Consider the following 57,671-nt stretch of genomic DNA (forward strand, 5'->3'; position numbering starts at 1 on the left):
AAAATAGCTGCTAGAGAAATATTTGTTAAGCTGAGCTCAGGTTTCTTAGGACAGCTTGAACTTTAAAGGAAACGACCGTTGATTAAGAATATACATTCACTTAAATTAAAATGCGTATCTCTGACAGTAGCCTTAGCTCTGTTACCCTTTACAGTACAAGCTAACGATATTAGCTCTAATAACCCCTCTGAAATAAAGCTTACCCCAGAAGTAACAGCCGATAATATTGACCATATTTATCGTGAAAGACCAACCAATAGTGTTTGGGAACATTTAACTCCAGCCGAAAATTATTATGACTCGCCATTTCAAGTCGCTTTATTTTCCCCTCAAAGCGGTGAAGATGGTGAGCGTTTATGGTCACAAACCAGCTCCATTTTTGCCTACGGCTTTGGTGTTATTGGTTTAATTGCTTTATTACCCGAAGATATTTCTAACTGGGATAAAGAAGAAGGCATTTTTAACAAGTGGTCAGATAATGTTAAAGACGGCCCCGTATGGGACCGAGACACCGGTATGCTCAACTTTGTTGGCCACCCTTACTTTGGCGGTGTCTATTATCAAGTAGCGCGTAAATCGGGTTATCGACAATGGGATGCTTTTGTTTACTCAACCTTAATGTCGACTTTTTATTGGGAGTACGGCATTGAAGCATTTGCTGAAACCCCTTCGATACAAGATTTAGTCATTACACCAGTATTAGGCTGGGCTTATGGTGAGTGGGCTTATAATACCGAAATGGATATTAGGGAGCAGGGTGGAAGTGTTTGGGGCTCCGACTTTCTAGGTAGCACCGCATTGTTTTTTCTTGATCCCGTTGATTACATGAGTGCTGGTATCAATAACATTTTTGGTAAAGAAATCATTAAAGCGGGTACCGGTTATTTAAGCTTTAATGACGTACCGCTTGGCGATAATGGCCATAGTGAAAACCAAGTAAAGTTCAATATATCGCTTCAACTCGGCGATGGTGGCAGCTACAGCGGCAATAAAGCAAAACATGTAAAACGTACTAAAGACCCAATTCATACTGGAATTATAGGTATTACTTATGGTGTTGGTGCGGTTGACTTTGATGAGCAATGGCAAGCTGACAACGATAAAACCACTGAATACAGCTTAGGTCTATATTTTACCCGCGAATTCTCTAGCCGTGTTACTTACTCAAAAGCAAAAGTTGATAATTTAGCGCTTAATCGCGAAATAAATTATGAAAACTATAGCCTAGATAGCCAATACTACTTCAACAGCGAACATGATTTTAGACCTTATGTTACCGCAGGTTTTGGTGAAACAATGTGGCAAAAAGAGCAAGAAAGTACAGTATTTCAAGTAAATGCTGGTGTTGGCGCTCATTACAAACTCAATAAAAACTTCGCATTACAGCTTGATTATCGCTACTTTCACAGTACTAGTGCAAAAACCTCTGATCAAAATGTTAGTGCTCGAATCGTCTACTTTTTAGGTCAAGGTGAGCGTTAATCCTGACTTTAATAAATACTATTAAACTCCTTATTAATTAAGTCTTCAGCGCTTGTAGTGTTCCGCAATATAGTTGGAAGAATTGCTAGAATTGAATATTTGACATAGTCTTATAATACACCTTATTTTGTAATTTGAGGTTATTATGAACTACTCAAAAATTTTTTATAGCGTACTTCTGCCTTGTTTGTTTGCTTGTCAAACACCTCCTTATCAGCTTGAAAAGCAATCATCCAATCCGCAAACATTATTCCTTGATAGTGCTTTTGAGCCATCAAATGAAAATATGATTTCCATAGAAAGCGAAGTAGATATTTTTTTATTAGACGATGAGATGAGAGCTGTCGTTGATAACAAATTGCGTAATCGCCATAGCTATCAACATAAAGCACGGATATTACTTGACCATCTTTTTAGTGTTGAAAATTTATCTTTACAGTATGAGGGTAATGCGAATATTGTTGCTCGCGAAGCGTTTCATAGTAAAACGGCTAACTGTATGTCGTTAACAATCATGGCTTACGCATTGGCAAAAGAAGCTGGGATGCATGTTCAATTTCAACAAGTTAATGTGCCAGAATACTGGCAGCGCGATAATAGTTATAGTTTTCTTACGGGTCATGTGAACTTACGTATTACGAATAAACCTAACTCTGAAAGTGTTTATACTTGGGGTGATAACGGTATTCAAATAGACTTTGATCCTTATATTGCCAAACAACGATTTTCAATTAAAAAAATCACTAAAAAAACAGTCATTGCGATGTTTTATAATAACAAAGGTAGCGATGCTCTTATCAGAAGAAACTATGATGTAGCTTATCAATATTTTAAAGCAGCAATTAAACAAGACCCTAATTTTAGCCCTGCTTGGGGAAACTTAGGGATATTATATCGCTTAAATAACCATTACCAAGTTGCAGAAAAGACCTACCGTTATGCACTTACTATTAATGATAAAAATTTAACGGTATTAAATAATTTGGCACTATTGATGGAAATCCAAGGAAGAGTAACTGAATCTCAACCAATTAGAAATTATCTACAACAACTTAGACAATCAAACCCTTACTACCATGCACTTTTAGCTGACGAAGCTTTTGATGCTGGAGATTTTATAACAGCTGAAAAACTTTATAAGTCAGCAATTGATTTATACCCACAAGGTTATGAATTTTATCATGGCTTAGCGAAAGCTTATTATAAACAAGGAAAAGTAAACTTATCTAAGCGAGCAATGCGAAAGGCGATCAGTTACAACTATGACAAAACAATCCAAAGACTATATGTTGCTAAGTTGCATTTTTTAAATGATATAGAGTGACTTTTAACTGCCTAAGCGATAAATTAGCACTATAAATAACTCTTTAATAAAGAAGCCAATAAATGAGAAATACCTATATAGCTCGACAAGCTATTTTAAATCAAAAATTAGACACCATAGGTTATGAGCTTTTATTTAGAGACAGTCCAGATAATAAATTTCCTGAAATAGAGCAGGATATTGCTAGTTCAAAATTGATTATTCAAAATCATATTCATGGTGATATTCAAACCTTAAGTATGGGAAAGCTTGCATTTATTAACTTTACCGAAAACTGTTTAGTACGAAAGTATCCATTATTATTTGACAAAAATAGCATTGTTATAGAGCTTGTAGGTCATGAAAAGCCAACTAAAGGCTTGTTAAAAATAATTATGTTTTATCGAGAGCATGGTTACAGTATTGCATTAACCGAATATGATTTGGCACCGCATTGGGAAGTACTATTTCCCTATATCGACATTATTAAAATCAATATTGAAAAAATTAACACTAAACGATTACCATCAGTTGTTGATAAAATGAAGCAACATGATATTAAAATATCAGCGGAACGTGTCGAAACCAAATTACAAAAGCAAACCTTAGCTGAGGTTGGTTTTGATTATTTTCAAGGTTACTTTTATCATCAACCTGAAATCATTGAAGGGAGAACATTAACCTCGATCAAAGCGCAAATGCTAGCTTTGCTTAACGAAAGCTTTTCTCATCCGTTAAACTTTACCGCTATATCAGAAATTGTTGGTCATGATGTTAATTTATCTATTGCATTGTTAAAAATGGTCAATAATGTCGCTACCGGTACAAAAATTGAAATAACCTCATTAAAACAAGCCGCATCATATTTAGGTGAAGATAAGTTACGACAATTTGTTTCTATTTTAGCGTTATCAAACTTAACTTCTGATTGCTCTGATGAAATTTGTCGCCAGGCCTTAATTACGGGTAAAGTCATGGCGGCTCTGAGTAACAAAGCAACGTTTACAACAATTAGCGATTATGCATTTATGACTGGCTTATTAAGCTCACTTGAAGTGATGCTATCAATGCCAATGGCTGAAATATTAAAATCGATGCCTGTGGCAAAACCAATAAAGTTAGCCTTAATATCTCGAGAAGGATTGCTCGGTGAATTGTTATCTTTAACAGTTTTTTATGTTTCAGGAAAAGATAACGATGAAAATGCCAACAGTAATATGGCGAACTTAATGACTCAGCACGCTTTAACACAACAAGATCTACAGCAAGAGTTTTTATTAGCAAGCCAGTGGTGTAAAGCGTTAAATATTTAAGTTATTGCTTAAACTTTTGGTGGCAGGATTGTTGTAATTTCCTCAGCGTAAAAAATAAAATTTAAGCAGGGCGCTTCACTATAGATTTTTAAAGTACTCTTAACTAGCAGCTTATTATCTGAAAAATAAAATAAATTTAAGAGTCCAATATTTTTACCTTCACCTTGTATGTGAAATTATGGTGAACGGTAAATAAATTTAAACGGTAATGTTAGCCATTAAATAGCCCGATTAATAATGCACTTATATTTAACTGATATTTATATTGAAGCATATTCTTTTTAGTTTTTACTTTTTTAGCTAAGGCTTATCTATTTAATTACAGATATAACAAGTTTGATACTGAGCGATTAAACTTTTAACCTTGTCGTTAATTGCAAGTTCGGAAGTCCAGTTAAGTGAAAAAATATAGATGATGATAAAATACCTTAAAACCTAAAGTAAAAAAACGATAATTCACTTACTAAAATAAGAGCCAATTGAATAATGCGCACAAACAAAATCTTGTGTGCGTAAAAACAAGAATCCTGCAGAGATATAAAAGCTAAATGGGAATATAACGATAATAACAACAGAAGCTAAAATGGCTACTTATAACTTTACTTAACATTATAGTCTTTTAAAATAGTGATTTTAATAAGTAATAAATATCGTTATTTATCAATATATTGCTAAGTTACTGTTAATCCAAATTAAGCACTGGATCGGATCCAGTTTTCACTGGTATTTCATCTTATTGAATTAATGACACTATTTAGTGTATTAGCTTACTGACATTTTACCGTTTGCAAGTTAACAACTAGATCTTATTCTACGTAACGCTACGTGCATGAAATTTATATTTGCGACTATTCCCTAGTAAATTTCACGTAGCGTCACGTTTATATTTCAGTTATAACTTCATTCCAAACAGTCAAATCATCTTTAACCCAAACAACATGATTCCATTTACTACCAACTAATGAGTAAATAATAAATGCACTACCATTATCTACAAAATCTTCATTAGGAATATATTGTGCTTTTAAGTTACCAGCGCTAAATGAAAAGTTTTTGTCTCTAGCTTCAAATGCAAATTGATTAAGTAAATTCCTTATCTCATCATTACCCTTTAATAAATCATCAATACCACACCAACGATCACCAATACCGAAATAACCATTCTCTTCTATGTTTGGCGTCGTAATCATGCGTTTCGTAAAGTCATGTACTAACTGATTTGAAGAAAGTAATTCAAGAAAATCTATAAAACTGAAACAACTGTCAATTAGAACCTTTATTTTGTCATTGTCTTTTGTATTGACTGCCATAACTTAAGCTCCCGTCCAATGGCTACTTAAAACTTCCGCTTGCTGTAAACACAAATCAATTGCTTCATCTGATTTATCTGGTGGGTATTTCCAGCGGCGCAATGCTCTACGTACTAGATTCCGTAAACGCGCTCTTACGCTGTCTCGTTTTTGCCAATCGACCGTTGTTGATTGTCGTAGCTTCTGAGTGATTTCAATTGCTAGTCCACGTAACTGGTCATCGCCAAGTTCTTTTACTGCGCTTTCATTGGCAACCAATGCTCGGTAGAAAGCGACTTCATCTGAATTCAGCCCTAACTTTTCTGCTTCAGCTAAATCTATTTCCATATCTTTAGCCATTTTAATAAGCTCTTCAATAACTTGAGCTGTTTCTATTGCACGATTATGGTACTTACGTAGTGTTTCCATAATACGTTCTGAGTAGGCTTTTTCAGAAACCACATCGTTTTTCATACGTGCTTTGACTTCATCTTTTAGCAGTTTTTCTAAAAGCTCTACAGCAAGATTTCGTTGTGGCATATTTTTAACATCTTCTAAAAACTCTTCTGATAACAAACCTATATTCGGTTTGTCTAAGCCAACAGAAGCAAAAATGTCTGTTACGCCTTCAGCAACTATTGCATTGTCGATAATTTGCTTCATTGCTGAGTTTTTATCTTCATCTGTACGACGTTTATCTGTACTGGTGAATTTGCTTAACGCGGCTTTAACAGCACTAAAAAAAGCTATTTCTTTTTTGTATTCTGCTGCTTCATCTAACGTACTACATAGCGTATATGCTTTTGTAAGTGGTGCCATCACATCAAAGAAACGTTTTTTACCATCGAGTTTTCCTTGAGGGCTTTCTAAACTTAATATGTGATTCATTACTCCTGGTAATAATTTAAGGGCATTTTGTTCAAAGTCACCGTAATCAAAGCCATCTAACATCGCCTGAATAATTTCTAACTTCTCTAACATAATAGAGAATGCTTCATGGTTATCGAGTGTTGGTCGCCCTTTTCCCTTTGAATCTGTATAAGTTTTCAAAGCGTTTTTCAGCTCATTTGCAATACCTATATAATCAACAACTAAGCCACCAGGTTTATCTTTAAATACACGGTTAACGCGAGCAATTGCCTGCATTAAGTTATGACCTTTCATAGGTTTATCTATATACATAGTATGACAATTCGGAGCATCAAAGCCTGTTAACCACATGTCTCGAACAATCACTATTTGGAGAGGATCTTTTACGTCTTTATAGCGTTTTTCAAACAGCTTTTTTGTTTCTTTGTTATGTATATGAGGCTGTAATAAGGCTTTATCAGATGCCGAACCGGTCATTACAACTTTAATCGCGCCTTTAGAAGTATCATCATCATGCCACTCAGGTCTAAGATTAATTAACTCGTTATACATTTGTGCGCAAATGTCTCGGCTCATACAAACAATCATCACTTTGCCAGGGAATGTCGCCACTCTTGTTTCAAAATGATTAACTAAGTCAATACAGACCTCTTCAATACGAGGATCAGAACCGACGAGTTTCTCTAGTGTTGCCCACTTAGATTTAGTGCTTTCTCTTGTGCCTACATCTTCTTCGTCTTCTATAACTTCATCAATGTCGTTGTTAAGTTCTTCAATTTCATCTTGGCGAATGTCTAATTTGGCGAGGCGAGATTCATAATAGATCGGTACTGTTGCACCATCGTCAACGGCATCTTGAATATCATAAACAGATACATAACCACCAAATACTGATTGAGTATCTTTATCTACAGCTGAAATGGGCGTACCTGTAAAACCAATAAAAGATGCATTGGGTAAAGCATCACGCATATACTTAGAATAGCCATAAGTATATTCGCCCGTTTTAGGATTAAACTTGGCCTTATCACCATACTGGCTGCGGTGAGCTTCATCACTCACTACAACAATATTAGTTCTATCACTTAACACCGGATGTGCTGACTCATTAGCCACTAAGGTAAATTTTTGAACCGTTGTAAAAACAATGCCGCCCGATTGTTTACCTGTAAGTATATCGCGTAATGAATCTCTATCTTCTGCCTGAACAGGTGTTTGTTTTAGCGTGTCACTTGCCATGCCAAAGGTATTAAACAATTGCCCATCTAAATCATTTCTGTCGGTCACAACCACAATAGTTGGGTTATTCATTTCAGGTTGTGCCATTAGCTTTCCGGCATAACACACCATAGAAATAGACTTACCTGACCCTTGGGTATGCCAAACAACACCTGCCTTACCAGTACCAAACTTGCTTTTATTACCGTTATTCGAAATATTATAATTAGCACTTGGCTCTGCGACTAACGCCAACATTTCTGGTTGTCTTGTTGCAATAATAGTTGCTTCTACCGCTGCACGTACGGCATGAAATTGATGGTAACCTGCAATTTTCTTAATTAGTTCGCCACCCGACTCTTCAAATAATACAAAATATCGAATGTAATCTAAAAGCAGTTCTGGTTTAAAAAAACCACGTACCAATGTTTCTAACCGAAATTCAAAAATACGTTTGTCATCTTCATTATCAATGGTTCGCCAAGGTAAAAAACGCTCTTTACTAGCAGTTAACGACCCTACTTTGGCTTCAACGCCATCACTAATAATCAATGCTTCATTAAAAACAAAAAGATCAGAGATCTCTTCTTTATAGGTTTGCAGTTGTTGATAAGCACTCCAAACATCAGCACTATTATCCGCAGGATTTTTCAGTTCAACTACTGATATTGGCAAACCATTTATAAACACCACGATATCAGGTCGTCTATTACCCTTTATGCCTGTAATAGTGAATTGGTTGACGATTAAAAATTCGTTTTTATCTGTATTGTTAAAATCAATAAAACGAACATAATCAGCAACCTCTACATCACTTTCTTTAAATTCAACCTTTAGGCCTTCAAGAAGGTATTGGTGAAATTGCTGATTATTTTTAATTAAGATAGGTGTGTCGAATTGAGTAATTACAGCAATGGCTTGTTCTAACGTAGCTAAAGGAATATGGGGGTTAATTATCTCAAGCTGTGCTAATAAACGTGCTTTTAAAATAACTTGCCGATAGTCTTCTCGCTCTGGAGAATCACCGTCTGGTGCTATGTCGTAACCATTAGCATATTCATAACCAATTTCTGTAAACCAGTCTATGCAAAGTAGCTCTAATTGGTCTTCCGTAATCATTCAGCTTCCTTAATTTGTGCTAACTCATCAATTAATTGTTTTAATTCAGGAACATCTATTAGTTTTTCTTGAAAGCTAGCCATTAATTTATGAACCGTTTCGACTTGCTGCTCATGTGAAGTTGTATGCTCAAATATACTCAACATGGGACATAGCATCACGATTGGATGCCATTTATTTGCTTTAGCTTTAGGCTCTTTTACAGTATCAATAAATTGCCACTGATTAAATTCACGGCTAACTAAGCTTTGAAGCTTTGCTTTAAAAGATTGGTACGTTGAGGAGTCTTTAATATGTGTTTGACCAGTACGATTAAAGTCAAAGACAATACATAAATTTAATTCATCGTTTAAAAGCTCGGTAACACCATGATCATAACCATCCAGTATTACACCAAAAAAAATACCAGGTAACCAACGTCTACCATGTTCACCAATCACTGGACAAAATTCTAATCCAACTCGCGATTCTGTTTTTTGTCTCTTAAATTCAGGCGTCAAACTAAGTGACTGTAAAGGCCAACTCTTGTGTTTAGCGGCTTGAAAAACAGAATCAACTTGGCTATCGAACTTAACTGCTTCTAGATAGTGCTTCATCGAAAAACTATTTATAGGTGTACTTGGCCCTAACCCTTCTGTTTTCAAAAGTGTTAGAAAATCTTTAATTGCCCATGATAACTTTTCATCATTTAATGTTTGTTCAAGCTTGCTCAGACATTTATAAACATCTTTCCAACATAGTGCTGCATCGGGGTTTTGACCATGCTGGTACGCTTTAGCTGTTATTAGGATAATACGATGGTCATCAGTACAACTTTCAATATATTCACGATAATTTTTTAGCTGATTTTTGTGTAAGTTTGACCATACCTTGTGCTCAAAAACCCAGGTACATTCAGGCCACGCGATCACTAAATCTGGATATTTATTTGAAAAATTTTCTTGAGTAGAAATTTCACAGTCGCCTTTTGGCAGTTCAACAGCAGTGGCTAAAAACTCATTAATACAAGAAAGTACAGAGTCTCGTACTTCATCACTACTTCTTAATAACCAAGCAAATGCCTCAGTAACAAAGTTCTCTAGCGGATCAGTATTCTCTCTAGGGCGATACTTTCTTAAATTAACGAGTAAACTTTCCATATTAAATAATGTCCTTAATTTGTTCTTTTAGTTTTTGGTTCGCATTTTGTAATGGTTGTTTTAATGCTTTTTCAAATTTGATCATTTCTGCTACCAACCACTTAATTATCTCAGGCCAGTTTTCATTGTTATAACCATCAAATTCTTTTCTAAATTGGATTCTACTGGCTTTTTTATCATCGAGTCTTAACCATTCAAGTTCAGCTCCAAACTTGCTTTCAATCTCTTGTTTCTTTGTTAATAACAAATCGAACATAAACTTATTGTCTTCTGTTTGTGAGCGACTCATATTAAATTCAACACGTGCTTCTTTGGTGCCAAAAATAAGTGCAAACGGACAAGAGCGAACGCCAGAGCCAGCATTAATCCAATGATCCTTTGTTGGGCTAATGTTATCGAATAAATTACAATCACTGTCACGCATTGCTTCAAGTGCTTGTTCCCAAAACCCTAGTCTGACTTTATGGCGATTTTTAAGCTCAACTACCGTTTCTTTTTCATCGGCTTCTTTGGCACTAATTCCAATCATCAGCTCTTTTACTTCGGGCGTTGGAATAATTTGTTCAACGTTTAAAAACAATTGTTGTTCTTCAAGGCCGCCCATTGAATACGGAGTAACTTTGAAACACTGTAATTGAATGTTGTGGCTTAATAGCCAAAGTGCGGTACTGGTAACTTCTTTGCGATAATTAGCGGCGACAAATATTAAGCGTTGGTTGTTACCTGAATTCAATACCACCTCACCTAAATCTGGTACGTCTAAAAACTCACAGATAAGCGTATTAGCATCTTGTTTGGCTTCAGCACTATTACTATTCTTGGTATACAGATCACAAAAACGATTCAAATAGCTTTGGAAAATTTCAACAATTTGTTTTTTGTTTAAGCTAGAGCAATACGACGCATATTTAAGCGCTTGCCAAATAACATCACGGCCAGTGTCATCAAGTTTGTTTTCAATCACCACTAAGTTACCGTCTTTATCTAAGGCTAATAAGTCTAGACGTTCGCGGGTATCGTCAAAACCATCAAACTCTTTTTGAATGATTAACAGTTCTTCACCAAAAGCATCAGGCTGATAAGCTAACCATTCTTGTAAATGATTACGTTCTGAGAAACCCAACTCACTAAAGCTTTTACTTTGTAAACGAGATATGCGGTTACTCGATTGGTCTATCTTGAACATTTAACTTCCTTGTTGGCTGTCTATGATAAGTGCAAAATTAACAACATCTTCTGTTGCTTCTGTTAATAGATCATCGGGGAAATAATCACGCTTTAACCTTCTCCTGACGATGTTTTTTAACCGAGATAGTTCTGATTGTCTTACTTGCCAATCAACACCTGCTTTTACATCAATAAATTCAACAACTACATTGGCCAATTCTTTAACTTGCTGTACTTTCAGGTTGTTAGCTATAGCATCATTCGTTTGTATTGCGTTAATAAGCTCTTGCGCTCTACTTTCAGAATTTATACTTTTTACAAATTCATTTAATGGTTTAATGAATTCCTCTTTAATGGGGCTAACTACCTTAGAAAGTTCTTTAGATTTCAACTTTGTTTTTAATGTCTGTTCAACTAACAACTCATTGCAATACCCTGATGCACCAATCAAATCAGGAAATAAACTTGCATGATGAATATTCATTTTCCTTAGGTGGCGTAAGCACTCTAGCCTAATCTCTTGGGAATTAGGTATATGAATTCGACAAATATATTTACTAAGTTCGTTAGGATCATTAACATCAATATCGGAATCAACAAGGGCTTTGAATAATGAGGACTCTAACGTTTCCCCATAAGGTGCAAAAGTAAATAAACCTGCTTGATTCACCAATCTGCCATGATCATCTTTAGACGGCTCAACCACCTTAGGGTGTTTTTTATCAAATGGGTCTTCATCATCTTCAACTAAATCAGCTATAAATGTTTTATTTAATACATAAATGACTCTGCTAAAGTTATTAGGGATAGTATTTTCTTGCTCATCAACATCTACCCAGGTTTCAGGATCTTCTTGCATGAATGAAAAAAAGAGAGATACATAAGGTGATAAAGACCAATCTAGTAGTGGAGTGGCTAATCCATGATGTTGCCCAATAGCCCATAATTCTTCGTCATCTTCTTTGAAAATGGTGTTATCAGGAACTCTACCTCTAATAGATAATCTAAAATTCCTCAGTTGCTTGCGTGCAAGACTCGCGTCGATAGCTTCTTTTGCAATACGGTCTAATGTTGGTAGTAAAGGCCATTTATAATGCTGTTGTCCTCTAAAAACAAATTCTTGTTCATCGTTATCTTGCCGATAGTGTTTAACAACATTATGAAAATCCTCCCAAGAGTCAATTCGCGCAGTGGGAATAAGGCCATCAATATGTTGATCGTACACACAAAATTCTGGCCAGACCTTTAAATTTTTATAATATTCAGTTTTCCTCTCGGTATACTTAGGTTCTTGTAAATCCTTTTGGTCCATTAGTTATCACACTCCAATGGTAAGTCTCCTGATAATAGCTTAGGTAAAAGAATGTCACGAATTTCACCTAACGACGTATTTTCTAATTCATTATATTTTATTTTGTTAAACAAGCCTGAAAATATATCCTCTATGATTTCAAATAAGTTATTCCCAGGATTAACAACGTTCAACCTATCAAAATCTTTTGGATAAATATGTGGTTGTGCGGCACCTGTTTGCATTGATGTAATTAGTTTTTGTTTCAACTTTAGCAATACATAATTTGTATACAAATACTTGGTCGCTTTACTACAGATGAATGAACAATCAGAGGCCCAAACATCAGTGTAATAAATATTCACATATCCTGCGTTTGCACCTGATGCACTCACTGTTATAACAGGCCCTTTAACATTAGCTGTATTGTGGTAACACGAGGGTTTCAATCCACCTGCGACAACAGGAACACTTCCATGAACCACTGTTTTTTTCGTGATATTTTTACCTTTTGTTAACTTTGTTAACTTTGAAAATGGAGTTACCTCCCACCCCATTGGAATTTCTCCGAGTTCACTATCTACGAGTTGGTTTGGAAATAAATCGACTAGGGCTTGAAGCTGTTCGGTAGGAACGATTTTATTCACACCAGCAATGGATTCCAGGGCGGCTTGTATTTCTGCCTGTGCAATGTTTTCAGCAGAAGGTGCTTTAGCTTTTTGTGCAGCATTAGCTGATAGTTGTTCTTTTGCATAATCAGCAAGCAAGGCTTCACGGGCGGCTATCTTAGCTTTAGTCGGTTCAAAATCAACAAACCAGCTTTTAAAAATCGCTTGTGCTATTTCTTCTAGAGTTTGATTGGTTTGACGATTCAGGCTCGTCTTTTTTTCGAACGGTACAATATTATTTTTTATTAATTTCTGGTACTCAATATCAGGTAAAAGCACTGGTAATTTTCTAATAACTGATAAATTTAACCGCTCTGCAACACTACCATCCCTAAATCGAAGCAGATACCGCTGAAAAGCAGATGAATTAATATAGGCTCTGAGATATGTACTATCTAAAATTTCTTGTTTAGGTTTAATGAGTACCATTCTCTGCCCCAAACATACCTGTGTATTTTCGGGCACTTCAGCGGCATCACCAAAATATGTACCCTCTCGGCTGAATAGTAAGTCACCAAACAAAGGTTCTGCTCTTTTTATTCTATCGGCATATGTTTTGTGTGATACTTTTACTGCCTTGGTAGTATCGAAGAAGCCATTTCGTATATCTTGAGTACGAACTGCATAAGGGCCATTGTCACTCAACTTAGGTGTAGAATGAGGGCAATCGAAAACCCCATTACAAACGTCATCTAAAATTTCGAATCGCCAGCCTTCAGGCAAGGTATTAATACCAAGTTCAATGAGTAAGTCTTCAAACATCGTAACCAACCTTCGACAAGCTCTTTTTAATATCAATGACTAACAGATTTGAATCTGCAAACTGTTCTTTGAGTAGACTGGTTAGACGTTCCATTTTATCAGTAAAGGCTTCCCCATCACCCTCCTGTTCAACAGCACCGATATAACGACCAGGGGTTAAGACATAATCATGTTTGATAATTTCGGCTAGTTTTACTGATTTACAAAAACCAGCAACATCTTGATAAGGTGCTTCTGGCTCTATAGTCATTCCTTTAACGTCACTTTCAGCTTCAGCCTTTTCTTTCCAAGCCATTACTGACTCTGCCGAATGGAAGTCTTTACTTTGCCATTTATGAAATAAATTGGTCACTGAGGCGGTATCTTGTTCAGTGAAGTCACGTAATACACGGTCTTTCATATAGCCTAAGTTGCGAGCATCAATAAATAATACTTCGCCTGTTCTATCACGTAGCTCTTCACCCATGGCATTGGTATGGGCTTTTTTGTTTTTGGTTAAAAACCAGATACAGGCAGGAATTTGGGTATTAGTAAACAATTGCCCTGGTAAGGCGATCATACATTCGATTAAGTCGTTATCGATAAGTGCTTGGCGAATAATGCCTTCGTTACTGGTATTTGAACTCATCGAACCATTGGCTAATAACAAGCCCATGCTGCCTTTGGGTGCTAAGTGATACAACATGTGCTGCATCCAAGCAAAGTTAGCATTGTTGGTTGGCGGTGTGCCATAAAGCCAACGCGGGTCTTCGTCACTAACGCCTGTATCCCACTCTTTCATATTGAAAGGCGGATTCGCCATTATGTAATCTGCGCGTAAATCAGGGTGTTGATTATTGGTATAAGTTGACGCTGGCTCTTTACCAAAGTTAAAGTCGATACCACGAATCGCCATGTTCATAGCCGCTAATTGCCACGTAGTATGGTTGTATTCTTGTCCGTAAATAGAAACGTTTCCTATTTTACCGCCATGTTCCGTGATAAATTTTTCTGATTGCACAAAAAATCCACCGCTGCCCATAGCAGGGTCATAAACACGGCCTTTATATGGCTGTAGCATTTCAACAATCAAACTAACAATAGATTTAGGTGTGTAGTATTGACCACCTTTTTTACCTTCGGCTAAAGCAAACTGCCCTAAGAAGTATTCGTAAACATGACCTAGAATATCTTTAGAATTCATGGTTGCATGGTTGAAAGGTACAGTAGAGATTAAATCAATTAACTCGGCCAATTTACTTTGATCAATTTTAAGTGTGGTATAAAGCTTGTTGAGTACGCCTTTTAACTTGCTATTGTCTTTTTCAATAGCTTCAAGTGCATGGTCAATTAACTGCCCAACCGAGCGAATTATTTTACCACCTTTACCTGTTGTGCTATTAACACCTACTTCTAATTCACCACCTTTTAATAAAGGTGAATTCTTGTCACGCAAAAATGACCAACGCGCTTCTTTAGGCACCCAAAATACGTTCTTTTCGGTGTAAAAATCACGTACTTCAAGCTCAACATTGACTTCATCAAGGTATTCTTGGCTTTCAATGCCACCTTCAAAATCAGCAGGGTCAATAAAGTATTCGTTATCAGACTGTGCAAATTGATCTCTTAATTGCTCGCGACGAATTTCAAATGCGTCACTGGTGTATTTTAAGAATACTAGCCCTAACATCACATGTTTATAGTGCGCAGCATCAAGCGCAGGCAATAATTTATTGGCTGCTGTCCATAGCTTTTTTTCTAAACTATTTAAAAATTCTTGTTCTTCATTGTTCATTTAATATCTCTTATTACTTAATTAATGGACGTGCATATGCTTTAACTGGGTTAGTGTTAATTAATACCTAACTGATGGAAAAATACTTTATTGCGCATATCAGCATCTTTTAATAATTTGTCCCAACTTAGCACTTCGATATATAAGTTGAGGTTTGCATGCCATTTGAAATAACCTTTGCGGTCAGGCATTGGCGTGAAGTCATGTTCTTCTTCTAACCAAGTTCTTACTTTTTTATCAAAATCACAGACGACATAACCATAAAAAGGAGTGTTGTTTTCAATATTTATTTCGCGGCCTTCAGGTGTTTCAAAATCACCATTTTTGATTTTTCGTATATAACGAATAATTTGTTTTACTGGATCATCCTTTGTTGAAGCATTTGCAAAGTCATTACGCTTTGGCTTTTTGAACTCAAATACCATAACAGGGTTACTAGGTTCGTTTTCGCCTCTAAATACTACGCGTTTGTCGTATGCTAGTAAGTCTGGACGGTCAGATAAATGACCTTCAAGTGGCAAATCTGATGATAAATATTCGGTAAAATTTAGCCGTTCGTCGATGAGCCATAAATTATGTTCTTGGAAAGGCGTTTTTATTGAGTCGCCTTTACGAGGGAATATAATGTCATGCACAACCCCTTCAGATGAAAACTTCCCGTCATCATTAGCTTCTAAGCTTTTTTTGAATATATCAATTATGCTGCGCCTTAAAGCAACATAGTGCGCAAGGTCATTTTTATTAGACTCAGATATGCGGCCTAATATGTCGGTGGCTTTATCATGTAATGATTGGTTGTCTTCTGATGCCAGTATGGCCTTCACATCTTTTTTTAACTCACCTTCAACATTAAATTTAGCTTTTTGAAAGGTTAATTCTATTTGTTCTTCTGATGGATTCATCGGCAAGTTAGATAAATCGATGGTGTCGAGCATTTGCGTATGCCATGGCGCTTCTTCACTAATATAATCAACGACCAGTCTTTGTTTTTTACTTGTACGCTCATCAACTTCTTCGCTAACAACCTCATGCGCAGTCTTTACTGCTTGTTCTTCGATTTGAGATTGTGAAATGCCGTATTGCAGGTCGTGATCTTTATGGAAATCGAAGTTACCACGTTCAAGTGACACGTGTTCATCTAAGAAGGATGAGAAAACATATACTTTTAATATGAAATTTCTAGTTGCGCCAGACGGTGATTTCTCACTAAACTCTTCAGCAAATTCGGGGATATAATTCTGAATTTGTGTAGAGGTTACAGTTCGCTTATGTGCTACTAAATTCACTTGGCTTTTTTGCTGCTTAGGTGAGTAAAACTTAAATACACGAGCAATAAAAGCTTGTTGTTCACCATTGTTTTCACTCAATACAAATTCTTGATTAAACGTAGGTAGTTCAACGATTGAATCTCGCCCTTCTTTTTTTAAAAATTCATTTAAAGTAATGGTCTTGCCATCACATTCGTCTTTAAGTTCAACAATTGGGCATTGGTAGCCATCAGTACAAAAATAAGGAAGTAGCTTTTCAAACAGTGTACGAGCAATAGTTTTATGCTTTCTATCGTTAAACTTCGAACCTTTTATCGACTTTAATTCTGCGGTTGTACCCGAACATTCAAATTCGGTTGGTGCAATTTTTTCGTTTTCTATGATGTCGTTTTTCTTACCCATCTTAAACGACCGGTTGAACTTGGTATCACCCGATATGTAATTACTGGAAATAATTAAATCTTCAAAATATTTTAAGCAGGTAAAGCGACCAAAGCCTTTACCACCAATATCGATTTTATGAGCAGAATATAAAGTATCAAATGACTCACGGTTTTTATCAGTAAAACCAATGCCGTTATCTTTTACAGTAAAGCCGGTCACTTCAGGCACGCTACTTGAGTCTAATTGCATCTGAGGGGCTCGTTTGATGAGTACTTCAACTTTCCCGTTTACCGCACTACCCATTTCAATGGCTTGAATGGCATTAACCACCAACTCCACCAATGGTGTGTAAACATTAATCCCTGATTTTATGTTTTCGACTGCACGCCTAATATTTACATTACTCATAATATATCCTTATATTGTTTAACAACCAGGTGCTATTGCTAAACCTTCTGTACTGTGAAGTGTTTGATTGTTTTGTAAATAAAGCTGATATTCTGCGCCTGAAAGTGAAGCACTTTCAGAACAGTCCACATTCCAACGCCTTAATAGATAACCTGCCATTGCAGCTCTAACATCTAATTTGAGCACGCCATTTTCCATTCCGTAATCCATTTTAATGGCGGTTGGATATTCAACATTCTTAGGGTGCGGGACTATTTCAAGTGGCATGATTGTATTCCACTGTTCATCTTGAACCTTAATTTCATTCACTTCAGGCTCGTTATTAATAACCGTTACTTTGGCAAGGCGTGTTAATACAAAGTCTCTAAACGCATTACTCTTTCTGTCATAAGCTCGAACATGCCAACGAAGACCATTATCAACAATAGTGTGTGGTACTAATTCACGAGCACCAGAGCCACTTGAAAGTGAGGTATAGATAACACTTACTGCTTTGCAATTAATCATAGCTTGGGTCAGTTTAGCGATAACGTTGATATCAGGTACGTTTAGTTGGCTTGGTTGCTCAACCGGAAATTCGACATCACCTATGGCATCAAAGCCATCAGAGATTTGATGTGCAAGCTTAACTAGCGTGCGCTTAGCATCATGTGTAAATAATGGTTTGAAGCTATTAGTTAGAAAGTATTTCTTTTGGGTATTGTTATACGCCATGTTCTTTGGCGCATGCTCTTTATAGAGGTTGATATCGCGTGTAGCGGCAGAAACACCAAGCTTGAAGTGCTGGACAATTTCGGAGCGTGTAACGCTACCGGTAAAATACAACTTAAAGTCAATATAGGCGAGACGCTGCTGTTGAGCGTAGCTTAACTTTTCCAATTGATTGTCCATATCGTAGAAATTTCTTTTTATTATTCAAATAGTCAAAGTCAGTATGTCTCATAATGAAACACACCTCAATAGATAAAATGTCAATATTGGTTAATTGTCTGATAATTAAACACACTTGTTTGATTTATATCAGGTTATGACTGCCCTGCTTTCTTCTAGCAGTACTTACTATGTCAATAAGTAAGTGAAATGTCGTAAGAAATATTATGATTTCATTTTTCTATTTTTAGTTTTTCATTCTATTGACAGTGAATTTTTTCAAAAAATATCGACTTTATTAACTCACTGAATAATAGAAATATATCGATTTCTCACCTAGTAGCTTTATTCGCTTTTTTTCGTGTTTTTTCTTTATGTTCAACCTTAATAATCTATATAGATTCAGACTGTTAAGAAACAAAGTGCAGACATAGTATATCAATAAATAAGTCCCATAAATTCAGTGGGTTAATAAATTTGACACCTGATTTTTCGTACCTATAATTCGCACAAATTTGAATAATTAATGAGCAATAAATTATGAGTATGAAACGAAGAGTATTAGGTAAACAAAGCGCAGTAAGAAGCACCGTAACTGGTTACAACAACAATCTTAAAACAGCAGTACTACTAGAAAGCACCCTTGAAGTAGATTACTACCGAATGATGGAATTTACCTTGCCCGAAGGTGCCACACTTGAGATGCAGCCAGAGCACATAGAGCTAATCATTGATGGCAAGAGAATACGTTACACACCTGATGCGAAGATTACGATGCCAGATGGACGCATTATCATGATTGAAATCAAGTACGAGAAAGATATTCACAAACCTAATATTAGGCAAAAACTCATCAAAGCGAAGTGGAAATATGCATCAATGGGTTTTCAATTTGATGTAATGACGGAAAGAGAAATACGTAAAGGCCATCAAGCAGAAAACTTTTCTCACTTGCTTGCTGCGCTGCACCACGACAAGCCTGTAGATGCATTTCATTTGTTAGTGAGCGATCTACCAACGCAACAGTATTCTATCAAAGAGATGATTGAAATAGCTTTTAGCAAAGGTATGAGCGAATCAATCGTGAAAATTTCGATGGCTCATATGTTGTTTCAATGGGATACCACGTTAGCTTGGTCTGATATTCGTTTAAGCTTTTAAGGAGAATTCAAATGCTCAACCCTGCAATCAATATCCTGCGTAAAGCCGGAACATTAGTTAGATTTAATAATTTGTTAGCGCGAAGTCACCCTGTTGGCCCAAACTATATTGCTCTTAACTTTGAAAATGATGAAATTCCACCAGCAGTGCTCTCAGACATTGAGTTGGACGAGGCTTATGGCAGAGAGTTAAGCCTTGTTCACGATAAAAAAACAACACCTAATCACGCAGTAACGCTTACACCTAAGCAAAAAACCAAACTATTTAAGATACAGGCTTATTTGGATACGCTTTATGAGATTGGGGGTCGAAAAGACATCATTGGGGGGATCAAGTTACGTGAAAAAGTAATAAAAATAGCATCCAAAAGATTGAATGATGAATCCCCACCTTCACCGGCACAACTTGCTATTTGGGCGCAAGAGCAAAGAGATTATGTTGGCGGTGTTTGTGCAAAGGTTTCTACCGCCGTAAAAAATAAGCGAATGTCTAAGTTTGACGAAATACAAGCGTTTGCCATTGAGGTTGCCGATGAGTTCATTTTTGGAAAATTCACTTCTTTCCAGTATTTTTACGATATGTTTGTAACAAGAGCAGAGAAAAGATTTAAGACTCTGCCATCTCGTGAAACCGTTAGGAAATGGTTAGAGCAAATAATCTGCCCTAAAAAGAGACTGAAAGGCCTCAATAGAGCCGAGCGACGAAGAGAGCTTCGAAATGCCATTAAAAAATTCAAAACAACAAGGCCTTATGAACGTTTAGAAGCTGATGCATGTAGTATGCGTGTTGGTGTTAGGGATGATGAAGGAAATTATCTCGGACAAGCCACTGTTATTTTTTTTCTTGATGTGCATACCAGAAGTGTCGCTGGATATGAATTACATATCGGTGCTGGTGAGCCTTCATCTTCTGTCGTTAGTGCATTTAGGCATGCAGTATGTAAAAAAGAGCCTGGAACTTACCACACTTTACGAAACAATTATTGGTATTGCAGTGGCCCTCCTGAAAAGGCCGTTTATGATGGAGGTGCAGGCTTCATATCAAATGAAACGCAATCCTATATGAAGTTAACTGTTGGCACACTGGTTGAGACATTAGCTTCCTACAGCCCTTGGTTAAAACCTTTTGTTGAGCGATTTATTTATACGTTTAGAACAAATTGTGAGGCAAGGCTCCCAGGTTATGTTGGCAAACAAAAAGACCAAGCTAAACTTGAACATAAAATAGAAGAAAGAGCCCATCTCACTGTCGATGAGTTACGAAGAGCTATCGAGTCATGGATTGTTGATGAATATCATCATAAGCCTCATTCCGGCATAAATGGCTTAACGCCCTACCAAGCATGGGAAAAAGCTAGAAAAGAATGCCTTTTACCAGTAGATGTAAAAGATGAATATAAAATTCGTTTACCCAAAGGTAAAAAACGTGAAGCGACTATCTCTGGTGACGCTTTTCACCTAGGCGTAACTATTAATCGCCTTAAATACAATGATGATGACGGAAGGCTTAAAGAGATTGGAAACTGGCTGGCCCAGACTAACCAGCCTAGGAAGGTCACTTGTTATTATTCCGATTGTGATCTTTCAGCAATTACTGTTCTTTGCCCAAGAACACTTCATGAATTTAAAGTCCCTGCTATTGATGAAAATATCAAGCCAGGTATGTCATTAATAGAATTCCAAGCACTAAAACCTTCAGCATACAAAAATAAAGGATTTAGCCATTATAGAACGATGGAGGATAACCCTGAAATGGTTAAAGCTCATGAGGCTGTGAATAAAAAGGTTGGTAAAAAGAAAACAACTAAATTGAGAAGAACCTCTATTGAGAATATTCAAAATAACATCGACACCTTGACTATTGAGAATTACAAGCCCACTGACATTGATCCCTACGTTGACGAGATAGATTGGGATGATATTGAACCACTTCCACAATCTTAAGGAGACACTAATGGTAAATGTTTCAACGGTTCTGCCATTTGATTTAAATACTAACATTTCTAAACGTATAGCTTTAAAGAAGCTACCACATAACGTAAAAGAGCTGAGGTTCAGAACTTATTTGCATAATGATTTTTCTAATGCGTTAGCCGGCCTGCGAGAGACATTCGCTATGTCTGGTTTTGAATCAACGGGTTGTACGTTATTTGGTGACCCCGGTGTTGGAAAAAGTCGCCTGATTCGTTATTTCGTTACAGAAATTTATGCAAAACCTGAATACAAACCAACGAAAAGCGTAACGCCAATTCCAATCATTTCAATTCGAGTTCCAGGAAAACCAACAATTTCTAGAATTTGTGAGCAAATATTAAAATGTACACAAAAACATTATAAGCCCCCTTCTAGGGATGGTGACTCAATTATGCTGAGAGTTTCTCGTGTGTTGCAATATTTAAACATTGAAATGATCATCTTTGATGAATTTCAACATTTGTTAAGAAAGCACGCAACAATAAGTACTGCCGATGCTGTTGCATTCATTAAAGTGCTCATGGATGAGCATGGTTTAAGTGTTGTTTTTGCAGGCCTACCTGAAGCTCAATCATTACTGGAAGAACACCCTGAATTATCACAAAGGATGAGTTTTGCAAAAGTAGATCTACATGAGTTTTCTCTTAAAAAAGATGGACCGTGTAATTTAAAAGATTTTGCATTGTACATTAAAAGCATTGAAGTTAACTTCAATGAATTGGGAATAACTATATTTCCATTATCTAATAAAAATATGCTTGTACGCATATATTTAGCAACACTGGGTAACCCAAGGCGTATTGGCCAGTTATTTACTCGTGTTATGTTGAGATACCATGATAAAAAACAGATAACAAATCAGGAGTTTCAACAAGTCTTTAGTCAAATGCCTTTTAATAAAATGAATGGTTTTAATTTATTTACTGAACCACAGACCTCAGTTAAAGCTTCTTTTGAGCGTTTGCTTAAAATGCAAAGAAAGGAGTCTTTAAAGGAACATAACCAGCACAGACTAGGTTCTCGTCAAGGTGATTGATATGTTGGTTTTACGACCTTACCCAAAACCCACTGAGCGCCTTAACGAATACCTTATACGGCTGTGTTATGTAAATGGCTTTTTTAAAATATCTGAGCTTTTAAGTGTTTTAGGTATGCGTCCAGTTAAACAAGCCCAAATGGGCCAATGGGCTCCGCATCATCTCAAAGCGCTTAATGAAGTGCTCACCAAAGCCCTTGGCAGACCTTGTGATGATGTTATTGCGCTTCATAGTCGTAATGACTCCGATAAATGGCTGTTTGGTTATGACAGAACGCTAGCTGAGCTGATTGTCGATTTCCCAAGAATTTGCGTACATTGTGTTAATGAAGAAAAAGCCATGGATTGGCGTTGGGCGATTGGCACTGCTGCACGATGCCCAAAACATTTAACGCCTTTAATTGATAGCTGTCCTCATTGCGATAAGCCTCTTATGTGGGATGCCAATATTTTAGAGTTTTGCCCAAAGTGCAAAAAGTCTTGGGATATAACTGGTACTGAAGTAGTTGAGCCTTTATCTCAATTGGAAAAGGATTTATGGCCAGCTATTGATGGCAATATCAATGTGACTGAAAAACAACTGCAAGAGTTAACCTACGCAATGTATATGGCGGCTCGCCCTTTTGATGTGATGATTCAGCGTTATGGCCGCATTCCTTTTAGCCGAAATCATTATCAGCTTGTACTTAATGGTTTAGCCCTACTCACTAGTGAAGACTATCGAAGTAAGTGGGTTAAAGCCTGTCAACGCTACTGGAAAAACTACCCAGGTTATATTAATCCCGTTCGTTTGTTTTTAGAAAATGTTGAAATAGTTGATACTGGCGTAAGTTGCCAATCTTTTGGTTTTAACGAGCGCACTGAATTCATTCAAAAAGCACGAGTCCAGTATGTTAAGGATAAGGACAAGGACCAGCCAATCTACCATGTTGATATCTTTTTATTAGCAAAAGCCCTGAATTTGAGTGTAAGTGACAGTACGATTTTGTTTGAAGCTAAAACCTTTCCTATGGTGAATAAATCCTTTGTGGGTAATCATAAAATGATGAAGTCTAAGATATTTAATATCAAAGACATTATCAAAAAGGTAAAGAGTTTCGCTAAAGGCCCTAAAGCTCATACAAGTTATACATGCATAACTGAAAATTCAGCATCGCTTGTACGCCATTTATGCCAATACGGTGATGTGGTTAATGCTCTGTCCTATCAAAACAGATTCACGGTTATTTCAACGATGCGTTTGATTTAAGTGAAGTCTATATTGATAAGGCCATGCTCTCTTCTTGGTTAATTGAGTTTCGTGAAGAGCAATGTCGCTATGCAATCACTATTGCGAGTGCTGCCTCTGCATTACAAACAAACGAGGAAACGATTAAATCACTCGTCTATGACGGAGAGCTGCGCTGGGGAAAACATCAGCGCCGTGGGGAGTTTATCGAAGGTGATAGTTTTCTTAGTTATATCAAACGAAACAATCTTGATGAAACCTAACGTACAACATGAGGTACTTACGCGAAGAATTCACGATATTTACTTAAACGTACGGTTACTCGATGCTATTACGGTTGAGGATAGATATATCTTTATTATCAATGCCCTCATTAATACATTAAGAGCCAGACTGATTGGTGATGAATTTTTAGAAATCCAAATACTTGGCTACGATAAAACAGGCTTTCCGGAGTTTTTAGTGGATATGCCACTCGCAAAGGTTCAAGACTTCTATCCTTTGTTAGAGCGATACAAACAACAAGCGCTAGGCTCCAATACATGAGGAATTGCAGATGGATAATACTGAAGCGTCAAATTTTACAGATGACAGTCACGATGGCTCAAAGCCCTTTATATAAAGATAAGCATTGAAGCACTCAAAATACCCGGAATATAAGATGAATAAACTCAACGTATTGATGTATTGGCAGTTAACCGTTATTTCAAAGTATCATAATATTCAGTGCCAGAAAAATTAGATAAATATATATGCAGCTTATCTCTTATACTCCGAATTTTTAAGAAATAAGCTTTTACTTCTATATGTTAAATGATTAATTTTATAGTTAATGATCTTTTTTGATGTGCTTAAAAACAGGCTTGGACATATACTAAGGAGCATGTTATTCAAACCAAATCTTGTATGCTAGCCTTAGTCAGACATTTTGAGTGAGTGTTATGTAAGATCTGAGAGATTACATCTCATTATTTTCAAAATATTCATTTAAAATAGCCATTGCCATTTTATTTTGACGTTCAGCCATGAGTCTTATTATTCGTAACAGTGCTCTTTGTGTTACAGGCGGAAGTTTATTCAACTCGCCAATATCATCCAAAACCAATTTAACCAGTAAAACGAGCTGTTCTTCAGCGTTTTTATCGGTTTCATTTGAATACCACGTTAGCTCTTCCAAACAGGTATCAATCCATGTCAGCCCTTGATGTCTTATTTCAAATGCACTACGGGTTCTTAGAAAACGTAGTAACTTAACTAATGAGTCTAGTGATAATCTTTTTGACGCATGTACATCAAGATGGTTACTCATTCCTTTAACAATATCAGCATGCTGTTCATTCCAAATAAAATCAATTATTATCTGATTCAAGCCAAAAATAGCATCCCAAATATCCTCTAAATACCTTTTGCTTCGATCAATTTGTTGCCAATTTTTATTGCTCAGTGCAAATTGAATCATCTCGTTCCAATGTAATAAAAACACTGAACTGTCTGTTTTTTCATCATTCAACGCAGAGAACCATTCATAAAAGAAATCATCAATCCAAAGGTGTGCTGACGACCCCAACTCAAGTAGAGGTTGCCACAAGCTTCTAGCCTCTTCAGTGCTGTCACAACTTAAGATGATGCCTGGTAATTTTCCTAGTAACCATTTATCAAACTCATAAGGCATCCCATCAACTTCATCAACTTTCTGAACACCATAATCCATTTGCCATAAAATAGTTTGACTACACTGTTTCCAAAAGCTCAACCAATATGATTTTTCGGTGGAATTGATGGCCCTATCTAATGTTGGTAACCAATCATAGACACGCTTTATAACGGCAAAGTCAATACCTGTTGACCGAAGATGTGCTTTCCTCTGGCCATATTCTTCGCTTATATAGATCTCATTAGAAAAAGTGTGATCTAGTGACTTCCAAGCAGGTATTTCAAAAGCTAAAGTTCCATCAATGAATTTATGAAAATAGTTATTAAATTCTGAATAGAGCTGTGCAACAGATAGCTTTTCTTCTCCATGTATCTCATTTGAGGCTATTAAGATCCTTTCTCTATAAACAGCCCAAACTGTCGCTAGGTGAATTAATCGATAAAAATCGTCTCCAAATTCAGCTCGCTGATCAGACACTACATTAAAGAGTCTCTCAGTCGTCTCATAGTGAAAGCTAATACACAAGTGACCTATTGCAGCTCTAATATCTTTATCGTCCCGATACTCTATCCACATGAAGGGGATCACATCTGCGCAAAATCTATCCCATTCAAAATCCATAGATGATTCAGCAATACGCAGATCCATTTCTGGCTGCTCAAAAACACAGCCTAATATAGTCTGATAACACCATTCTTCATATTCTCCCCATATATCATTAAGTTGATTTTTATATGTATATAATACTGCTGCCAAAGCGCATTTTGTTCTCACCAGTTGTAATTTTCTATCAACGTCAGCGTCTTTAAACTCCAGTTTGGCGAATGTCTCCAAAGGACTTATCATATTTTCTGAGCTAGGCTCCGTCCCCTTATCAATCAGTTCTCTGCATCGCATTGGAATTACTAAGAGTGATTGCGTAATTTCATTCTCCTGACTTTCAGCAGCCCATTTATCCTCTAAAACTTTAGGGGGAGTATATATAAGGCTATATTTATGCGATTCGACCTTTTGATAGCCCCAGTTTGACAAATCTAATTTGTGTAACAAATTAAATGTTAAAGGATAATAGGGGTTCTCTTCTGCTGTTTTATCCAACCAGGATTTAAATGCAGGGAGTACTTTAGAAGTAACTGTTTTTTTAAACGCCTGATCTTCTATCATCATTGGCAGTATTAAACTTTCAATGTCTGTTTTTCGGTAATCTCGTAAATGCCATGCTTTAGCAGCATTGATTTCTCTTTTAGTTTGTCGATGAGAAAAACCTATCATCTGATGTCCTTCGCTATCTCCAATATGGTAGAAGTCATAGTTAAATAGTTCAGGGATCCTAAGAAAGTCAGCGCAAACCCCTTTAAAGAGTGGAGTCGATTTTTTAGCCAATTGTAAACAAACACCAACTATGGCCATAGAGTGACTATGGGTTAATAAATGATTAATATCATCACTAATATCCTGGTCATCATCTACTTTATCTGACAACCACTTTTCTAAGGCCATTAACGCACATACCAATAGTTTCGGTGGCGGAACTGTAGCTCTACAAGCATACATCCACCGACGTTCACCAATCCATGTTTTTGTTTCCCCGTTTAACTCAATATCTAACGTCAAAAGGAGGTTTTCATTGGCAATTGACTCATGGCCATTCAATTTTTCCTGCTCTTTGTCCTCTAACCATTTATTAGTCGCTATTTCGGTTAGCCTTAGTATTACTCTCATACCTTCATTTGGGGATACGGATAACAAATGAAAAAATGGACCTTTATCGAAAGAAACAGGAAAAAGATTCAGGTTATCAACCAAACCATATTGTTTGTCTCTTGATGAATGGAAGCTGGAGAATCGCTTACCACCTTCTCTTATACATAATGCCAAGATGATAATTGCCGCCTTATCAGCTTTTTGTACAATCAAAGGCAATGAATGCATGGTATGTAAAAAAAAGTACCTGAAATCCCCATCAACAGAGAAAACAGGCCCATCTGCTGATGATGGGAAAAACACTTCCTCCCCATAGATAGTATTCATTTCTAACGATTGAGCCTCTAATTCTTCAATCCTTTTTAGCCATACGGGATCGGTAATTGGTTCAGGTGCTGGATCTGATGGTAAGGCTGTTGTTGGCTGGGCCAAACCGCTGGCACAATAGGAAAGCTTGACAATATCATCCATATTTTCATGTGATGCAGTAAAAGCAGTTTGATAAAAAAATGGCGCTTTTTCATCATCATAATTTAGCCAACGATTGTTATCATGCGAACGACGATGCTGATTGTGTTGTAGTGCTTTCCAACCCATTTTAATAGCCATATCGGCTAGAGTTTTTCGATAAAGTGTACTTTTTGGAGTGTGCCTTAGCCATGTTTGACAAATCTGCGCAGTTTGGCTCGGTACCAACTGAATAAATTCGCTTTGTTTAGATTCTATTACAGTCAAAAAACCGTACCAATAATTCATTATTGGACGTCTATTCCAAGTCATGGCAGCTAAAGAGTCAGCACCTAACTTTTCCGTTAACTTCATAGTTAACGGATCGGGTTGAGTTGCAACGAATAGAAACCGTTTTAAGAGTCTTTTCAATAAACTGGCTTTATCATTAATCAGTTCAGGCCAAAGCCTTGTAATGATAACTCCAGGTTGGGATGAGTAAATAATAGATTCAAGTAACAGATCAGTAGTTAAAAACCATTCTTTATTTGCAAGTGATGTTTTGATCAACTTAAACCAAATACTCGTGTCTTGGTCTTTTTCTAAAAGATGGAGCCCTAATAATGTAATGGCTCTGTACCAACTAGGCAGGTTTATTTTGCTGAAAAGGTACTCCTGATCCTCTTCCAAGTTCATCCATAGCACTCTTTGCTTGAACCAATCCAAGAAAAGGTCATGGGAAAAACTTATACGCCCTTTATTTCTTTGGCAAATACCATCTTTTTCTAAGCCTTCTAATACTATTAAATCAGCGGTAGGAAATTTTGTACTTTTTATTGATGATAACAATGTGTCTGCTAATTTTTCAGCCAGAGTTAATGAGAAAGCTTCTCGCATTGCACCATCACTCTTATCGGTAAACTCAGCCTGCCAATACCACTCGATTAAATCAGCTTCACTTGTCCATTTTGATGTATCTGGAAGCTGAACGAAACCACTGAATAGATCAATGATTTTGGGCCGTTTAAGTAATGGTTGTAATCTGCTTGATTGAAATATTTTACCAAACTGTGGAAAAATAGAAATTACTTGATTGATTTCGTCTTCAGTAAAATTTTCAATTGTAAACGGTTTTGCTTTGGTAATTTCACCAATATGATTAATAAGACCACGTTGTAATGTTTCCCAACGAGATTCTTGGCAAGTTATAAGTAATTTGAAATTTTTCCGAAGTAACAGTGGTTTGAGTAATTGCCCTGCTGTTGCATAGTAGTTATCGCTTATACGGTCAAGACCATCAATCACTACAAGATAATCATTAAAAGGTAGATGTTCAACCAAATCAGACCATTGGTGCTCTATGTTAAGTTTTTTGGCAGCTTGGTTAAGGTTTTTACTCTCAAGAAGGTAGCTATCAAGCCAGAGTGTCTTTCCGTTAAACTCATTATGCGCAATTGATTTTGCCAATACAGATTTACCAGCTCCAGATTCACCAACCATAACGATTAAGGGATGTTGTTTGAGTTCAGCTTTTAACTTGTTTCGTAACACAAACCTGTCAACAGCAAGACGGCCACCGATTAAATGAGGTAAATTATCTTGTGCATTCTGGCTATACTTTTCAATAATATTGATATCATTAAAGTAGTTAGGATAGCCTTTGAATGAAAACTCATGACTTAATTGATGAATAAATTCTGTATTATTTAGTGAGCCTTCGTTCACTCTGGTCGATTTAACCATCAGGTGTAATCGGTCAAAAAGGTTCTGCGCTAACCCGAGCTTAGGATCCTTTAGAGCATTCTGACAATTCAATAGTGACTGACTGAAGTCATTGGATTGTTGCTCATGTATATCTGATGAAAATATGACAAGCCTTTTAAGTAAATTATCATGATCGATAGCTTTAACTGAATGGTTATCTTTCAAATCACTTGGACAAGAAAAACTGTTATATAAGTCAGTTATATCTTTTGAAAATTGTCCGTCCTTCATCTTGACCGATAATTCATCATCGATTGAGTGCTGGACTTTACTTAATAGTGAATTCAAGGAGTTTTTTGCTGCACCTGATAATGGGCTGGTAATAATGCCTAGATAGTCATATTTCCTATCAAACAGTTTATTGCCATCATAATGCAAATAATGACGCCAAATGGCCTCTACGAAATCGACAGGCGCTTTTTTGGCTGTAAACTGCTTATTACTTTTGATCGAAATTGCACAATTAACGTCTCGGCCATGTTCTTTTAGTGTTAACAGAATATCATCTAGTAGCCAGCCAATGTTTCCGACTTGGAAGCTGATTTTTTTTATCTCACCCGTGCAAACCGAAGAAAGCGGCAATGCGCAGAGCATACGACTGGATAACCAACTAGCCACAAGGTCTTCAAAATCAAATCCTTTACCGCTGGTTAATTCTGAAGGAGCCAGATAATACGGGTTTGTTTTCACTTTAAATGCATCCTTGATTTTATTGTTTGAGTATAAATTATGGATATATGTTTAAAAAATATTGTCTGATTAAGTTTCATCAAAACTAGAATCAATCGAGGATTTACAGATCTTTTGTTGTATCTCTTCCACGGTTCTTGTTTTACCGCCATAGTGAATCACTGCATGGCAATTAGGACATAAAGGGATCAGATCATTCTTAGGATCAACTTCATATCGGCTATTTACCTCTGAAACCGGAGTTAAATGGTGGACATGAATATAGCCATAGAACTCATTCCCATAAATCTCTCCAAAATCAATATCGCATACCTTACATCGAGATCCGTGATGTTCGATACAGGCGAGTCTCGCTTTTTTGTTTCGTTCATATTTATTGACTTGGATAGTGCGCTTAGCACCTTCCCACATTTTGTCAGTAGTTTCTTCAGCCAGAGAAATAGTATCGTCTACTGACTTAGCAATGACAGTAAACTTTAATTTTTCTAAGATAGGTCTTACCGTATCATTTCCACCACTAAAGTCATTAGACTCAAGGGGGTTACTAAATTGATAACCGAATGCGGCTCCGAATATGGCTTTAGAGTCATATTGTTTCCCTTCATACACTAGGAAAAATTGACGTGCTTTCCCAAAACCATACTTAGATAAAAACTCCTTTCTTCCTACTGAGTCAAACTCATCAATTGCTTTTATAACTGCATTTCTACTCGTCAGTTCTTTGTAGTTAGGTTTAATTGGTAATGCCCCCTCTATGCTCTGTTCTGTGTTTGAGTAAGAAAGACTAAGCCAAGGTTTGCAACTACCACACTCTTTTGAAAAACGACCGCTAGCATCTCCTTCGTCTTTTGCCCACTGTCGTACTTCGTTGATATTGACAGAACAAACTTTAATATAATTACGCTCCGTAAAGCCACCTTGTTCTGCGTTTCCTTGTTGCGCTGTAACATACGAGCAATTAGCTGTGTGTAAAACCCTATAATCTAATGGTTTACTTATAGATGTGTTTAAAACAAATCCATCTTTGTTATCGCGGAGCCAATTCAGATATCCCTGTTCATCATTAATGAATTCTATGTATTTCACTTATTAGATCCTTTATCTGCATTACGTTGATACATATTGTTAATAATTATAGAAATATCTTGAAAATAGCATAAAACATCGTTGTATAACGACTTTGAACCATGCGCAAAACTATTTCTAATGCCAGGTAAGGTTTTACAAAGCATGGCAACGTAATCCCATTTTACATCATACTGAGATTCGTCTATTTCACTGTCGTCCCATTCGTATTCTTGTAAGTTTTGATCTTCCATTATTTTAGAAATCTTCTTTCTATAGACGTTTTCTGCTTCTAGTTTGTTTCTGTTATGCCACATTGGAAAGTCACTATTAACTATCAATCGACGGTCTTTTAGGTATTGCATATAAATACTTAAGCCAGCTCTTGGCCCACGGCCATTACGTTGTTTACTTTTGATGTACCTTTTGAGTTCTTCCTCACCAATACATTCTTTAATTGATAGCTCTAAAACTGAATATAATTGCTGTTGGGCAATATTGTAAAAACGATAAACGTGAAAGGCATAAAGATAAAGGTTTCGGGCAGTATCATATTGTGTAGTTATTTCTTCGGGTACTTTAGAGTCGAGTTTAAACAGTTCAATTTCATTAAATAATGTTTCAACTGAAGTCACACCAAAATAATGATTTCTTACATCGGCTGCCCCCATATTAATAGGTGTTCTAAGACAGTCCGTTGGGTAAACTAATTTGCTTGTAGCGTGTTGTTGTTGGTCTTTTATTAGTTCTAAATCGTTATTCATAATGCTGCACTACAACTTCATCTATTGTTTGAACCTGCTTTCACGGTGAAAAGCTAAGTAATCTTGGTGTTGCTTGGCGAGCAGAACATTCATATCTGCATGTATGCCAAGCGCTTGGTATTCTTCTAGGTGATCGGATATCAATATTCTCCCCCGATCATCGAAACTGATATAACCTAAATCAAACGCTTTATCGATATTGGCCAGGAGCAATAATCCATTGAATGGATCTAAGCGCTCTTCATTGTCTGATTTAGACCACGGTTTAATATGTGACGCGATTAAAAACGAGTAGTTTTGAAACTTAGTTACTGCACAGCCCTGCCAATGATTAATTAAATCTTCTCTAAATCGTCCTTGCCCTACACGGGTATTTACCATGACAGCCTTTTGCGTATCAGGAATAGTTTTATCTAGGATGATTTCATCAATGTCATGTTGTACTTCAGCTTGCGTGATGTCTGATAAAAAGGCTCTGTAGCTTTTAATGGCCGCGCTATACATGCCATTGCCACGTTTATCTTTTTCAACAAACTCTCGCACTTCATAAGTCTTACTGACGATATTTTCGTACTCCACAAACGAGCCAACGCTAAGTAAGCTTTGTTTAGTTACACCGGCATCGTTTAACCAATTAGGAATAGAGTTTTTCAGCGCTCCCACATAGTTCTTAATGGTTTTATCTGACTTACCAATGGATTTAGCCCAGCGACCATATTGGTCTTCGAGTGTATCTAGGTTTGCTGTTAACGCATTTCTTAGTATCGGCGCTGTGTTTGGACTTTTAAGGAAATCAAAAAGTGCTTCATCAAGGTAAGCAAAGTTAACAAGCTTACGTATATTGGCATCTGTTGCTGATTTCTTTTTTATTGATTCAAACGCTGGTTTATTTTCATTTGATACGTCTAAGTGCCAAAGCCCTGAAGACTTTAAATGATAAAACGGTAAGAACGGGCTATCAGCGTCATTGCCTTGTTTTAATCTTAAGAAGTGCCAGCTAAAGCGCTTCTTCAGTGTTTCATCATAGTAAATACGGTTATCTTGGATATGACCTTGTTCGATTAAGTCCATAACAGCAAACATCATACAAACCTTATGAGGCTTGGCTCTGCCAGATGATTTATCTGGCCTAATGCTTTGAAGTTTGTCGTTATAGAATGCCAGTGTCATTAGTTAAAACCTTGAGTCGTTTTCACAAGGTATACCATCATGGTCACCATCCATTTTTGTATTAGGACAATGTTTGGTGAAGAACTCAGCTTCTGCACGAGATGTCATTTGGCTGCAATGCTGGCGTCCATCACAGGTAAAGTGCTGTGTTGGAGTAATCTTTGTTGGTATTGACGTTGGTGTAAATTGTGTTTGCGGTGCTTGGTTGCTTTTACCTAAATCAAGGCGCTGAAACGTGAATGCAGCGATAGCGACAATGACGGCAGCATAGATAAATTTATTGCCTGAGCGAGGTTTATAATTTTTTGAAACCTTAAAGGATGAATTAGCTTTTACGCTTTCAATACAAGCATTGGTCGCTCTAGACTTCCCTTTATGCTGCTCAACATCAAAATGAATGAAGTCGCCTTGCTTAGGCTTTCTGCTCATATGCTTGAGCGCAGAGATATGAATGAAGGTGTCTTGCTTTAATTCAGAACACTTTATAAAGCCAAATCCTTTGGCATTGTCCCACTTTGTTAACTGACCTCGGTACATCACAATCCTTGTTTCATCTTCAATGATGAAATAGTACCAAGGAACAATAATAAAATCTAAGACTTACGTGTAAAAACTACAGTTTCCCAACAAACATCAGGACGATTAAGTTGGTCTGTGTCGTTATCTGTGTGTAGCACGGTTAAATTGAACGCTTTTGCTCCTTCGATTAAACGTGTGCTATTTACATCAAATGCCTTTCTTCCATCATTGAACTCACCGTGTCTTAAGGTAATAACGAGTATGCCTTCATCATTTAATAATGAACTTAATCGCTTTAAACTTTGGCGCTGTTGTTCTTTAGATAAGTGCATCCAAACAGCACTTATTAGAATTACATCGTAGGTATTTTCATTTAAAGAAGGTAACTCAGGCAAAGTATCACTTTTCCAGCTGACTTTATCGCCAGTTAGAGCTATCCCTTTATCCATGAGGGGTTGTGCTGGCTCGATTGCGGTAACGCATAACCCGAAATCATGTAATGCGAGAGCATCTCGTCCACTTCCAGCCCCGATATCTAACGCTGTTTTGTATTTTGATAAGTTTATAGAACTGAGCCAAGATTGATGAACGACATCAAATGAAAGTGACTGGTATTGGTCAAATAATGCTGTTGCATTATCACTATAAAACGAGATGTTATTGTTAAGCTCTTCCATTGGCTGTTCTCGTTTGCTTAAAAAAGATAACTGCTTCTATTTGTTAGTCATTTTAAGGATAAATTCTATTGCTGTAAATACAGCACGGAAACTGTTTGGTGTTATAGGTTTTAATTTTCGAACTTGGTAGTATCATTGATATAAACCTTACGCTTTTATGCAATTACCTTTTGAAAATTTTATTCCTATGCACTGCTAACATCCAGCGCTCTAGAACTGCTGAGGACCACTTTCGTGAAAATTACCCAGAGCACAGCTATAAATCAGCTGGGCTTAGTGAAAAGTATTGCAAGCAGCACGGAACAACAGTTTGTACTACAGAGCTGTTAGATTGGGCTGATATGGTGTTCGCAATGGGGACTATGCATTTACAAAGGATTGAAGAGTATGCCGGCAAATATTATCTAGACAAAGTTGAGAATTTAACTATCGAGGATGTTTATCAATACATGCAACCTGACTTGGTTAAAACACTTGATACACATGAAAAGCTTCAGTTTTTAAAATAACTGGTGGAAACGAACACTGGTTTTACATCTCACTCTTCATGCTATCAATTCGTTTATAAACCTCATACAAAATACCGAAATTTCCACTGCATATTAAAGACAATGGGCTTCTACCATTAAAATATGGATTATTATTTACCATGCTCATAAAACCATATACGTTTTTAGGGTTTGAGAACATCGTTCGAAGCGAGCCATGAATGTTAGCAAGATAACTAATGCGTTCAAGTTGGTCGTTAGTCAGCTCAACATTAACAGGGTCAGTGTAAGTCTGAGTAAAAGTGTCTTTTGAAACACCTATAACAGCTTGCTTTTGTGACTCAGAGCAACCCCACTTTTCAAGAATATTCAGACCCAGCTTAAAAGCAGCGCTATGATTGATACTTGGTGAATATTTGTTTGCAGTATTTGTAATCATTTATGAGATATCTCCCATAGCCAATCTATCCAATAGCTCAAATACTTTATCTTTTCCTTCGTCAGTTGAAATCAGCTCAATTGCCGCTTTCCCCAGAAAAAATGCTCTCTTAGTGCTCAACCATTTAGAAGCTAATTCATCTGTTTTAACTATGTCCAATACACGTTCATAAATATCATCGGGCACATCAGTGTTATGACTTTTCCATAAATTAACCTGCTTGCCTATACCAAACTCTACGTTATCGCCTTGAGAAACTGACAACTTTTCAATCACTTGTGATGGCAACTCTAGGAGCAACTTTCCTTCAATCTCTTTGACTTGGCTTGTCAGTTTGTTTTTCATGAAGCCGCCTATGATTAATTGGTGTTAATTAATCATAGGTCAAACCACGTGAACTGTAAATATATACAGCACTAAAAACCTAAGAGGCACTAGATAGTTTTGCTAGATATAGCCTAGAGCGAGGAGAAAGGTTTAGTTGAGCTTTAGGCTCTTTTATTTTAGTTATCAATTCATTAGCGATAACCGTATCCATCTCAAAGACAAATCGTGTAGCTTCAATTTCCTTTTTTGGCGTTGAAGACCAACCTTTTCGGTTCCAATCATCCAAGAGTTTATCTTTAGGGACAATTAGGTGTAAATGCTTAATTGCTCTGGTTATTGCAACATAAAATAGCCGCCTTTCTTCTTTAAGTTCATCATGAACCTTCGTTTGCAAAGACGCTAATTCTTTGGGTACTGATGGTTCATTGCTTATCCCTGGATAAGCGTTATCTTCTAAGCCGATGATGATAACGTTATCCCACTCTAAGCCTTTAGAGCCATGCATAGTAGTTAAATGGTATTTCACATTATCTTCTTGATATTCTTTTGGCGTAATTAGGATAGTTAATAAATCAGCAATCGTAATTTGGAAGGTATTCAAAAGTTGCAGCATAAAGCTAATACCGCGTAGTTGATCGTTTGATTCTCTACGCAGAATTGATGATTCACTAATATTTGAAAATAGGTCCTTTTCATTGATGAATTTGTACACTTCTGAGGCATCATCTTCAGCTTTAAATGAATTCTGTATATCTTTAAGTGAATTAAATATCTTGTGGTTAAGTCTATGTTTTAAATCGACAGAATCTTTAATGACTTTATAAAATTGCGTTTTATCCTTTGTAATGGCCTCAGTTAACTCATTGAGCATACCTTTTGGCAACCTGAATCCAAGCTGTTTGAGGAAATTCTTTATTAACGGTTTAAAGCTTTTAATTGGACTTACTCTATTAAAGTCACCATCTATGGCTAAACACATTAATAACGCAAATAGTGTAATTTCAGGTCGGGAAACAAGTTTTTGTTTAGATGTCTTTACGCTATAAGGCAAGTTTAGTAGTTGAAGAACAATCTCCGGCTCTATAAGGTCCGCATTAGACCTTGCAATAATAGCAGTAGAGTCAGTTGTCGAGTTTTTTTCACAATACTGGATAATTTTTAGGAGATTCCCTCCTTGGTGAATTGAAACTTCTGTATCAGCATTGTTAGGATGACTTATACAAAAACTATCATCTGAATAGTTATTATCAACCTTGTTTTTACTAATAACAGAGTTAGCGACATACGCCAATTGGTGCCCATATCTAAAGGTATATGATAGGTTGTAAACTTTGCTTTCTTTAAAGTCTCTTTCGAATATTCCCTCAATAAAATCAGGACGACTGCCTCGCCACTCATATATGCACTGGTTAACATCTCCGACAACCATTACGCTTGTACTTTGCTGAGTTATTCCTTTTATTAATTCATTCTGTATGTAATTAACATCTTGATATTCATCAACAATTACTTGGCTAAAAATTGGAGTTGGGAATTGATTAGAACGAAGTAATTGAACCGCCTCAATCAATGAATCATCAAAGGTTCTAAGGTTATATTGCTCCAATAACTCACAATACTTTCGGTATGAGCGTTTATTGTTTGTATCCACATCTTTGTAGTTAGGGTCATTTTCTAAATCATCAGGCGTCAATTCTTCTAAGCGCCAGTTTGAAATGTTTAACTCTAACTTCTCGATATCATTATTATCAACGTAACTACCTTCGATTTGATTTCCGAATAAGTAGCACTCTCTTAATAAACCTTGGTATTTATAATCTTCCGGCCTGAGGAGTGTTTTTCGCTTTATTAATTTTGATTTTTGCGCTTCTTGAATTAACTTAAGAGCATAGCTGTTGAATGTTCTTACTTCTGGAGAATAGGCTAAGTTATATTTGCTAATCGCAACGTTTAGTTTATCTTGAAAACTTACTTGTGCAGCCTTGTTGTACATTAGGATAAGTATGCTTTGAGGGGGAATGCCTTTCGTAAGCAAGTTAGTAACACGCATTATCAATGTAGTTGTTTTACCACTACCAGGTACGGCTTTAACTAGTGCATGACCATGGATATGCTCTGCTATCTTTCTTTGTTCTTTTGTTAATTTCTTACTCATACTTCTACTACTTTATAATACTTACAGACTTTGGCCTCTGTGTAAGGAACGCTACTGTGTTTTATTGTGCAACTAACTTGTCCATCGTCCCAACCTGAAGCATTAGTACATTTTAAACAATTGGAATAGATGTTTCCTGGATCCATTTCTTTTACTAAATTGATTATGCTTTCCGTCTTAATACGCTTATCTAGAGCAACCGGCCAACAATTGTTAAGCGAAAGATCGTCTTCTGATAGATGGTTAAACGGTTTTTCGAGTTTGTTTAAACGACCACTGGCACTCAGAGTCCAAGTTTCAAACTTGTGAGAGGTTAAATTACAGTTTTGATGGCACTCTTTAACTGATTTTTCTTTTGCGCTGAAGTTATATAAGGAGATGTTAATATCGTTGATAGAGAAGTCAGACTCTTGAATATACTTAATATCATTTTCATCATTCACTGATATTTCAATGATTGGAATACCAGAAGCAATCTTTTCTTCCGTGCATTCATGCGTAACAAAAATTTCGATATAACATTTGCTGTCATTATCAGTATTAACCAACATGACATCTGGGGTGAAACCTGTGCTTTTATCGTATAGCTCTAAAATCGCTTCATTAAATAAACTTCTTAGATTGTATTTGGCTTCAACTAAATTAGTACAACTAATACTGTCATCCTGTAAAAATGATTTCTTTTTACTCTGGCAAGTTATAGCTCGTTTCAGAATAAGGGCTATAGGGTCTTTAAAATCATTAAACCTATTATAAAAGGCATTTTTAGCGGCATTGTGAAGGTAGCTTTCGTAACTACAAGTCGCATTATTATGACGAAAATGATGAACGTTAAATTTACCTTGGACCGCGACCATTTCTTCACGACAACCAGGACAAGTGTATGAGTTATGCTTTATAACATTTGATATGTGGGTCAACATACCTGAGCAATCATTCGCATAGGCGTACTGGGCAGAAGAAACTACCATTTACTACTCTTCCATGAACACTGTATTTCTATAGAAGTTAATCTTTTCATTAAACATGGATTTTATCAACGGTAATAGCCACTAATACCTCTAATTCTGATTTAATAGTCCATATTTTATAAATCATAAAGCTCGTTATTTTGATTTATAAATTCCAATGATTTAAATCATCTTAATCGTTTTGAGCAAACGGGTGCGCTTTCTGGTGCTCTTCTTTTAATCCACTAATGGTTACGAAAGTATATTCTTGTGTAGTGGATAAGTAGTTTTGGACTTTTTTTACAAGATTTAATCAAGTAAAATATGATGAATATCAAGAAGGAATTACTTAAATATATTAACGGAGTTTAATTTGCTATTCCCTCAAGTTGCAGTTGTAGGCAACGCTAGAATCACTTCTGACAATATAAAAATTTTATCCGAACAAGTTGGACAAATAATCAGCGAACTCGGTTTCAATCTTGTTTGTGGTGGATTAGGTGGAGTAATGGAAGCTGCATGCTTTGGTCACCATTCTGTTTCAAATAATAACAAATGTATAGGAGTACTCCCATCCTATGATGAAAGAACAGCTAATCCCTATATTGATATAGTGATTCCATCTGGGTTAGATATTGGAAGGAATCAGCTTGTTGTAGCGAGTGGGTTTGCTGTTGTTGTTATCGGTGGTGGTTCAGGAACACTAAGTGAAATAGCATTAGCTTCACAAATAGGTAAGCATATTTTACTTATGAAAGGTTCAGGTGGTTGGGCGGACAAGCTAACAGAAGAGTATTTGGATCACCGTCAAAACTCTAAATTGTACCATATAACTAATTTACAACAGCTTCGCACAACGCTAGTAGAACTTTCTCAGAAAGAAGTTAAATCAGGCAGTATTGATAGTGGTCATAATAGATGAAACTCCTGATCCCAGTTAGTTATTTTTTTAATCAGCCTCGTAGCGAAATTTGGCAACTAGATACAGAAACTAAGACAAAAACGCTAGAGTTTAAATTACCTAATAATCCCCTGCCGGTAAAAGGTAAAGGCATTACTTGTCTATCATGGCTTGATTCAGAAACACTTGTAGGTTGTGATTTTAATAGTGTTTTTCTGGTAGATTGGACCTTAAAAAAAGTTATTAAAGTTAGCCAAGCTGCTGACTTTAATGACTTACATCATTTACGTGTTAATTTTCAAAGCATTGTCGTTGCTAATACAGGTAGAGATCGTCTCGAAATTTTAGATAATCAGCTTCGCCATATCGACAATATCGACTTGTTATCTGCTGAGGAAGTAGATACTCGTTTAAATGGAAATTATAAATTAACTGGCGACTATTATGATAGCGATATATCACATAAACCTTTTAATCAACGTAAAGTACCTGACAAATATCACGTTAATCATGTAATGCAAGATAGTAAGCTACTAAACAACCAAGTTATTGCGACAAGTTTTAAAAGAAAAGTACTTTTAAATGCACAAACACTCGAAGTTGTAAGTAACGAGCTTCCAACAGCACCTCATGATGGGGTTATTTATAACGAATTTATATGGGTTACTACGGTTTCTGGTCAGGTTTATCGTTCTCGAAATTCGATACCTTTTGAATTTGTTCCATTTTATAACCTTTTTAAACACGCGAAGTTTAAAGGATGGTGCCGAGGGTTGTTAATTGAAGGCAATGACATGTTTATTGCTATTACCGCTGTTTACGAAAGCAGCGACAGAACAAACTGGTTAGACTGTTCCATCGATAATACCAAATCAGGTATCTATCAAATCGACTTAACGACCTTAGAAATTAAACACTTTTTTGATTTTAGCCACGAAGACGGTTCGCGGTTGTTTTCCATAATTTTGAATCAACATGCCTAGTCAACCAAGAATATATATGCTTCATAGGGTTTTGAAATCTTACGACCCCAATAATTACTATTTTCATCGCAATACTGCCATCAGTTGGGAAAGGTTCTTAAATCTGTTAGATGAAATCCAAGGAAACGGATGGACCACTCGACCAATATCTTATATTTCCTCAGGCTACACTAGCAGAGATATCTTTATTACTTTTGATGATGGGTATAGTGATAACAGAGAAGCATTAGACGAAATACTTAGAAGAGGTATGCTCGCTACAGTTTATCCTGCTAGGGATTTTGTAAAAAATAGATTTTCTCCCATTGATGATATGGCTCACCATTTAATGGCTGAGCCAGTTATCTCAAAAGAAATAGGTGAATCGCTATTAAATGGTCGCTTAAAAAAAATACTTAGGGCAATCTCTGCACCAAGATACCGATATTTAAGAAATAAATGGTTTGGAATAGAGCAAGATGCTATGAATCCTTTTTTATTTATGACTGAAGAATTACTTTTACACTACAGTAAGTTAGGAGTTGAGGTGGGAATTCATGGAAGTAGCCATAGAGTTTTCACACAATTACCAAAAAGCTCACTGATGAATGAAATTACTGATAGTGTCAATTGGATTTTAAATCTCACAAATATTTATCCAAAGTCTATTTGTTTTCCTCATGGTAAGCATGACATTGAAGTTGTTGCGTTATCTTTAAAGCATACAAACCTATTATTAGGTGTTGAAGGTGGCAGCTTTTGCACTCCTGTACTTCCAAGAATCCATATTAAAGAACACGAAAATGTTAGAACCTGATAAGACTTTGCTATGCACACTTAGGCGTCAATTTGAAACCTTTCCTTTTCATAACTTAGGGCAACTTCTCGCAAAAGAAACTTGTATTGGAGGCACTTGCTTTGACCAAGCATTAAAATTAAAACATGATTTAATAAAGTTGGGTTACGAAGCTTCAATACATGAAGCTATAGTTTGCTTAACTGGAGATAAATCTCATCGTCTAGTTAAAGTTGAAAACAGCAAGAACATTAGTTTTCTGGATGCGGGCTCTGGATGGCCAACTCTTTATCAAGCGCATAGCCGACAAAAGCAATATATATCTCAAGTTGCCAGTATTCAATTTCGCATTACCAAAAAGTCAAACAACCTTTTGATAGAGCGTTATGATGAGGTTTCTTGGCGTGAGATGAACAGGATCTCCATTATCCCTCAGCAAGAAGCTGTTATCATAGCAAAGTACAAAAGACGTTATTTACAGCCACTACCTTATGACAATGAATTAAGGTTTTGTTGGCTAGAACAGCAGAAATTTCATCGGATTACTGGTAGTACCTTGAGGGTTTTTGAATCTAATAAAGAGACTAAACGAGTTAATTTAAGCTCTACTGATATAGTCAAACACGTAAACAACTTCTTTCCAGAACTAGTTTCTGATTTAAGTTTGTATTTAGAGAGATTCCAATAATGTGCGGTTTCGTTGTATCAATAACTAAAACTAAATGTATCAATACGCCCGATAGGTGTATTGGTCAAGATATATTATTGCGTGGTGAAGACTCTGTCACATCAACGATAACTTCTGTCGGTGGCTTTTATATCAAAATAGAGTTTGCTCACTTATTTATTACAACACCAAGTGTTGTTCAACCTATTCAGAATTTAAAGAAAACATTAGTGATTAATGGAGAAATATATAATTACCATGAAATGGCAGAGTTGCTAGGTCTTGACGCTAGTTTAACCAATGATTCCGATGTCTTTTTTCAGTATATTAATAAGTTTGGTTTAAAGAAAGCACTTACCGTGGCTAACGGGATGTTTTCTGGTGTATTAATAAATAATGAGACAGGTCAATTCGATTTATTCACCGACCATTTAGGAAAAAAACCTCTCATCATTTGGAACAGTCTGTACGGTTGGCATATTGGTACAGGTATAGATTCAAACCTATTCAAGGAAGAAACGAATAACTTGCGAGTTTTGTCACCAGGTAGTTATGAATTTCATTGTGAAAACGGAAACTTAACGTCAAAGTTTCGATATAAAAACGAAAATTCATTGGACGCACATGCTAGTTTATCTAAACTACTAGAGTCATCTATATCATTAAGAACAAATACGAAAAAACCTTTTGCTATTGCTCTGAGTGGAGGGTTAGATAGTTCTATAATTGCCGCTATTGTAGAAACAAAATTACATTTAAAGCCCCAATATTATGTCGTAGGATCTTCGTTTCCAGACAAAGTTATAGAGTTAGCTAAACATTTAAACATTCCTAACAATCGGTTAGTACTAGTTCCACCACCAACTCAAAGCAACTTTAAAGAACTCTTATTTCAAACATGTAAAATAACAAAGAGTTTTAACCCTTCTATAGTCTCAAATGGATTATCAACTCTTCTGCTTTGCCAAGCTATTAAAAATGATGGCTTTAGGATTCTACTTTCAGGTGAAGGAGCTGATGAATTCTTTTGTGGCTATCAAGGGATGTATAACGGTAGCAACAACCCTGAAAAGATGCGTTCATCACTGGTTAAAAATTTATATTTTACTGAATTACGTCGACTAGATTTAATTAGTGCTAGTTGTAGTGTTGAGGTTCGCTGCCCGTTTTTGGATAAAAGAGTGACTCAATTTGCTCTTTGCTTGAATGCTAAAGATTTATGTTGTGTAACAGAGAGTACAGGTAAAATTAAACTGCGAAACGAATTCACTGGTCTTTTACCTGACTCTATAGTTCATGCACCTAAAGAGCCATTTGATATCACCGCTGGAATTCAAAAACTTGTAATTGACGAATTAAGTAATATATCTAGTTCTGAGCGAGATGCACTAGAAATAGTTTTTAGTGAAGTATTTGGTGATACACCATTGAAATATCACCCATATTTTTCACATTACCCTGCATTTGATAAGATGATTGACAATAGAAAACGTAAATATGAACTAACTTACAATTAATTTATAAGTATAAAAACAGTTCCCTAAATGAAATGGCATTAATGCCCAATGTATATAACCCAAATATGGCTGCAATTTTGAATTCCGAATTATCAATTTTTAGAAAGTTTATACATATACCCTCTTACGTTAAACATCCGACAGGTAATATTGAAGCAATAAACTTCATTACTAGTCACCTTGAAAGCATAGGCTTTAAAATTCAAATTAGAGGGGATGAATTGTCTGAGCAACCAACTATTGTTGCAAAATATTTAGGACATAAAAGTAATCGAAAAGTGGTTATTTATGGCCATTATGACGTTGCTTTAGTAAAAGATTCAAAAAACTGGGTTTCTGATGATCCGTTTACTTTGGAAGAAGTCGAAGGCAGAGTTTACGGTAGAGGAATTGCTGACAATAAAGGGCCTCTACTTTCTCGTATACAAGCTATTACTGAACTTATAAAGTCTGATAAGCCTGTACCTCAAATATTATGGTTAATTCAAGGGGAAGAAGAAATAATTGAAGGCGAAAGAGTGGCGCATAAGGTATTCAAGAATGAAATCCCTTCTTTTGGTGCTAATCTATACATTGAAGAAACTGGCTTTAACGATTTAGTAACGAATGAGCAAATCGCTTTCTTGTGGTCACGTTCTGTTCCAGAAAAACAGTTATATAAGTGGCACTCCTTGCTCAATAACTCGCTAAACCAACCTAGAATTGAATTCAGACATTTGAATAAACTAAATGGGATAGAAGCATGTCCCCTTTTATCTAATCTTCCTCAAAATTCCATTTATATTGGATTTGGTCCAAATGATAAATTACACAACATACATCAAGATAATGAATCTTTAGCTAAATCAAAACTATTACAGCATAAAAATCAGTTCAAGAAATTCATTACCTTATTTGCAGAGGCTACAGATGTGGAGTGACAAATTAGTTTATGTAGTATTAGCGACTGCTGAGCCACAACGAGCATTACGTTTAATAGAGAGTATGAAGAAGCATCTGCCAAACTATAGAGTTATATCTTCGTTATTACTTATCGGAAAAGCCGAAAGATTAGAGCAAGCTCCTTTAAATGCTAGTGTTAATGTTATTGATCATCTCTCATATTACCCTTCAATCTCTGAGAGCAGAAATATTTGCCAATCATATCTACGTATTCAGATGAATGAAAAAAGTGGTATAGGCCTAGTTCTAGATGATGATTTAATATGGACGATGTCTGAAGAAAGTTTTACTCCTCTTGTTGAAGAATTAAAGCACTTAAAATGTGACATGGCTTTTGGCGCTTTATCTGGTGATGCACCAATTCCTAAAGAGTATACGAGAGCAAGTCCTTTATTGGATGTTATAATAGCCATCAATAATAATTGCTATTACAAAAAGACGAAGAATATAGAGAATTATGTTGCTTCGGTTAGCTTACAGGACCGTAGCAATGTAACTACAAATAGACATCATGATTATTATTCTTTTAAACCTGAGAAATTTAATGCACAACAAGTCCTCATTGAAAAACTAGATTGGTCAGAATTCATAATTAATTTAGCTCATGGCAAAATAACTACCAGATTGATGGAGTTACCCGATGAAATTAAACCAGCAACAGGCCGAGAAAGAGGCGGCTCTACATTAATATTCAATTCTGATGTTTTGCTATGTAAGAACGACTCTATTTCTTGCTTGGGAATAACGAGTCGTAGAGGTGATATGTTGATGGCATCAGAAGCTCACTTTTTAGGCTTCAATTTGTTTAACGTTCCTTCATTTTTATCTCATCAAAGAGAGGAGTCTTTTGATTCTCATGACTATAAAAAACTTATTGGAGACATTATTGGTTATTCAATAGTTGAATATAAAACAGATAATCGCAACTCCCCCAAATCATTCATCGGACATTTAACTTCGCGAATCAACACAACCATATTTATTCTTAAAGAAACAACAACGATGTTATCTGTGTTAAAGGACTGGCTAAACGATAACAAAAATCTAAATGAAGAAATATCTTTTGCTATATCAACGATGATAGAAGAAAACTCTATTTCCATAAATTATTTACAAAGTTTTGATATTCAAGCTGCAATTGAGCCATTTAATAAATTGATGAATAAGAAGACTTGGTCAAGCTCACAATGCTTAGTAGGTTAAATGCAGCATTTAATAAGTAATTTGAAATTATAAACATATTTCTTGGGCCTTAAACCTAGACATTATTAGCATTTGTATATATTGTATTTATATACCTGCGATTTCTCGCAGCCCTTGCTATGTATGGATTTCGTAGTCTGACATTGAAGATCTAGTCGTTAACTTGCAAACGCTATGAAGATCTAACTGTTAGCTTGCAAAGAGTAGAAAAAGATCTTTGCAGAATCCTCGTAAGTTATTGAATCTAAAAAGCACAAGATCTACTTCTTAACTTGGATTAACATTACTTTGATGTATTTAATGTTATTCCAGTAATTGGTCTATTAACTTATAAATTACTGCTTATAAGTGGCTACTTATAATTTAGGCACTTAGCAGGATAAGTACTTTTGTTTATGCGCTTTATCGTTTTTTATTGGATGATTATTATACTTTTTTGGTGACGCTACGTGGCTAAAATAGTTTTTTGTGACTCCTACTGCGTTATTTTTTACGTAGCGTCACCTTAAAATTACTCCATTTTAATCTGATACTTGTTTTACGTTCTTTCAAATGGTGTTTAGAATTACGCGCTAGTGTTTTTCTTTATGGTAACTTTACTTTTACATTAGCTCTATGCTTGAACGTTGTTCATTAAAGTATGTTGATGCTACTTGAATATTGTAATTACCGCTAAGCAACTCGTTAATAAACTCGGATGTGTTTTCTTGACTGGCAATAATATGTGCTTGGTATTTTGCTCGTGTTAAACCAACATAAAGTAAACGACGTTCTTCAGAGTTAGGAAAATCGTCAGCGCTTGGTAATAAAGCTTCAACAAGTACATCATTTTTATTCTTTGCGGGAAAACCGAAATCACTATTATCAAAACTTAATAAAATAACATAGTCTGCTTCAAGTCCTTTAGCATTATGATAAGTCCAAAAAAATATTTGGCTTTCTAAAAAGCTATGACTGTTTGAACTTTGTTGTTTAATTTTTTCGTGTAAACTCGTTAATTGAAATCGATAACGAGCAATTACCGCAATACTTGCTTGTGGTGATCTCTTCAAAATATTTTTAATTAAGTTAAGCGCTTTATCGTAATAGCTTTTTTTATTGTGATGCTCAGTATAATCATCGTGTAGAAAAACTTGTGGCTGACTGACTTGTTCATGAGTAACTATATGCTTTTTATATTGTTCAGGGTTTTTCATGACAAACTGCCCAGCGACTTCTGCAATACTATTATTATAACGAAACGTTTTTTGTAATTTTGACAATGAATATCTGCCCACTAATTTTTCAAATTGAGTTGTTAGTGTTAAGTCTCCACCAGAAAAACGATAGATAGATTGCCAATCATCACCAACGGCCGTTAATTTTACTTGGTGTCCTTGTGTTATTAACGCATCCAATAGTTGATATCGCGCATTAGAAATATCTTGAAATTCATCAACTAATATATGAGACCACTGCGGTATTAACATTTTTTGAGTGACGACATCATAGGCATTATTGATCATGTCATCAAAATCAATCGTCTTTTGTTGGTGTAACTCTTCGCTATAAGCTTTTGTTATTTTTACTAATATATCAGTATGGATTTCACTGTTTACAATATTAGCATGAACAAAACGTGTCTTTATTTCACGGGGTGAAAGTCGTTCAGTACGCTGTGCTTGTAAGCACGGTTGGTAGCGTTCAACAGCCAGTTTCATTAAACCACAATCAGTAAAGTGCTTAATAAGCGTATTTTTGTAACGACTATTTTGTTGATATTGATTAACTAGCTCATCCGTATTTTTTAAGTGAGGAATAATTATTTTAAGTTGCTGTTCAATACTTTTTTGATCGAAACCTTTATTTTGATTAAAGCGGTTTATCATTTTCTTATTTGGATAATCTAAGACTATGATGCGCCCTAACCCTTTATTATTGTCAAATGCTACCTTGATATTTTCTGAGGTTAAATGAAAAGAGCCATGTTGTTGTAGTAACTCATATTTGAAATCAATTTCATTAATAAACAAAAGGTTAGAAATTAAAAACTCCTGGTACGTTCTCATTTTATCCCCCGACAAGGTAAGATAAATAGGCGCTAATGAAGTATTATCAGGCATATATAATGTGCTAAGTAACTGATAGAAAAAGTTTATGTCCTGCTTTATTGCTTGGTTTAACCAAAGCGTCAACCAGCTTGTCTGTTTATTTGCATCATTGGCAAAAATCGATAGCGCAGTTGGTAAATTACACTGGGTTAAAATAAAACGCGCTAAACCATGAAAAGTCATAATGTGAGGCGTTAGCGGTGAGTTATTATTAGCAAGCTTATGAGTATTTTTATTAAAACGTGCCGTTAGTTCACTTGCCGCCGCTTTGTTATAAGCCAAAATTAAAATTTTGTCGGCTGAGGTTGTTTTTCTGTCAATTAAGTCGAGCGCTTTTGCTACCATAACCGAGGTTTTTCCGGTGCCTGCAGCGGCTAAAATTAAATTTTTATCGTTATCTCGTATTACAGCTAATCGTTGCTCGATGGTTAATGGGTTTGATTCGATTACATCATAAAATTGTTTTCGAGCTTGTAATGTCGCTTGCTCATAATTATGACGTAATGCAGCAGATAATTTTTCTATCGTGTTGAAGTTTAATAGCTTTTTAAATACGTCAATACTTTCACTATAAATATTTTTATGCCAAACATCTTGATTATTACGATAATTATTGAGTAATGGCAGTAATTGCTCAGCAAGTATATTAAGCGACGAGTCTCGTAAAAACTCATCAAAAGCGAGCTTTTTTAATGTTATTTGGATGGCTTTTAGTTTCGCCAATATAATAGGCTGTATATTTTTTGCTAGTGCTTCACTAAAGGCTTTGGCTTGAGTCGATTTTAAAAAGCGTATTTGCGTATTGTTATAATCGCCTAAATAAATAGTACTATGTAAATAGCTTTGTTGAATTTGTGGAAAGCCAACAAAGGTTGAAAAATGATAGGATTTACTTGCGCCTAACTTAAAGTACGCAACAACAGCATTATCATTCAATTGTGCATACTTTAAATAAGTAAAAAAATTACCAATACTTGATGGGTAAGCCGTTATTACAGACATTGAAATAGAAAAGCCTTGGGGGAAAGAAAAAAGGATGGCTTAACCACCCTACTTTTACCGGTTTATTCCCATCATAAGATTATAAATAAAAATTTATGATGGGTTTTAGATAACGTTTTCAATGAGTTATTATTGATTGTATGCTTGAGATATTGCCTCATCGACAAGTTTCACTAACGGCTCATAACCAAAGTTAATCAATGGCTTACCATTAACAAAGAACTGTGGCGTTGCTCTTACTTTTAACATTTTTCCATCGTTAATATCTTTAGCTATCGCCTCACTTACTTGCTCGCTTTGTTGGTCAAGTGTTAGTTGAGTAGCGTCTAACTTCAATCGTTGCAAAGCGATTAACGCGAGCTCTGGCTGAGCAACATGATGTTGCACCCAATTATTTTGGTTTTTATATAATAATTCAACAGCTGGCCAAAACTTGCCTTGTAAATGCGCGGCTTCAAGTATTTTAACCACTTGATCTGAGCCTTGGTGTAATGGCGCATAACGTTTTACTAGCTTAATTTTACCAGGGTTATTTTTCATGATGCGATTTACTAAAGGGTAAAACTGGCGGCATGTTTCACAAGCGGGATCAAAAAACTCAACAATAGTGACTTTGGCATCAGCACTGCCTTTAAAAGGTGCATTATCACGCGTTAGCCATTGTGCGTCTTGTGTTGTTTGCGCTTGTATTTTACTTTGCTCATTATTAAATATACTTACCGCGACAATAAAAGCAGTACAAAGAATAATGATAGTGCTAATAAAAAGTGTTTTTTTATTCATGGTTGTTTCTCGATGATTGAAGGTAAGCAATAAACAATAATAAGCCGATTAGCGTAAACGTTAATAAAGACATCAGTGGAATATTTAAAAAACCCAATAAATTAATATGTGTTTCTGAGCAAGGTATTCCTTGTACGCAAGGTTGGGCTGATTTAGGGATAATACCAGCAACTAGCAGCACATGATATAAAGCAACAAGCCAACCAAAAGTGACTAAGCTACTAATATAACGAATAATTTTTTCATCATAAGGAAATAATGCCAGTGGCATTACAATCACTAATGGGTAAAGTGCAATACGCTGATACCAACATAATACACAAACAGGTAACTTAACTATTTCACTTAAAAATAAGCTGATGAGTGTGGCTGCTGTGGCAATAATCCATACAGAAAACAGCAAATACCAGGCAGTAGCGGCTTGTTTATTTTGTGCTATGTTGTTCATGTTTTCTCAGTGTTTTTACAGTGATTTTCCCAAAATATAGCGGCATATATACTCGCATAATTTTAATATACCTTCTTGATTGATAAAGGCATATTAATTATTTGAACGCTATATTAACATAACTTATTTATGCTGATGTAGCATTTACTGAATTAACTCCCGTTTGAACTAGCACGGGCATATATTAATGATTTCTGTTAATCTATATTTAAAAGTAAGCGGTATAATTCAATAGCTTTTGGCGTTAAACAGCTTGCTTGACCTACTAAAACTTAAGAATATTAACAGCCATGACCTTTACTTCATTATCAAATAAAACAGCCTCTGACATTTACTTGTTATCTTTGCAATCAAAACAAAGTCGGGTCACTATGGCATCTTTATTAAACGTGGTTGCTTATAAGTTTGATAACAAAAAGAACCATCAATCTGTTGATTGGTCAAAACTTCACTATGAAAAAATTCTGATGTTGCTATCTGACTTGTCAGATGAAGGTAAGTCCCCTGCTACGATTAATGTTTACCTATCAGCCCTTAAAGGCGTTGCTAAAGAAGCTTGGCGTAAAAAGCAACTTGATGTTGAAAGCTATCAGCATATTAAAGAAATTAGACGTATTAAAGGCTCTCGAAGTATTAAAGGTCGAGCTCTTGAGCTTGATGAATTAAATACGTTAATCGATTATTGCATGTCACAAGAAGGCGTTATTGCGATGCGTGATGCTGCCGTTATTGCTTTAGTATATGGTGCAGGTTTGCGACGACATGAGGCTGCTGGTCTAATGTTGTCAGACTTAGATGTTGATCAAGGCACTATTAAAGTACTCGGTAAAGGTAACAAAGAACGAGTTAATGCCTTACATAACCGTAATTTAGATATTATTCATACTTGGTTAGATGAGCGAGGTTTAGAGCCTGGGCCATTATTTTTACGAGCCCGAAAAGGTAATCGTTTAGTTAATGAGCCTATTTCTGGGCAGACTATTTACGATATTATTATTCGTCGTTATAAAGAAGCTGGACTAAAACGGTTAACTCCCCATGATTTGCGTAGAACCTTTGCCACTAAGCTATTAGAGAATGGCGAAGATGTTTTTCTGGTACAAGATTTGATGGGACATTCGTCGGTGGAAACAACAAAAAATTATGATAGACGTGATGAAAAAGCGAAAACAAAGGCAGCAAAAGCGCTACCTTTTTAAGTGATTTGATCAGTTAATCTAGCTAATGTTAGTTAACCGAGGTGTTAATTGGCTTAATTTTTAATACCAGTGCAGGGTCTATTTTTACGTCGAACCAATTAATTCGCCAATCTAAATGAGGTCCTGTGGTGCGTCCGCTGTTACCGACGGCAGCAATAACTTGCCCTTGTTCAACCATATCCCCTTGTTTTACATAAGATTTACTTAAATGTAAAAATGTTGAGCTGATGCCATGACCATGTTCAATAATCATAGTACCACCCGAGTAAAACATATCGGGCACCCAAAGTAGTACTTTACCAGCCGCAGGTGCTTTTACCGGATCGCCAATTTTACCAGCATAATCTAAACCAAAGTGTGGTCTTTTCTTCACGCCGTTAAAAACGCGTTGACTGCCATACACGCCAGTTATGGTGCCATCAATTGGCGCAATAAAACCACCGGCAAAGCTAGTTAAATCGGTACTAATAGTACGCGCTGCTTTTACTTGCTTACTATCTTTGGCTGAGCGCTTTACCGCTTGAGGGTTCGGCTTCATAATACTTTTTTTAATACCTTCAATACGCTGAATGTTATATTCGCGTTTTTTCGGCGTAAGTATTTTTTCTACCCGATCACCATTAACATTACTAATAGCTAAGGTATAACTATCAACATCATCACGAGAAAAACCAAAGGTATAATCTCCATCTGCTGATAGAGGTAATTTCTTATCGTTTAAAGTGACGGTATTACCAACCGATGTTTTACCTACAAGTAAGCCACCTTGCTCAACAACACCTGCGAGCTTAATACTCGGCTTATTATTATCTAATGCAAAAGCACTCGTACTGATAGATAATGTACTAATACTAAACGTTGCAATATAAGCAGAAAAAGCGATGTTTTTAGCGACTTTTGTTAAACCGTTAAATTTAGCCATTAACAATTGCTCCTTTTGCTACCCCTTCATAAGCAATTACCTTAACTGCTTTATTAGCTAATTCAGGCATTGCTTTTAATTGTCGAACAATAAAGTCAGCAAGTAGCTCGACCGTTGAATCACAATCAACCACATCTAAAATATTACTTGGTACGGCAATATCAAAACGACCTTGCGGTGCATGATAACTAAAGTATTGGTGATCGGGTGTTAAATCATTTTGTGCCTGAGTAGATAACTGAATATCAGCAGCATCAATACGATCAGCCTCACTAGCAATATAGATATCTTGCCAGCGTTGACACCATAGCTTTTCAAGCGCGGTGTCTTTAATACCATCAACAAAAATTTGTATTTTTGAGCGATGACCATGAGCAATACGCTGACAATTACCATCATGAAGCTTTAAACCATGAGTGTAATGGTAATAGTCATTATGCATTACCTCTGGTCGCAACGTTAAAGTTAAGCCTTCAACATTGGTTGGTAATTGCGCTTTAATAATGGCAGTTAAATGGCGAGTTACATCAGTAATATTAATGGTTAAACTATCAACTGGCGCAAATGCACACTGAGGTGATTGTAAATGATAGCTACCAACAGCACTGGTAAAGTCAATCACTTGATGGTTTTCATTATGTGGTGACTCGGCCAATATTACAGATTTTTCTTGCATCGGTAATAAAAGTTTATGATCTACGGCATCATCAATAATGGCTTTTATTTGCTTTTTAACAACGGCAAAATCAAGCACCATGCTCATTTCATTAAGTGAGCCGTCAAGTAATACATCAACTATCCAACTTTCACCTACAATACCGCGCTCTACACACAAATATGAAAAATCAATAACGGTAAGATCATCTACAAATAATTGCATTTTTTTCCTTAATTTACGTTTGGCTCTCTACTTAAATATTTTTGCACAAACAGTGGTTAACGATAACGTTAAATTGTTATCGCAAACGTCACTTAACTATTTACTCGACCAAAGTTAGTCTTGTACTTGCCATAATATTTCTTCGTTAGCACGCACAGGTACAACAACATCACTACCAAAGCTCATAGTTTCAGGCACTGACCATGACTTTTTAACGAGGGTTATTTTATCGTTATTTACAGGTAATTGATAAAAGTTTGGTCCATTTAAGCTGGCAAATGCTTCTAATTGATCGAGCGCGTTCTCTTGCTCAAATACTTCAGCATATAACTCAATTGCAGCGTGAGCAGAATAAACACCAGCACAGCCACAAGCTGATTCTTTAGCGTGCTGAGCATGTGGCGCAGAATCTGTGCCTAAGAAAAATTTATTGCTACCACTGGTAGCCGCTTTAATTAAAGCATGTTGATGAATGTTACGCTTTAAAATAGGTAAACAAAAATAATGTGGGCGAATACCGCCAACTAACATATCGTTACGGTTATAAAGTAAATGGTGCACAGTAATTGTTGCGGCAATATTGTCACCGGCACTTTCAACAAAATCGACAGCATTTTTTGTTGTAATATGCTCTAACACGATACGTAGTAATGGGTATTTTGCGACTAAAGGCTTTAAAATTGTATCAATAAAAACTTGTTCACGATCGAAAATATCAATTTCACAGCTGGTTACTTCGCCATGAATAAGTAATGGCATTCCTACCGATTGCATCGCCGCAAAAACATCGGCTAACTTAGCAACATCAGTTACCCCTGATGATGAGTTAGTTGTAGCACCTGCGGGATATAATTTAGCAGCAAAAACTAAACCTGACTCTTTGGCTTCGATAATATCTTGAGCACTGGTTTGGTCAGTTAAATAAAGTACCATTAGCGGCTTAAAATGGGCGCTAGGATTTTGCGCCATAATGCGTTCATAATAAGCGGTTGCTGCTTTCACTTCCGTTACTGGAGGCACTAAATTAGGCATAACGATAGCACGTCCAAAGTAACGGCTAATATCGGTAACGGTATTATTTAGTACTTCGCCATCACGTAAATGTACATGCCAATCATCAGGACGTGTAATAGTTAAAGTTGTTGTACTTGTCATTTTTTGCTCCACTTATCTATATTCAATTCTTTAGCAGTAAATGAATGCAAAGCCAAAGAATGTATTTTGTAATGAATGTTTAACGAATATTTTTTACTACTTCAAGGGTATATAATAGTTTAACGCACCACTTCACCGACATTGTTAATAATTTACTTACCCGTTAACGAAAAATAATAATCAATTGATTTAAAAGGCAATAAAAAGTAACGCGTAACTTGTTGGTGGTATAAAAAGTGTTACTATGCACAATAAATGTGCTTAAAAGTCTTCATTATTTTCAGGTGATTTATTACTTTCTAATAATGCCAGTAACTGCTCTTTTAAATTTGGCGGCACTTTATAAATGGTTAATGAATCATTATGCGGATTATACACTACATCTTCGCCAAAGTGACTACGCTCAAAGCTCAAACTGATGCCATTACCATAACCTGAATACTTAGTGATTTTATTGACCACAGCTTGCTCGTGCGGAAACGACTCTTCAATAGGATATGACTGCGCTTGACAGAATTGATAAAAGTCTTGCTCGCCCTCTCCTGATTCAATCACTTTACCTAACTCTTGTATTGATACATCTTGCGAGCTCGCTTTTTGCTCTTTACAGTAGTTAAGTAAATCTTTACGGGTTTTTTGTTTTTCACCTGCGTCTAATTGATTAACCGCCACATAATCTTCAACCGCTTGTACTAATGTTTGGGTTTGCTCTTTAGCATTTAAGCCTTCTTCACAACCTAAAAAATCTAAGAAAAAGTCTGAAACTTTACGCCCTGCACGACCTTTAATAAATGAAATATAACGATTACCCGTACTATTTTGTTGGTAGTCAAACAAATCAATACGTGCTGCTAATTGCAGTTTATTGGTATCTAAATGCTGCGCTGCTGAAATATTAAGTTCACCATCAACGCTGTAATGCTCAGAAATAGGAATAACGGCAACCAGTAAATAGCGCCCTCCCATATATTCATAATGACAAACTACTAAATAGCCTGTTTCTGCTAAATCGTATTTCTCAATTTCATTTTTTAAGACATTTGCCGCTTGCGTACTGAAAGTGTAAAAGTCTTGTTGCTCACCTAAGTAACTTTCCATTAAATCGACAAAACGTGCGGCATCACCTTCGCTCGGCATAGCGTTAAAGCTACCATAAGCTTTACTGCCCTTTGCATTATAAATGGCATGTAAACCGTCAACAAAATTACTAATTTTCTGATTGTATTGATTTAACTCACCGTCCCCATTATGCAAACTTTTAGGACCTAAGCGCAGTACCACTTCACCGGTTTCTTCTTTTTTAGTGAGAAAATGTAGTGCAATATTTGAAATAATTAAGCTCATAGTTATATTTTATCTTCAATTTTAGAAAGTATGTGTTGATGTCGACGCTAATGTTTATATTAAATTGTGCAGGCATTTGATAAACTAGGATAATTAAATTTATCATTAGCGAACTACTTATTATGCCTATTGTATCGAAATATTCGAATGAACGTGTAGAAAAAATTATCCAAGAGTTATTAGACGTGTTAGTAAACGAAGAAGCGACACCCGATTTAGCCCTTATGTGTTTAGGTAATACTATTACTAACGTGCTTGCTAACGTACCTGAAGCCAAAAGAGCTGCGGTTGTTGACAATTTTACTCGAGCATTAAAGCAATCTATTTAAACCTCGTTATTTAATAAGCTTTATTTTGTAACGTTTAATTAGCGTACCTATTTCACTTACCTAACACAGAGAAAATACAGTTCAATGGTTTCTTTTGACACAAAAAGCTATAGCAAAAAACTATTACAATTAATCAGTTGGAGCCATTGGTTCACTTTTTTCAATATTATCGCCGCAATTGCCCTTTCTTCTTATTATGTTTTCAATGAAACGGCACCAACAACGATTTTAGGTTATTTGTATGTATTAACCACTTGGGTCAGTCATATCGCATTTTTAACCTTTATGAGCTTTGTGTTAATACTGTTTCCGCTTATATTAATTTTTCCTCATACACGCTTTATACGAACAAGCGGCTCCATTATATTTACCATTGGTTTATTACTGCTAATACTTGATGCCTTTATTTATAGCCGCTTAGGTTATCATTTGAATGCCTCATCAAGTGAACAAATTATTGGATTAATTAAAGATATAGCGCAACAAAGTGTTATGTTTTATGCCATTAGTGGTGCTCTCGCCATTATTATTTTAAGCTTTCAGTTCACGGCCAGTAATTATGCGTGGAAACACTTAAAACAATTACAGAAAACCACCTTTACACATTTTGTAATTTTTGGTTTTGTTGCCTCTTTCTTTTTTAGCCACTTAACCCATGTTTGGGCCGATGCTAATTTAGAATATGATATTTTACGTCAAGATACGGTATTACCCTTATCGTACCCAGCTACCGCTAAAACCTTATTAACCAAGTACGACTTATTTAATATTGATGATTATAACGAGCGAAAAAACAGCCCGTTATCGTTTACAAAAACAATACCTAATTACCCTACGTTAGCCTCAAGCCAATGCAGCGCGGTTGATACCCAGCATTCAGTTTTTCTTATTTTAACTGACGCGCAAATTTCAGCAGAACAAATTCAGCACTTTACTCAACGAGCAACGGCTAACACCTTGGAGCTAAGCCAAAATATAGATACCGGTTTAACTGAAGAGTCTTGGTTTAATTTGCTCTACTCCTTACCGAGTATTTATCAGCAAGATATTCTCAAACAAGGCGAGCAGCCGTTACTGTTTCAACAAATTGCGCAGCAAAAATTAGCAACGAGCTTAACAATTATCAATAAAGATACTTATGAAAGTACTCGAGATAGTGCTAATACCACCAATGAACCGTTATGGTTTAATGCCCTATTTACAGACGTATCAAAATTAACGGATGTTTCAAGCTTATTATTTGCCAAAAAACTGAATAATAAACCCGCTGGTTTACACGTTTTTTACTTTAAAAATTCACCGAATAATAACCAGTACCAGTTTGAATTATTTATTGAAGCATTGTTACTGGCGCAGAAGCAAAAAACTGATAAAGATACGGTATGGATCAGCGCTATTGGTAATGCTCGTGATGAAATGCGCTTAGCGACTAAGCCCGCTTTACTTATTCAACAAAGCCCTTTAAACACCTCAACACAGCATAAAAAGCTTAGCCATAATACAAGTCTTATGGATTTACAACCAACCTTAATGAAAAATTGGTTAGGCTGTGATTTACCCGTACCAGCATTTGCTAATGGCAGCGATTTAATAACGTTAAATAAAGATCGCATTATTGCCAATACTACTGCGCAAGGTATTATTGTTTTTGATAAGGATAAGTCAGCATTTATAGATCAATTGGGTAATTTTCAAAGTTACTCTACGCAATTATCTGCACCAATTACGATTAATGCAGACTTTCCGTTAATGATTGATGGTGTACATTTTATTAAGCAATTTAGCGCGCAACAATAAAAACGAGCAATACGAATAAAAAGCAAACAAAAAGTAAGTTAAGGTGATATTTTTCATTGCATTACCGATGTAAATCATTATGATACCTCTCACAAATGCAGCGACAGTTTTTCTCCCCAGCTTACTGTAGTATTTGTATTTCGGGGTATAGCGCAGCTTGGTAGCGCGTGCGTCTGGGGGACGTGAGGTCGCAAGTTC

At 36.0% G+C, this 57,671-nt stretch carries 46 protein-coding genes and 1 tRNA gene (1 of these 47 running past the window's edge); 21 read left to right on the plus strand and 26 right to left on the minus strand.

What is annotated here, in order from left to right:
• Positions 1-78 precede the first annotated feature (78 nt).
• The 3 genes from KO495_RS16665 to KO495_RS16675 all read left to right on the plus strand — a co-directional run bounded on the left by KO495_RS16665 (position 79) and on the right by KO495_RS16675 (position 4,098).
• Positions 79-1,482 (plus strand): DUF3943 domain-containing protein, encoded by a 1,404-nt coding sequence (locus KO495_RS16665; RefSeq protein ID WP_215981539.1) that lies wholly within the window; start codon positions 79-81, stop codon positions 1,480-1,482.
• A 145-nt stretch (positions 1,483-1,627) separates the two neighbouring features.
• A complete protein-coding gene (locus tag KO495_RS16670; protein ID WP_215981540.1) occupies positions 1,628-2,806 on the plus strand; it encodes a tetratricopeptide repeat protein in 1,179 nt (392 codons plus the stop codon).
• Positions 2,807-2,868: 62 nt separating this feature from the next.
• On the plus strand, positions 2,869-4,098 hold the full coding sequence (locus tag KO495_RS16675) for an HDOD domain-containing protein (RefSeq protein WP_215981541.1): 1,230 nt from the start codon (positions 2,869-2,871) through the stop codon (positions 4,096-4,098).
• 881 nt (positions 4,099-4,979) lie between these two features.
• Here KO495_RS16675 and KO495_RS16680 read toward each other — a convergent pair.
• From KO495_RS16680 to KO495_RS16720, 9 genes are read right to left on the minus strand one after another with little or no spacing between them, the layout of a single operon-like run.
• Positions 4,980-5,408 carry a hypothetical protein gene (locus KO495_RS16680; RefSeq protein WP_215981542.1) on the minus strand — a complete coding sequence of 143 codons (429 nt, stop codon included), beginning with the start codon at positions 5,406-5,408 and terminating at the stop codon, positions 4,980-4,982.
• 3 nt (positions 5,409-5,411) lie between these two features.
• A complete protein-coding gene (locus KO495_RS16685; RefSeq protein ID WP_215981543.1) occupies positions 5,412-8,594 on the minus strand; it encodes a type I restriction endonuclease subunit R in 3,183 nt (1,060 codons plus the stop codon).
• Entirely contained in the window at positions 8,591-9,733 is a 1,143-nt protein-coding gene (locus tag KO495_RS16690; protein ID WP_215981544.1) for a PD-(D/E)XK nuclease family protein, read from the minus strand. The genes KO495_RS16685 and KO495_RS16690 overlap by 4 nt, the downstream gene beginning before the upstream one ends.
• 1 nt (position 9,734) lies before the next feature.
• The gene (locus tag KO495_RS16695) at positions 9,735-10,919 is read right to left on the minus strand and encodes a DUF4268 domain-containing protein (RefSeq protein ID WP_215981545.1); all 1,185 of its coding nucleotides are present in this window, start codon (positions 10,917-10,919) and stop codon (positions 9,735-9,737) included.
• Positions 10,920-12,212, minus strand: coding sequence for an FRG domain-containing protein (locus KO495_RS16700; protein ID WP_215981546.1), 1,293 nt, complete (start codon positions 12,210-12,212; stop codon positions 10,920-10,922).
• Positions 12,212-13,621, minus strand: coding sequence for a restriction endonuclease subunit S (locus KO495_RS16705; protein WP_215981547.1), 1,410 nt, complete (start codon positions 13,619-13,621; stop codon positions 12,212-12,214). The genes KO495_RS16700 and KO495_RS16705 overlap by 1 nt, the downstream gene beginning before the upstream one ends.
• A complete protein-coding gene (locus KO495_RS16710) occupies positions 13,614-15,395 on the minus strand; it encodes a type I restriction-modification system subunit M (protein WP_215981548.1) in 1,782 nt (593 codons plus the stop codon). Before KO495_RS16710 ends, KO495_RS16705 begins: the two co-directional genes overlap by 8 nt.
• A 56-nt stretch (positions 15,396-15,451) precedes the next feature.
• Entirely contained in the window at positions 15,452-17,455 is a 2,004-nt protein-coding gene (locus KO495_RS16715; RefSeq protein WP_215981549.1) for an ATP-binding protein, read from the minus strand.
• Positions 17,456-17,473: 18 nt separating this feature from the next.
• Positions 17,474-18,346, minus strand: coding sequence for a WYL domain-containing protein (locus KO495_RS16720; protein WP_215981550.1), 873 nt, complete (start codon positions 18,344-18,346; stop codon positions 17,474-17,476).
• Positions 18,347-18,871: 525 nt separating this feature from the next.
• Here KO495_RS16720 and KO495_RS16725 point away from each other — a divergent pair.
• The 6 genes from KO495_RS16725 to KO495_RS16750 are packed head-to-tail and all read left to right on the plus strand — an operon-like array spanning position 18,872 to position 24,269.
• Positions 18,872-19,486: a TnsA endonuclease N-terminal domain-containing protein gene (locus KO495_RS16725; protein WP_215981551.1), complete on the plus strand. Its 615-nt coding sequence runs from the start codon at positions 18,872-18,874 to the stop codon at positions 19,484-19,486.
• Positions 19,487-19,497: 11 nt separating this feature from the next.
• The gene (locus tag KO495_RS16730) at positions 19,498-21,429 is read left to right on the plus strand and encodes a DDE-type integrase/transposase/recombinase (RefSeq protein WP_215981552.1); all 1,932 of its coding nucleotides are present in this window, start codon (positions 19,498-19,500) and stop codon (positions 21,427-21,429) included.
• A gap of 10 nt (positions 21,430-21,439) precedes the next feature.
• Positions 21,440-22,495 (plus strand): TniB family NTP-binding protein, encoded by a 1,056-nt coding sequence (locus KO495_RS16735; protein WP_215981553.1) that lies wholly within the window; start codon positions 21,440-21,442, stop codon positions 22,493-22,495.
• Between the two features lies 1 nt (position 22,496).
• Complete coding sequence (locus tag KO495_RS16740) at positions 22,497-23,744, plus strand: TniQ family protein (protein ID WP_215981554.1); 1,248 nt, start codon at positions 22,497-22,499, stop codon at positions 23,742-23,744.
• 23 nt (positions 23,745-23,767) lie between these two features.
• A complete protein-coding gene (locus tag KO495_RS16745) occupies positions 23,768-23,986 on the plus strand; it encodes a hypothetical protein (protein ID WP_215981555.1) in 219 nt (72 codons plus the stop codon).
• On the plus strand, positions 23,973-24,269 hold the full coding sequence (locus tag KO495_RS16750) for a hypothetical protein (protein ID WP_215981556.1): 297 nt from the start codon (positions 23,973-23,975) through the stop codon (positions 24,267-24,269). Before KO495_RS16745 ends, KO495_RS16750 begins: the two co-directional genes overlap by 14 nt.
• 412 nt (positions 24,270-24,681) lie before the next feature.
• On the opposite strand, the gene KO495_RS16755 is transcribed toward KO495_RS16750, so the two are convergent.
• The 6 genes from KO495_RS16755 to KO495_RS16780 form a co-directional block, all read right to left on the minus strand.
• Positions 24,682-29,982 carry a hypothetical protein gene (locus KO495_RS16755; RefSeq protein ID WP_215981557.1) on the minus strand — a complete coding sequence of 1,767 codons (5,301 nt, stop codon included), beginning with the start codon at positions 29,980-29,982 and terminating at the stop codon, positions 24,682-24,684.
• Between the two features lie 69 nt (positions 29,983-30,051).
• On the minus strand, positions 30,052-31,068 hold the full coding sequence (locus KO495_RS17770; RefSeq protein ID WP_215981558.1) for an HNH endonuclease: 1,017 nt from the start codon (positions 31,066-31,068) through the stop codon (positions 30,052-30,054).
• A complete protein-coding gene (locus tag KO495_RS16765; protein ID WP_215981559.1) occupies positions 31,065-31,718 on the minus strand; it encodes a hypothetical protein in 654 nt (217 codons plus the stop codon). The genes KO495_RS17770 and KO495_RS16765 overlap by 4 nt, the downstream gene beginning before the upstream one ends.
• Before the next feature lie 114 nt (positions 31,719-31,832).
• Positions 31,833-32,981, minus strand: coding sequence for an HNH endonuclease (locus KO495_RS16770; RefSeq protein ID WP_215981560.1), 1,149 nt, complete (start codon positions 32,979-32,981; stop codon positions 31,833-31,835).
• 3 nt (positions 32,982-32,984) lie between these two features.
• On the minus strand, positions 32,985-33,518 hold the full coding sequence (locus KO495_RS16775) for a cold shock domain-containing protein (RefSeq protein WP_215981561.1): 534 nt from the start codon (positions 33,516-33,518) through the stop codon (positions 32,985-32,987).
• 56 nt (positions 33,519-33,574) lie between these two features.
• On the minus strand, positions 33,575-34,177 hold the full coding sequence (locus KO495_RS16780; RefSeq protein ID WP_215981562.1) for a class I SAM-dependent methyltransferase: 603 nt from the start codon (positions 34,175-34,177) through the stop codon (positions 33,575-33,577).
• Positions 34,178-34,347: 170 nt separating this feature from the next.
• Here KO495_RS16780 and KO495_RS16785 point away from each other — a divergent pair, with 170 nt between their 5' ends.
• Positions 34,348-34,686 (plus strand): hypothetical protein, encoded by a 339-nt coding sequence (locus KO495_RS16785; RefSeq protein ID WP_215981563.1) that lies wholly within the window; start codon positions 34,348-34,350, stop codon positions 34,684-34,686.
• A 22-nt stretch (positions 34,687-34,708) separates the two neighbouring features.
• Here the strand turns inward: KO495_RS16785 and KO495_RS16790 are convergent, their stop codons facing one another.
• From KO495_RS16790 to KO495_RS16805, 4 genes are all read right to left on the minus strand, one after another.
• Positions 34,709-35,104: an antitoxin Xre-like helix-turn-helix domain-containing protein gene (locus tag KO495_RS16790; protein ID WP_252739034.1), complete on the minus strand. Its 396-nt coding sequence runs from the start codon at positions 35,102-35,104 to the stop codon at positions 34,709-34,711.
• Positions 35,105-35,449, minus strand: a complete 345-nt coding sequence (locus KO495_RS16795) for an MbcA/ParS/Xre antitoxin family protein (RefSeq protein ID WP_215981564.1) — start codon at positions 35,447-35,449, stop codon at positions 35,105-35,107. It lies immediately after the preceding gene.
• 79 nt (positions 35,450-35,528) lie between these two features.
• A complete protein-coding gene (locus tag KO495_RS16800) occupies positions 35,529-37,586 on the minus strand; it encodes an ATP-dependent helicase (RefSeq protein ID WP_215981565.1) in 2,058 nt (685 codons plus the stop codon).
• On the minus strand, positions 37,583-38,557 hold the full coding sequence (locus tag KO495_RS16805) for a hypothetical protein (RefSeq protein ID WP_215981566.1): 975 nt from the start codon (positions 38,555-38,557) through the stop codon (positions 37,583-37,585). Before KO495_RS16805 ends, KO495_RS16800 begins: the two co-directional genes overlap by 4 nt.
• A gap of 352 nt (positions 38,558-38,909) precedes the next feature.
• On the opposite strand from KO495_RS16805, the gene KO495_RS16810 reads away from it, so the two are divergent.
• The 7 genes from KO495_RS16810 to KO495_RS16840 all read left to right on the plus strand — a co-directional run bounded on the left by KO495_RS16810 (position 38,910) and on the right by KO495_RS16840 (position 45,524).
• On the plus strand, positions 38,910-39,458 hold the full coding sequence (locus KO495_RS16810) for a TIGR00725 family protein (protein ID WP_215981567.1): 549 nt from the start codon (positions 38,910-38,912) through the stop codon (positions 39,456-39,458).
• Complete coding sequence (locus KO495_RS16815) at positions 39,455-40,420, plus strand: hypothetical protein (protein WP_215981568.1); 966 nt, start codon at positions 39,455-39,457, stop codon at positions 40,418-40,420. Before KO495_RS16810 ends, KO495_RS16815 begins: the two co-directional genes overlap by 4 nt.
• Positions 40,413-41,216, plus strand: coding sequence for a polysaccharide deacetylase family protein (locus KO495_RS16820; RefSeq protein WP_215981569.1), 804 nt, complete (start codon positions 40,413-40,415; stop codon positions 41,214-41,216). Before KO495_RS16815 ends, KO495_RS16820 begins: the two co-directional genes overlap by 8 nt.
• The gene (locus KO495_RS16825) at positions 41,203-41,883 is read left to right on the plus strand and encodes an arylamine N-acetyltransferase (protein WP_215981570.1); all 681 of its coding nucleotides are present in this window, start codon (positions 41,203-41,205) and stop codon (positions 41,881-41,883) included. Before KO495_RS16820 ends, KO495_RS16825 begins: the two co-directional genes overlap by 14 nt.
• Before the next feature lie 77 nt (positions 41,884-41,960).
• The gene (locus KO495_RS16830) at positions 41,961-43,379 is read left to right on the plus strand and encodes an asparagine synthase-related protein (RefSeq protein WP_252739035.1); all 1,419 of its coding nucleotides are present in this window, start codon (positions 41,961-41,963) and stop codon (positions 43,377-43,379) included.
• Between the two features lie 32 nt (positions 43,380-43,411).
• Positions 43,412-44,299 (plus strand): M20/M25/M40 family metallo-hydrolase, encoded by an 888-nt coding sequence (locus KO495_RS16835; RefSeq protein WP_252739036.1) that lies wholly within the window; start codon positions 43,412-43,414, stop codon positions 44,297-44,299.
• Complete coding sequence (locus KO495_RS16840) at positions 44,289-45,524, plus strand: hypothetical protein (protein WP_215981572.1); 1,236 nt, start codon at positions 44,289-44,291, stop codon at positions 45,522-45,524. The genes KO495_RS16835 and KO495_RS16840 overlap by 11 nt, the downstream gene beginning before the upstream one ends.
• Before the next feature lie 602 nt (positions 45,525-46,126).
• Here the strand turns inward: KO495_RS16840 and KO495_RS16845 are convergent.
• The 3 genes from KO495_RS16845 to KO495_RS16855 form a co-directional block, all read right to left on the minus strand.
• Positions 46,127-48,616: a UvrD-helicase domain-containing protein gene (locus KO495_RS16845; protein WP_215981573.1), complete on the minus strand. Its 2,490-nt coding sequence runs from the start codon at positions 48,614-48,616 to the stop codon at positions 46,127-46,129.
• Between the two features lie 129 nt (positions 48,617-48,745).
• Positions 48,746-49,399, minus strand: a complete 654-nt coding sequence (locus KO495_RS16850; protein ID WP_215981574.1) for a thioredoxin domain-containing protein — start codon at positions 49,397-49,399, stop codon at positions 48,746-48,748.
• Positions 49,392-49,847, minus strand: coding sequence for a disulfide bond formation protein B (locus KO495_RS16855; protein WP_215981575.1), 456 nt, complete (start codon positions 49,845-49,847; stop codon positions 49,392-49,394). Before KO495_RS16855 ends, KO495_RS16850 begins: the two co-directional genes overlap by 8 nt.
• Before the next feature lie 290 nt (positions 49,848-50,137).
• On the opposite strand from KO495_RS16855, the gene KO495_RS16860 reads away from it, so the two are divergent.
• Positions 50,138-51,046, plus strand: coding sequence for a tyrosine-type recombinase/integrase (locus tag KO495_RS16860; protein ID WP_215981576.1), 909 nt, complete (start codon positions 50,138-50,140; stop codon positions 51,044-51,046).
• Between the two features lie 28 nt (positions 51,047-51,074).
• On the opposite strand, the gene KO495_RS16865 is transcribed toward KO495_RS16860, so the two are convergent.
• The 4 genes from KO495_RS16865 to yejK all read right to left on the minus strand — a co-directional run bounded on the left by KO495_RS16865 (position 51,075) and on the right by yejK (position 55,347).
• Positions 51,075-51,968 carry a M23 family metallopeptidase gene (locus KO495_RS16865; RefSeq protein WP_215981577.1) on the minus strand — a complete coding sequence of 298 codons (894 nt, stop codon included), beginning with the start codon at positions 51,966-51,968 and terminating at the stop codon, positions 51,075-51,077.
• Positions 51,961-52,848 (minus strand): 6-carboxytetrahydropterin synthase, encoded by an 888-nt coding sequence (locus KO495_RS16870; RefSeq protein ID WP_215981578.1) that lies wholly within the window; start codon positions 52,846-52,848, stop codon positions 51,961-51,963. Before KO495_RS16870 ends, KO495_RS16865 begins: the two co-directional genes overlap by 8 nt.
• A 114-nt stretch (positions 52,849-52,962) precedes the next feature.
• Positions 52,963-54,003, minus strand: coding sequence for a dihydroorotase (gene pyrC / locus KO495_RS16875; RefSeq protein ID WP_215981579.1), 1,041 nt, complete (start codon positions 54,001-54,003; stop codon positions 52,963-52,965).
• A gap of 261 nt (positions 54,004-54,264) precedes the next feature.
• Complete coding sequence (gene yejK, locus KO495_RS16880) at positions 54,265-55,347, minus strand: nucleoid-associated protein YejK (RefSeq protein WP_215981580.1); 1,083 nt, start codon at positions 55,345-55,347, stop codon at positions 54,265-54,267.
• 122 nt (positions 55,348-55,469) lie between these two features.
• Here yejK and KO495_RS16885 point away from each other — a divergent pair, with 122 nt between their 5' ends.
• The 3 genes from KO495_RS16885 to KO495_RS16895 all read left to right on the plus strand — a co-directional run.
• A complete protein-coding gene (locus KO495_RS16885; RefSeq protein ID WP_215981581.1) occupies positions 55,470-55,676 on the plus strand; it encodes a DUF1414 domain-containing protein in 207 nt (68 codons plus the stop codon).
• An 84-nt stretch (positions 55,677-55,760) separates the two neighbouring features.
• Positions 55,761-57,473, plus strand: coding sequence for a DUF3413 domain-containing protein (locus KO495_RS16890; RefSeq protein WP_215981582.1), 1,713 nt, complete (start codon positions 55,761-55,763; stop codon positions 57,471-57,473).
• A 141-nt stretch (positions 57,474-57,614) separates the two neighbouring features.
• Positions 57,615-57,671: transfer RNA gene (locus KO495_RS16895), tRNA-Pro, on the plus strand; it runs 20 nt beyond the window's last position.

Origin of the sequence: Colwellia sp. D2M02, assembly GCF_018860755.1 — a bacterium.
GTDB lineage: Bacteria > Pseudomonadota > Gammaproteobacteria > Enterobacterales > Alteromonadaceae > Colwellia > Colwellia asteriadis.

Bases quoted from the DNA above. Each gene is read 5' to 3' on its own strand.
- KO495_RS16670 (WP_215981540.1), top strand. From the start codon at position 1,628: ATGAACTACTCAAAAATTTTTTATAGCGTACTTCTGCCTTGTTTGTTT.
- KO495_RS16675 (WP_215981541.1), top strand. From the start codon at position 2,869: ATGAGAAATACCTATATAGCTCGACAAGCTATTTTAAATCAAAAATTA.
- KO495_RS16680 (WP_215981542.1), bottom strand. From the start codon at position 5,408: ATGGCAGTCAATACAAAAGACAATGACAAAATAAAGGTTCTAATTGAC.
- KO495_RS16685 (WP_215981543.1), bottom strand. From the start codon at position 8,594: ATGATTACGGAAGACCAATTAGAGCTACTTTGCATAGACTGGTTTACA.
- KO495_RS16690 (WP_215981544.1), bottom strand. From the start codon at position 9,733: ATGGAAAGTTTACTCGTTAATTTAAGAAAGTATCGCCCTAGAGAGAAT.
- KO495_RS16695 (WP_215981545.1), bottom strand. From the start codon at position 10,919: ATGTTCAAGATAGACCAATCGAGTAACCGCATATCTCGTTTACAAAGT.
- KO495_RS16700 (WP_215981546.1), bottom strand. From the start codon at position 12,212: ATGGACCAAAAGGATTTACAAGAACCTAAGTATACCGAGAGGAAAACT.
- KO495_RS16705 (WP_215981547.1), bottom strand. From the start codon at position 13,621: ATGTTTGAAGACTTACTCATTGAACTTGGTATTAATACCTTGCCTGAA.
- KO495_RS16710 (WP_215981548.1), bottom strand. From the start codon at position 15,395: ATGAACAATGAAGAACAAGAATTTTTAAATAGTTTAGAAAAAAAGCTA.
- KO495_RS16715 (WP_215981549.1), bottom strand. From the start codon at position 17,455: ATGAGTAATGTAAATATTAGGCGTGCAGTCGAAAACATAAAATCAGGG.
- KO495_RS16720 (WP_215981550.1), bottom strand. From the start codon at position 18,346: ATGGACAATCAATTGGAAAAGTTAAGCTACGCTCAACAGCAGCGTCTC.
- KO495_RS16725 (WP_215981551.1), top strand. From the start codon at position 18,872: ATGAAACGAAGAGTATTAGGTAAACAAAGCGCAGTAAGAAGCACCGTA.
- KO495_RS16730 (WP_215981552.1), top strand. From the start codon at position 19,498: ATGCTCAACCCTGCAATCAATATCCTGCGTAAAGCCGGAACATTAGTT.
- KO495_RS16735 (WP_215981553.1), top strand. From the start codon at position 21,440: ATGGTAAATGTTTCAACGGTTCTGCCATTTGATTTAAATACTAACATT.
- KO495_RS16740 (WP_215981554.1), top strand. From the start codon at position 22,497: ATGTTGGTTTTACGACCTTACCCAAAACCCACTGAGCGCCTTAACGAA.
- KO495_RS16745 (WP_215981555.1), top strand. From the start codon at position 23,768: ATGCTCTCTTCTTGGTTAATTGAGTTTCGTGAAGAGCAATGTCGCTAT.
- KO495_RS16765 (WP_215981559.1), bottom strand. From the start codon at position 31,718: ATGGGGGCAGCCGATGTAAGAAATCATTATTTTGGTGTGACTTCAGTT.
- KO495_RS16770 (WP_215981560.1), bottom strand. From the start codon at position 32,981: ATGACACTGGCATTCTATAACGACAAACTTCAAAGCATTAGGCCAGAT.
- KO495_RS16775 (WP_215981561.1), bottom strand. From the start codon at position 33,518: ATGTACCGAGGTCAGTTAACAAAGTGGGACAATGCCAAAGGATTTGGC.
- KO495_RS16780 (WP_215981562.1), bottom strand. From the start codon at position 34,177: ATGGAAGAGCTTAACAATAACATCTCGTTTTATAGTGATAATGCAACA.
- KO495_RS16790 (WP_252739034.1), bottom strand. From the start codon at position 35,104: ATGATTACAAATACTGCAAACAAATATTCACCAAGTATCAATCATAGC.
- KO495_RS16795 (WP_215981564.1), bottom strand. From the start codon at position 35,449: ATGAAAAACAAACTGACAAGCCAAGTCAAAGAGATTGAAGGAAAGTTG.
- KO495_RS16800 (WP_215981565.1), bottom strand. From the start codon at position 37,586: ATGAGTAAGAAATTAACAAAAGAACAAAGAAAGATAGCAGAGCATATC.
- KO495_RS16805 (WP_215981566.1), bottom strand. From the start codon at position 38,557: ATGGTAGTTTCTTCTGCCCAGTACGCCTATGCGAATGATTGCTCAGGT.
- KO495_RS16815 (WP_215981568.1), top strand. From the start codon at position 39,455: ATGAAACTCCTGATCCCAGTTAGTTATTTTTTTAATCAGCCTCGTAGC.
- KO495_RS16820 (WP_215981569.1), top strand. From the start codon at position 40,413: ATGCCTAGTCAACCAAGAATATATATGCTTCATAGGGTTTTGAAATCT.
- KO495_RS16825 (WP_215981570.1), top strand. From the start codon at position 41,203: ATGTTAGAACCTGATAAGACTTTGCTATGCACACTTAGGCGTCAATTT.
- KO495_RS16835 (WP_252739036.1), top strand. From the start codon at position 43,412: ATGGCATTAATGCCCAATGTATATAACCCAAATATGGCTGCAATTTTG.
- KO495_RS16840 (WP_215981572.1), top strand. From the start codon at position 44,289: ATGTGGAGTGACAAATTAGTTTATGTAGTATTAGCGACTGCTGAGCCA.
- KO495_RS16845 (WP_215981573.1), bottom strand. From the start codon at position 48,616: ATGTCTGTAATAACGGCTTACCCATCAAGTATTGGTAATTTTTTTACT.
- KO495_RS16850 (WP_215981574.1), bottom strand. From the start codon at position 49,399: ATGAATAAAAAAACACTTTTTATTAGCACTATCATTATTCTTTGTACT.
- KO495_RS16855 (WP_215981575.1), bottom strand. From the start codon at position 49,847: ATGAACAACATAGCACAAAATAAACAAGCCGCTACTGCCTGGTATTTG.
- KO495_RS16860 (WP_215981576.1), top strand. From the start codon at position 50,138: ATGACCTTTACTTCATTATCAAATAAAACAGCCTCTGACATTTACTTG.
- KO495_RS16865 (WP_215981577.1), bottom strand. From the start codon at position 51,968: ATGGCTAAATTTAACGGTTTAACAAAAGTCGCTAAAAACATCGCTTTT.
- KO495_RS16870 (WP_215981578.1), bottom strand. From the start codon at position 52,848: ATGCAATTATTTGTAGATGATCTTACCGTTATTGATTTTTCATATTTG.
- pyrC (WP_215981579.1), bottom strand. From the start codon at position 54,003: ATGACAAGTACAACAACTTTAACTATTACACGTCCTGATGATTGGCAT.
- yejK (WP_215981580.1), bottom strand. From the start codon at position 55,347: ATGAGCTTAATTATTTCAAATATTGCACTACATTTTCTCACTAAAAAA.
- KO495_RS16885 (WP_215981581.1), top strand. From the start codon at position 55,470: ATGCCTATTGTATCGAAATATTCGAATGAACGTGTAGAAAAAATTATC.
- KO495_RS16890 (WP_215981582.1), top strand. From the start codon at position 55,761: ATGGTTTCTTTTGACACAAAAAGCTATAGCAAAAAACTATTACAATTA.